Annotated in this window: 49 protein-coding genes, 3 tRNA genes and 4 pseudogenes (2 of these 56 running past the window's edge); 25 read left to right on the top strand and 31 right to left on the bottom strand. The window is 66.1% G+C overall.

Translation table 11 applies throughout. The annotated features are described in order from the left end of the window. On the top strand, positions 1–173 hold the end of the coding sequence (gene cysK, locus RCF34_RS11300) for a cysteine synthase A (protein ID WP_308708236.1). 802 nt of this gene lie to the left of the window's left edge; the window shows 173 of its 975 coding nt (coding positions 803–975); its start codon lies beyond the left edge, outside the window; it ends in the stop codon at positions 171–173. 102 nt (positions 174–275) lie between these two features. Here cysK and RCF34_RS11295 read toward each other — a convergent pair whose 3' ends face one another. The 5 genes from RCF34_RS11295 to tig all read right to left on the bottom strand — a co-directional run bounded on the left by RCF34_RS11295 (position 276) and on the right by tig (position 8,262). Beyond that, positions 276–2,132: a SurA N-terminal domain-containing protein gene (locus RCF34_RS11295; protein WP_308708235.1), complete on the bottom strand. Its 1,857-nt coding sequence runs from the start codon at positions 2,130–2,132 to the stop codon at positions 276–278. 174 nt (positions 2,133–2,306) lie between these two features. Further along, a complete protein-coding gene (lon, locus tag RCF34_RS11290) occupies positions 2,307–4,703 on the bottom strand; it encodes an endopeptidase La (RefSeq protein WP_308708234.1) in 2,397 nt (798 codons plus the stop codon). Positions 4,704–4,829: 126 nt separating this feature from the next. Then, a complete protein-coding gene (gene clpX / locus RCF34_RS11285) occupies positions 4,830–6,110 on the bottom strand; it encodes an ATP-dependent Clp protease ATP-binding subunit ClpX (protein WP_133859302.1) in 1,281 nt (426 codons plus the stop codon). Between the two features lie 109 nt (positions 6,111–6,219). Beyond that, positions 6,220–6,861: an ATP-dependent Clp endopeptidase proteolytic subunit ClpP gene (gene clpP, locus RCF34_RS11280; protein ID WP_007162222.1), complete on the bottom strand. Its 642-nt coding sequence runs from the start codon at positions 6,859–6,861 to the stop codon at positions 6,220–6,222. A 90-nt stretch (positions 6,862–6,951) separates the two neighbouring features. Continuing rightward, positions 6,952–8,262 carry a trigger factor gene (tig, locus tag RCF34_RS11275; RefSeq protein WP_308708233.1) on the bottom strand — a complete coding sequence of 437 codons (1,311 nt, stop codon included), beginning with the start codon at positions 8,260–8,262 and terminating at the stop codon, positions 6,952–6,954. A 281-nt stretch (positions 8,263–8,543) separates the two neighbouring features. Between tig and RCF34_RS11270 the strand changes: the two genes are divergently transcribed. Both RCF34_RS11270 and RCF34_RS11265 read left to right on the top strand, forming a co-directional pair. Further along, complete coding sequence (locus tag RCF34_RS11270; protein ID WP_308708232.1) at positions 8,544–9,851, top strand: Nramp family divalent metal transporter; 1,308 nt, start codon at positions 8,544–8,546, stop codon at positions 9,849–9,851. A gap of 56 nt (positions 9,852–9,907) precedes the next feature. Further along, on the top strand, positions 9,908–10,858 hold the full coding sequence (locus RCF34_RS11265) for a 2-hydroxyacid dehydrogenase (protein ID WP_308708231.1): 951 nt from the start codon (positions 9,908–9,910) through the stop codon (positions 10,856–10,858). A gap of 28 nt (positions 10,859–10,886) precedes the next feature. Here the strand turns inward: RCF34_RS11265 and RCF34_RS11260 are convergent, their stop codons facing one another. Then, positions 10,887–11,333, bottom strand: coding sequence for a hypothetical protein (locus RCF34_RS11260; RefSeq protein WP_308708230.1), 447 nt, complete (start codon positions 11,331–11,333; stop codon positions 10,887–10,889). A 98-nt stretch (positions 11,334–11,431) separates the two neighbouring features. Next, the gene (locus RCF34_RS11255; protein WP_308708229.1) at positions 11,432–12,388 is read right to left on the bottom strand and encodes a LysR family transcriptional regulator; all 957 of its coding nucleotides are present in this window, start codon (positions 12,386–12,388) and stop codon (positions 11,432–11,434) included. A gap of 208 nt (positions 12,389–12,596) precedes the next feature. Between RCF34_RS11255 and RCF34_RS11250 the strand changes: the two genes are divergently transcribed. The 7 genes from RCF34_RS11250 to RCF34_RS11220 all read left to right on the top strand — a co-directional run bounded on the left by RCF34_RS11250 (position 12,597) and on the right by RCF34_RS11220 (position 20,587). Further along, on the top strand, positions 12,597–14,330 hold the full coding sequence (locus tag RCF34_RS11250; RefSeq protein ID WP_308708228.1) for an AMP-binding protein: 1,734 nt from the start codon (positions 12,597–12,599) through the stop codon (positions 14,328–14,330). Next, on the top strand, positions 14,327–15,841 hold the full coding sequence (locus tag RCF34_RS11245) for a CoA-acylating methylmalonate-semialdehyde dehydrogenase (protein WP_308708227.1): 1,515 nt from the start codon (positions 14,327–14,329) through the stop codon (positions 15,839–15,841). The genes RCF34_RS11250 and RCF34_RS11245 overlap by 4 nt, the downstream gene beginning before the upstream one ends. Positions 15,842–15,854: 13 nt before the next feature. After that, entirely contained in the window at positions 15,855–16,751 is an 897-nt protein-coding gene (gene mmsB, locus RCF34_RS11240) for a 3-hydroxyisobutyrate dehydrogenase (RefSeq protein WP_308708226.1), read from the top strand. After that, a complete protein-coding gene (locus RCF34_RS11235; protein ID WP_308708225.1) occupies positions 16,748–17,800 on the top strand; it encodes an enoyl-CoA hydratase/isomerase family protein in 1,053 nt (350 codons plus the stop codon). Before mmsB ends, RCF34_RS11235 begins: the two co-directional genes overlap by 4 nt. Positions 17,801–17,811: 11 nt before the next feature. Then, a complete protein-coding gene (locus RCF34_RS11230) occupies positions 17,812–18,963 on the top strand; it encodes an acyl-CoA dehydrogenase family protein (protein WP_308708224.1) in 1,152 nt (383 codons plus the stop codon). Between the two features lie 138 nt (positions 18,964–19,101). Next, complete coding sequence (locus tag RCF34_RS11225; protein WP_308708223.1) at positions 19,102–19,902, top strand: universal stress protein; 801 nt, start codon at positions 19,102–19,104, stop codon at positions 19,900–19,902. A 133-nt stretch (positions 19,903–20,035) separates the two neighbouring features. Further along, positions 20,036–20,587: an ATP-dependent Clp protease proteolytic subunit gene (locus RCF34_RS11220; RefSeq protein ID WP_308708222.1), complete on the top strand. Its 552-nt coding sequence runs from the start codon at positions 20,036–20,038 to the stop codon at positions 20,585–20,587. Between the two features lie 62 nt (positions 20,588–20,649). Here RCF34_RS11220 and RCF34_RS11215 read toward each other — a convergent pair whose 3' ends face one another. Further along, positions 20,650–22,425 (bottom strand): glycoside hydrolase family 5 protein, encoded by a 1,776-nt coding sequence (locus tag RCF34_RS11215; protein ID WP_308708221.1) that lies wholly within the window; start codon positions 22,423–22,425, stop codon positions 20,650–20,652. Positions 22,426–22,821: 396 nt separating this feature from the next. Here RCF34_RS11215 and RCF34_RS11210 point away from each other — a divergent pair, with 396 nt between their 5' ends. Further along, positions 22,822–23,229 carry a response regulator gene (locus tag RCF34_RS11210; protein ID WP_308708220.1) on the top strand — a complete coding sequence of 136 codons (408 nt, stop codon included), beginning with the start codon at positions 22,822–22,824 and terminating at the stop codon, positions 23,227–23,229. 66 nt (positions 23,230–23,295) lie between these two features. Further along, positions 23,296–23,508 (top strand): hypothetical protein, encoded by a 213-nt coding sequence (locus RCF34_RS11205; protein ID WP_308708219.1) that lies wholly within the window; start codon positions 23,296–23,298, stop codon positions 23,506–23,508. Positions 23,509–23,522: 14 nt separating this feature from the next. On the opposite strand, the gene RCF34_RS11200 is transcribed toward RCF34_RS11205, so the two are convergent. Then, entirely contained in the window at positions 23,523–23,984 is a 462-nt protein-coding gene (locus RCF34_RS11200) for an Lrp/AsnC family transcriptional regulator (RefSeq protein ID WP_308708218.1), read from the bottom strand. 223 nt (positions 23,985–24,207) lie between these two features. Between RCF34_RS11200 and RCF34_RS11195 the strand changes: the two genes are divergently transcribed. From RCF34_RS11195 to RCF34_RS11175, 5 genes are read left to right on the top strand one after another with little or no spacing between them, the layout of a single operon-like run. Next, on the top strand, positions 24,208–25,440 hold the full coding sequence (locus RCF34_RS11195) for a thiamine pyrophosphate-dependent enzyme (protein WP_308708217.1): 1,233 nt from the start codon (positions 24,208–24,210) through the stop codon (positions 25,438–25,440). A 4-nt stretch (positions 25,441–25,444) separates the two neighbouring features. Beyond that, a complete protein-coding gene (locus RCF34_RS11190; RefSeq protein WP_308708216.1) occupies positions 25,445–26,503 on the top strand; it encodes an alpha-ketoacid dehydrogenase subunit beta in 1,059 nt (352 codons plus the stop codon). A 1-nt stretch (position 26,504) separates the two neighbouring features. Beyond that, complete coding sequence (locus RCF34_RS11185) at positions 26,505–27,809, top strand: dihydrolipoamide acetyltransferase family protein (RefSeq protein ID WP_308708215.1); 1,305 nt, start codon at positions 26,505–26,507, stop codon at positions 27,807–27,809. A gap of 5 nt (positions 27,810–27,814) precedes the next feature. Continuing rightward, a complete protein-coding gene (gene lpdA / locus RCF34_RS11180; RefSeq protein ID WP_308708214.1) occupies positions 27,815–29,197 on the top strand; it encodes a dihydrolipoyl dehydrogenase in 1,383 nt (460 codons plus the stop codon). Further along, positions 29,194–30,213: an AraC family transcriptional regulator ligand-binding domain-containing protein gene (locus RCF34_RS11175; RefSeq protein WP_308708213.1), complete on the top strand. Its 1,020-nt coding sequence runs from the start codon at positions 29,194–29,196 to the stop codon at positions 30,211–30,213. The genes lpdA and RCF34_RS11175 overlap by 4 nt, the downstream gene beginning before the upstream one ends. On the opposite strand, the gene RCF34_RS11170 is transcribed toward RCF34_RS11175, so the two are convergent. The 9 genes from RCF34_RS11170 to tyrS form a co-directional block, all read right to left on the bottom strand. After that, positions 30,210–30,611 (bottom strand): ester cyclase, encoded by a 402-nt coding sequence (locus tag RCF34_RS11170; protein ID WP_308708212.1) that lies wholly within the window; start codon positions 30,609–30,611, stop codon positions 30,210–30,212. The two genes, RCF34_RS11175 and RCF34_RS11170, sit on opposite strands and share 4 nt — an antisense overlap. Positions 30,612–30,673: 62 nt before the next feature. After that, positions 30,674–31,927 carry an amidohydrolase family protein gene (locus RCF34_RS11165; protein ID WP_308708211.1) on the bottom strand — a complete coding sequence of 418 codons (1,254 nt, stop codon included), beginning with the start codon at positions 31,925–31,927 and terminating at the stop codon, positions 30,674–30,676. Further along, the gene (locus RCF34_RS11160; protein WP_308708210.1) at positions 31,924–33,231 is read right to left on the bottom strand and encodes an MFS transporter; all 1,308 of its coding nucleotides are present in this window, start codon (positions 33,229–33,231) and stop codon (positions 31,924–31,926) included. Before RCF34_RS11160 ends, RCF34_RS11165 begins: the two co-directional genes overlap by 4 nt. 184 nt (positions 33,232–33,415) lie before the next feature. Further along, a complete protein-coding gene (locus RCF34_RS11155) occupies positions 33,416–34,318 on the bottom strand; it encodes a LysR substrate-binding domain-containing protein (protein WP_308708209.1) in 903 nt (300 codons plus the stop codon). A gap of 65 nt (positions 34,319–34,383) precedes the next feature. Then, a complete protein-coding gene (locus tag RCF34_RS11150) occupies positions 34,384–35,169 on the bottom strand; it encodes an enoyl-CoA hydratase (RefSeq protein WP_308708208.1) in 786 nt (261 codons plus the stop codon). Positions 35,170–35,189: 20 nt separating this feature from the next. Then, a complete protein-coding gene (locus tag RCF34_RS11145) occupies positions 35,190–36,374 on the bottom strand; it encodes an acetyl-CoA C-acyltransferase (protein WP_308708207.1) in 1,185 nt (394 codons plus the stop codon). A 10-nt stretch (positions 36,375–36,384) separates the two neighbouring features. After that, the gene (locus RCF34_RS11140; RefSeq protein ID WP_308708206.1) at positions 36,385–37,152 is read right to left on the bottom strand and encodes an SDR family NAD(P)-dependent oxidoreductase; all 768 of its coding nucleotides are present in this window, start codon (positions 37,150–37,152) and stop codon (positions 36,385–36,387) included. Between the two features lie 98 nt (positions 37,153–37,250). Beyond that, entirely contained in the window at positions 37,251–37,850 is a 600-nt protein-coding gene (locus RCF34_RS11135; RefSeq protein WP_308708205.1) for an SDR family NAD(P)-dependent oxidoreductase, read from the bottom strand. Positions 37,851–37,937: 87 nt separating this feature from the next. Next, complete coding sequence (gene tyrS, locus RCF34_RS11130) at positions 37,938–39,182, bottom strand: tyrosine--tRNA ligase (RefSeq protein ID WP_308708204.1); 1,245 nt, start codon at positions 39,180–39,182, stop codon at positions 37,938–37,940. A gap of 606 nt (positions 39,183–39,788) precedes the next feature. Here tyrS and RCF34_RS11125 point away from each other — a divergent pair. Then, a complete protein-coding gene (locus RCF34_RS11125; protein WP_308708203.1) occupies positions 39,789–40,958 on the top strand; it encodes a GAF domain-containing protein in 1,170 nt (389 codons plus the stop codon). Positions 40,959–40,963: 5 nt separating this feature from the next. Further along, positions 40,964–41,575 carry a histidine phosphatase family protein gene (locus RCF34_RS11120; protein WP_308708202.1) on the top strand — a complete coding sequence of 204 codons (612 nt, stop codon included), beginning with the start codon at positions 40,964–40,966 and terminating at the stop codon, positions 41,573–41,575. On the opposite strand, the pseudogene RCF34_RS23015 reads toward RCF34_RS11120, so the two are convergent. The 7 genes and pseudogenes from RCF34_RS23015 to RCF34_RS11095 all read right to left on the bottom strand — a co-directional run. Continuing rightward, positions 41,572–42,009: pseudogene (locus RCF34_RS23015) on the bottom strand (methyl-accepting chemotaxis protein); the annotation flags it as partial. The gene RCF34_RS11120 and the pseudogene RCF34_RS23015 sit on opposite strands and share 4 nt — an antisense overlap. Positions 42,010–42,114: 105 nt before the next feature. After that, positions 42,115–42,885 (bottom strand): annotated as a pseudogene (locus RCF34_RS23010) (PAS domain-containing protein); the annotation flags it as partial. Positions 42,886–43,135: 250 nt separating this feature from the next. Further along, the gene (locus tag RCF34_RS11110; protein ID WP_308708200.1) at positions 43,136–44,608 is read right to left on the bottom strand and encodes a chemotaxis protein CheW; all 1,473 of its coding nucleotides are present in this window, start codon (positions 44,606–44,608) and stop codon (positions 43,136–43,138) included. Continuing rightward, a pseudogene (locus RCF34_RS23005) lies at positions 44,605–45,051 on the bottom strand (methyl-accepting chemotaxis protein); the annotation flags it as partial. The gene RCF34_RS11110 and the pseudogene RCF34_RS23005, both read right to left, overlap by 4 nt. 165 nt (positions 45,052–45,216) lie before the next feature. Beyond that, a pseudogene (locus RCF34_RS11105) lies at positions 45,217–47,079 on the bottom strand (PAS domain S-box protein); the annotation flags it as partial. 141 nt (positions 47,080–47,220) lie between these two features. Further along, complete coding sequence (locus tag RCF34_RS11100; protein ID WP_308708198.1) at positions 47,221–48,006, bottom strand: sulfite exporter TauE/SafE family protein; 786 nt, start codon at positions 48,004–48,006, stop codon at positions 47,221–47,223. A 117-nt stretch (positions 48,007–48,123) separates the two neighbouring features. Then, entirely contained in the window at positions 48,124–48,486 is a 363-nt protein-coding gene (locus RCF34_RS11095; protein ID WP_308708197.1) for a hypothetical protein, read from the bottom strand. Positions 48,487–48,652: 166 nt separating this feature from the next. Between RCF34_RS11095 and RCF34_RS11090 the strand changes: the two genes are divergently transcribed. From RCF34_RS11090 to RCF34_RS11080, 3 genes are all read left to right on the top strand, one after another. Further along, on the top strand, positions 48,653–48,856 hold the full coding sequence (locus RCF34_RS11090) for a hypothetical protein (RefSeq protein ID WP_308708196.1): 204 nt from the start codon (positions 48,653–48,655) through the stop codon (positions 48,854–48,856). 75 nt (positions 48,857–48,931) lie between these two features. Beyond that, positions 48,932–49,060: a hypothetical protein gene (locus tag RCF34_RS11085; protein ID WP_308708195.1), complete on the top strand. Its 129-nt coding sequence runs from the start codon at positions 48,932–48,934 to the stop codon at positions 49,058–49,060. A gap of 177 nt (positions 49,061–49,237) precedes the next feature. Further along, complete coding sequence (locus RCF34_RS11080) at positions 49,238–49,423, top strand: hypothetical protein (protein WP_308708194.1); 186 nt, start codon at positions 49,238–49,240, stop codon at positions 49,421–49,423. 84 nt (positions 49,424–49,507) lie between these two features. Here the strand turns inward: RCF34_RS11080 and RCF34_RS11075 are convergent. The 3 genes from RCF34_RS11075 to RCF34_RS11065 all read right to left on the bottom strand — a co-directional run bounded on the left by RCF34_RS11075 (position 49,508) and on the right by RCF34_RS11065 (position 49,831). Then, positions 49,508–49,592: transfer RNA gene (locus RCF34_RS11075), tRNA-Leu, on the bottom strand. A 51-nt stretch (positions 49,593–49,643) separates the two neighbouring features. Next, a tRNA-His gene (locus RCF34_RS11070) sits at positions 49,644–49,719 on the bottom strand. Positions 49,720–49,754: 35 nt separating this feature from the next. Further along, positions 49,755–49,831 (bottom strand) — tRNA-Arg (locus RCF34_RS11065). 247 nt (positions 49,832–50,078) lie between these two features. On the opposite strand from RCF34_RS11065, the gene folD reads away from it, so the two are divergent. Further along, on the top strand, positions 50,079–50,933 hold the full coding sequence (folD, locus tag RCF34_RS11060) for a bifunctional methylenetetrahydrofolate dehydrogenase/methenyltetrahydrofolate cyclohydrolase FolD (RefSeq protein ID WP_308708192.1): 855 nt from the start codon (positions 50,079–50,081) through the stop codon (positions 50,931–50,933). A 42-nt stretch (positions 50,934–50,975) separates the two neighbouring features. Here the strand turns inward: folD and RCF34_RS11055 are convergent, their stop codons facing one another. Continuing rightward, positions 50,976–51,821 (bottom strand): glycine betaine ABC transporter substrate-binding protein, encoded by an 846-nt coding sequence (locus RCF34_RS11055; RefSeq protein WP_374941179.1) that lies wholly within the window; start codon positions 51,819–51,821, stop codon positions 50,976–50,978. Between the two features lie 269 nt (positions 51,822–52,090). Between RCF34_RS11055 and RCF34_RS11050 the strand changes: the two genes are divergently transcribed. Next, the gene (locus RCF34_RS11050; protein ID WP_308708190.1) at positions 52,091–53,401 is read left to right on the top strand and encodes a serine/threonine protein kinase; all 1,311 of its coding nucleotides are present in this window, start codon (positions 52,091–52,093) and stop codon (positions 53,399–53,401) included. Between the two features lie 97 nt (positions 53,402–53,498). Beyond that, on the top strand, positions 53,499–54,215 hold the full coding sequence (locus RCF34_RS11045) for a VacJ family lipoprotein (RefSeq protein WP_308708271.1): 717 nt from the start codon (positions 53,499–53,501) through the stop codon (positions 54,213–54,215). Positions 54,216–54,218: 3 nt separating this feature from the next. On the opposite strand, the gene RCF34_RS11040 is transcribed toward RCF34_RS11045, so the two are convergent. Together RCF34_RS11040 and RCF34_RS11035 are read right to left on the bottom strand one after the other, a co-directional pair. Next, entirely contained in the window at positions 54,219–55,355 is a 1,137-nt protein-coding gene (locus RCF34_RS11040; RefSeq protein ID WP_308708189.1) for a patatin-like phospholipase family protein, read from the bottom strand. Next, on the bottom strand, positions 55,356–55,928 hold the 3' portion of the coding sequence (locus tag RCF34_RS11035; protein WP_308708188.1) for a lipid A biosynthesis lauroyl acyltransferase. The gene runs 363 nt beyond the window's last position; 573 of the gene's 936 nt are visible here — the last part of the coding sequence; its start codon lies beyond the right edge, outside the window; its stop codon occupies positions 55,356–55,358. It abuts the gene before it with no gap.

Genomic DNA, 55,928 nt, shown 5'->3' with positions numbered 1-55,928 from the left:
GCATTCTCTGCGGCATTTCCTGCGGCGCCGCCATGGCCGCCGCGGTCCGGCTGGCCGAGACACCGGAGATGCAGGGCAAGACCATGGTGGTCATCCTGCCGGATTCCGGTGAGCGCTATCTGTCCACGATGCTGTTCGACGGCCTGTTCGACGAGCAGGAACTTGTCCAGTAATCATCTGGAAGCGCTGCCCTCTCCCTGCGGACGCTGCCAGCAAGACCTGGCCAGCGTTATCGCCGCCCAAGAAAAAGCCCGGTTTCCCGGGCTTTTTTCGTATCAGAGATGCTTGATCTCGGCCTTGGCATCCAGGGCCCGACGATAGGCCGCGAAATCGACCTGTCCGGCGCGCGAAGCCAGGTAGCGACGGTACAACGCCTTGTCCTCGGCGCTCAGGGCTTCCTTGGGCACCCCTACGCCCTGCAAGCGGATCAGCACGAAGTCACCGTTCTGCAGGCTGATTCCGGCATAGGACGGCTTGTCGGCTTCCGGCTTGGCCATGCGGAAGGCCGCCTGCAGCACCTGGGGATCGACGCCCTCCTGGTTGCGGGTGGCGGCTTCGACCGTACGCCAGTCACCTGCGGCCGCCTTGCCACCGGCACGCAGGGTCTTGAGCTGCTCTTCGCCAGCCTGCTTGGCAACGGCTGCGGCCTTTTCCTGAGTCAGGCGGGTCACGATCTCTTTCCTGACCGCATCCAGGGGTTGCAGCTGAGGCGTGCGGTGCTCCTTGTCACGAATCACCACCAGGGTCTCCGGATCGAGTTGCAGCGCGGTGCTGTTGGCACCGTTGCGCAGGACGTCTTCACTGAAGGCCGCCTCGATCACCTGACGGTTGGCGGTCAACCCTTCGCCTCCTTCGCGACCGAAGGGAGCGCTGGTCTTGACCTGCAGACCCAGCTCCTGGGCCGGCTGGCTCAGGTCGGAGGACTCATAGGCGGAGCTTTCCAGCTTGCGGCCCGCTTCCACGAACAGGCGGTCGGCGTCTTCCGCCTTGAGCTGCTGCTCCAGACGCGGCCGGACACTGGCCAGCGTCGGCACTTCCGGCGCCTGGACGCCCTGCAGCTTGATCAGGTGCCAGCCAAAGCTGGTACGCACCGGTGCCGACACCTGCTGGGGTGCCAGGGCGTACAAGGCCTCTTCGAAGGCCGGATCATAGACGCCGCGACCGGCGAAGCCGAGGTCACCGCCATTGGCCGCCGAACCCGGGTCCTGGGAGAACTCCTTGGCCAGCTTGCCGAAGTCTTCACCCTTCTTCAGGCGTTCCTGGATCTGCTGGATCTTGGCCTTGGCCTGGTCGTCGTTCTGCTTGTCGTTGACCTCGATGAGGATATGGGCGGCGTCACGCTGCTCCGACAGATTGGCGATTTCGGATTTGTAGGCGGCCTGCAGGCGGCTTTCGTCGACCTTGGCCTTGGCCAGGAAGGCATCCTTCTTCAGCTCGACGTACTCCATGACCACCTGCTCGGGGGTCATGAAGGCGTTCTTGTGGCTGTCGTAGTAGGCCCGGATCTCGTCCTGGGTCGGCGTGATGCCGGCCGGCGAGGCCTTGACGGTACGCATGGCGAAATCACGGGTCTGACGTTCGAGGGCGGCGAAGGCCTCGATATCGGCATCGGTGACGAAATTGCTGCCGACGATGCCAGCGCGCAGTTGACCGATCAGCATCTCGTCGCGCAAGAGATCGCGGAATTGCAGGCGGTTGTAGTTCATTTGGCGAACGGCCTGGTCGAAGCGCTGCGGATCGAAACGCCCTTCGGTCTGGAATTCGGGGGTATTGAGGATCAGTTGATCCAGTGCCTGCTCGGAGAAGGCGAAGCGATCGGCCTTGGCGCTCTGCAGCAGCAGTTGCTTGTCGATCAGTGCCTTGAGCGCGGATTCACGCAGCAGACGATCATCCAGGGTGGACGGATCGAAGCCCTGCCCCAATTGCTGCTGCAGCTGGCGACGCTGCATTTCCACGGCCTGGGCCAGTTCCGTCTGCTTGATCTCGTCGCCGTTGACCAGGGCAACGGCGCCCTGGTGACCCGTGGCGCGGATGATCGCTTCGAAGCCGGTCAGTGCCATCAACAGGATGATGAATCCGATGATGACTTTGGCAATCCATCCCTGCGAACGGTCCCTGATGTTTTGTAGCATGTTCCCCCCACGAGCTGTGGCCGGACCGGCCATGGCGAAATCGTCGAATAGCAAATAGCGAAAAGGCGCATCTCGAGATGCGCCTTTTCGTCAATCAAGGACCTTGCATCCAGCAGGACGGCGGAGCACCAGCAACCTCGTCTGGCAGCCCGCCCATCAAGCCCAGGTACGCTGTCAGTGGGTACTGACGCGCTCCTTGCCTTCCTGATCCCGCTTCTCGTCCTTGCTGACGAGCTCCGGACCATCGTCCGGAAGCGGCTCCGGGGTGTATTGCAGCGCAACCTCCAAGACCTCGTCAATCCATTTGACCGGCTTGATCTGCAAGTCGGCCTTGATGTTGTCCGGAATGTCCCGCAGATCCCGGACGTTTTCTTCCGGAATGATCACGGTACGGATGCCGCCACGGTGGGCCGCGAGCAGCTTTTCCTTGAGGCCGCCGATGGCCAGGACCTGACCACGCAGGGTGATCTCGCCGGTCATGGCCACGTCGGCACGGACCGGAATGCGGGTGGCCGCCGAGACCAGCGCCGTGCACATGCCGATACCGGCACTCGGACCGTCCTTGGGCGTCGCGCCTTCGGGGACGTGGATATGGATGTCGTGCTTCTCGTGGAAGTCCTTGGGAATACCCAGGCTGCGACCACGGCTGCGGACCACGGTCAGGGCCGCGGTGATGGACTCGGCCATCACATCGCCCAGCGAACCGGTCTTGATCATCTGGCCCTTGCCGGGAACGACCGCGGACTCGATGGTCAGCAGTTCGCCACCCACCTGGGTCCAGGCCAGCCCGGTCACCTGACCGATCTGATCCTGCTGCTCGGCGAGACCGTAGCGGAACTTGCGTACGCCCAGCCAGTGCTCCAGGGTGTCCACGGTGACGCTGGCGGTACGCTCCTTGCTCAGGGCGTGCTGCTTGACCACCTTGCGGCAGACCTTGGCCACCTGGCGCTCCAGGCTCCGGACGCCCGCTTCGCGGGTGTAGTAGCGGATGATGTCGCACAGCGCGGCCTCATCGAACTCCACCTCGCCCTTCTTCAGGCCGTTGGCCTTGACCTGCTTGGGAATCAGGTAGCGGGTGGCGATGTTGACCTTTTCCGCCTCGGTATAGCCCGGCAGGCGAATGACTTCCATGCGATCCAGCAGCGGCGCCGGAATGTTCATGGAGTTGGCGGTGCAGACGAACATCACGTCGGAGAGGTCGTAGTCCACTTCGAGGTAATGGTCGTTGAAGGTATGGTTCTGCTCCGGGTCCAGGACCTCGAGCAACGCGGAGGCGGGATCGCCGCGCATGTCGTTACCCATCTTGTCGATTTCGTCGAGCAGGAACAGCGGATTGCGCACCCCGACCTTGGTCATCTTCTGGATGAGACGACCCGGCATGGAGCCGATGTAGGTGCGGCGGTGACCGCGGATCTCGGCTTCGTCACGCACGCCACCCAGGGCCATGCGTACGAACTTGCGACCGGTGGAGCGGGCGATCGACTCGGCCAGGGAGGTCTTGCCCACCCCGGGCGGACCGACCAGGCACAGCACCGGGCCGCGCACCTTCTTCACGCGCTTCTGCACGGCGAGGTATTCGAGGATGCGTTCCTTCACTTCCTCGAGACCGTAATGGTCCTTGTCGAGGACTTCCTCGGCACGCCCCAGGTCCAGGCGGACCTTGCTTTCGGCCTGCCACGGCACGTTCACCAGCCAGTCGATGTAGGAGCGCACCACCGTGGCTTCAGCCGACATCGGGGACATCTGCTTGAGCTTGTTCAGCTCGGCATTGGCCTTGGCCAGGGCATCCTTGGGCAGACCGGCGGCTTCGATGCGACGCTTGAGGTCATCGACCTCGTTGTGCCCTTCGTCGATGTCACCCAGTTCTTTCTGGATGGCCTTCATCTGTTCGTTGAGATAGTACTCGCGCTGGCTGCGCTCCATCTGCTTCTTGACACGGCCGCGGATGCGCTTCTCCACCTGCAGGAGGTCGATTTCCGCATCCAGCAGGGCCAGCACGTGCTCGACACGCGCACCCAGCTCGGTGATCTCGAGGATTTCCTGCTTCTGCTCGATCTTCAGCGCCATGTGCGCGGCCATGGTGTCGACCAGGCGGCTGGGGTCCTCGATGCTGTTGAGCGAGGACAGCACCTCGGCGGGAACCTTCTTGCCGAGCTGCACGTATTGCTCGAACTGACTCATCAGGCTGCGCGAGAACACCTCGGATTCGCGATCCGGAGCTTCGCTGTCCTCGATCAGCGTGACCAGTGCACGGGCGTAGGCCTGGCTCTCGACGAAGGACTCGATACGGCCACGCTGCTCGCCCTCGACCAGGACCTTGACGGTACCATCGGGCAGCTTGAGCAGTTGGAGAACGGTTGCGACCGTACCCATGTGATACATGTCATCCGCCGCCGGGTCGTCATCGCCGGGATTCTTCTGCGCGACCAGCAGGATCTGCTTGTCGCCAGCCATGGCGGCCTCGAGGGCCTCGACGGACTTTTCCCTTCCGACGAACAATGGGATGACCATGTGGGGATAGACCACTACGTCACGTAGGGGCAGCAGGGGAAGTTCTATCGTCGTAGTCATGGGATACGGGTCTCGGCAAATAATCGGCCGCAGATGCGGTTAAGGCCTCGGTTTCCTCTAACATGAGGTTGGCCGCCGCAAAATACAACCGTCGCTGAAATGAAAAAGGGGCCGAAGCCCCTTCTGTCACGCGTCCGGCGCCGCCTTGGCGGGCTCGCTGTTCTCGTAGATGAGCAGCGGCTGGGAACTCCCGTCGATGACGCTCTCGTCGATGACCACCTTGCTGACTTCCTTCTGCGAAGGAATCTCGTACATGGTCTCGAGCAGGATGCCTTCGAGGATGGATCTCAGACCCCGGGCACCGGTCTTGCGCTCCAGCGCCTTGCGGGCGACCGCCTTGAGGGCGTCGGGACGGAATTCCAGATCCACGTCTTCCATCTCGAACAGCTTGGCGTACTGCTTGGTCAGGGCGTTCTTCGGCTCGGTCAGGATCTGCATCAGCGCCGGCTCGTCCAGCTCGTCCAGGGTCGCGATGACCGGCAGACGGCCGACGAACTCGGGAATCAGACCGAACTTGACCAGATCCTCGGGCTCGGCGTCACGCAGGGATTCGCCGATCTTCTTGCCCAGCTCCACGCTGCGTACCTCGGCGTTGAAGCCGATGCCGCCACCCTTGGTGGAACGGTTCTGAATGACCTTTTCCAGACCGGCGAAGGCGCCACCGCAGATGAACAGGATGTTGCGGGTATCGACCTGCAGGAATTCCTGCTGGGGATGCTTGCGGCCACCCTGAGGCGGAACCGACGCCACGGTACCTTCGATCAGCTTCAGCAGGGCCTGCTGCACGCCCTCGCCCGACACATCGCGGGTGATGGAAGGGTTGTCGGACTTGCGCGAGATCTTATCGATCTCGTCGATGTAGACGATACCCATCTGGGCCTTTTCCACATCGTAGTCGCACTTCTGCAGCAACTTCTGAATGATGTTCTCGACGTCCTCACCCACATAACCGGCTTCGGTCAGAGTGGTGGCATCGGCGATGGTGAAAGGCACGTTGAGCAGGCGCGCCAGCGTTTCCGCCAGCAAGGTCTTGCCCGAACCGGTCGGGCCGATGAGCAGGATGTTGCTCTTGCCCAGTTCGACGTCGTCCTTCTTCTCGCGCTGATTCAGACGCTTGTAGTGGTTGTAGACGGCAACGGCGAGGACCCGCTTGGCACGCTGCTGACCAATGACATACTGGTCGAGGATGGCGCTGATTTCCTTCGGCGCTGGCAGCTTGTGCGCATTGCTTTCGGCCTGAGCTTCCTGGACTTCCTCGCGGATGATGTCATTGCACAGGTCGACGCATTCGTCGCAGATGAAGACGGAGGGTCCAGCGATCAATTTACGTACTTCGTGCTGACTCTTGCCGCAGAAGGAGCAGTAAAGCAGCTTGCCGTTATCGTCGCTATTGCGCGTATCTGTCATTCGATCGATCCAATGGAATGTGCTTACATCAACAAGATGGAGCCTATTGCACGGTTTTTCAAGCCTACCTGCCCAAACGACGGCGCCTGGGCAGGTGGTCGAGGGGGGGTCAGGCGGGGATGTTGCGCTTCTCGAGGACCTTGTCGATCAGGCCGTAGGCAACGGCTTCGGGGCCACTCATGAAGTTGTCACGGTCGGTGTCGCGGGCGATCACGTCCATGGGCTGACCGGTGTGATGCGCCAGTACCTTGTTCAGACGCTCACGGATGGTCAGAATTTCACGGGCGTGAATTTCGATGTCCGACGCCTGACCCTGGAAGCCGCCCAGCGGCTGGTGAATCATCATCCGCGAGTGCGGCAGGCAGAAGCGCTTCTCGGCGGCACCGCCTGCCAGCAGCAGGGCGCCCATGCTGCAGGCCTGGCCGATGCAGATGGTCGAAACGTCGGGCTTGATGAACTGCATGGTGTCGTAGATCGACATGCCGGCGGTCACCGAACCACCCGGGCTGTTGATATAGAGGTGGATGTCCTTGTCAGGATTCTCCGCTTCCAGGAACAGCAGCTGGGCGACGACCAGATTGGCCATGTAGTCCTCGACCTGACCCACCAGGAAGATGACCCGCTCCTTGAGCAGCCGGGAGTAGATGTCGTAGGCGCGCTCGCCCCGGGCGGATTGCTCCACCACCATGGGTACCAGACCGCCAGCGGCTTGAATATCGGGCATGGATTGCATGTATGAATTGCGGGACATGTCCTGCACTAGCTCCCTATCTGGATGACCTGTCAAAAACACATAAGCCAGCACGAGGCTGGCTTAGGTGAACTAGCAACTGGAGGCAGATCAGGCTGCTTGCGGAGCCTCGGCCGGTTTGACCGCGTCCTCGTAGGAGACCTGCTTGTCGGTGACTTTTGCCTGCTTGAGGACAGTATCCACGACTTGTTCTTCCAGTACAACCGAACGCACTTCGTTCAGCTGCTGCTCGTTCTGGTAGTACCACTTCACTACCTGCTCGGGCTCCTGGTAGGCCGCCGCCATTTCCTCGATCAGCTCGCGGACGCGGGCATCATCGGGCTTGAGCTCGAACTGCTTGACCATCTCGGCGATGATCAGACCCAGCAGCACGCGGCGCTTGGCCTGTTCGCTGAACAGCTCGGCCGGCAGTTGCTCGGGCTGGATGTTGCCACCGAACTGCTGGACGGCCTGAACGCGCAGACGATCCACTTCGTTGCTGATCAGAGCAGCCGGAACGTCGATCTGGTTGGCGGCCAGCAGACCGTCCATGACCTGGTTCTTGACCTTGGTCTTGAGGGCCTGGCGCAGCTCGCGCTCCATGTTCTTGCGCACTTCGGCGCGGAAACCTTCGACAGTGGTCTCTTCCACGCCGAACTGCTTGAAGAAGGCTTCGTTCAGTTCGGGCAGCTCGGGCGCGGCCACTTCCTTGACGGTGACCTTGAACTGGGCGGCCTTGCCGGCCAGATCCAGGTTCTGGTAGTCCTCGGGGAAGGTCAGGTCGAGCACGCGCTCGTCACCGGCCTTGGCACCGACCAGGCCGTCTTCGAAACCGGGGATCATGCGACCCGAACCCAGCACCAGCTTGGTGTTCTCGGCGGAGCCACCGGCGAAGGCTTCGCCATCCTGGGTGCCGACGAAATCGATGGTGACCTGGTCATCGTTGGCGGCAGCACGGTCAACGGCCTCGTAACGGGTGCCCTGCTTGCGCAGCACGTCGAGCATCTTGTCGATGTCGGCGTCTTCGACGCTTGCGTCCTGACGCTCGATCTCGATGCCGTCCAGGCCCTTGACTTCGAACTCGGGGAAGACTTCGAAGGTGGCGACGTATTCCAGGTCCTTGCCCTTTTCGAACACCTTGGGTTCGACGGCGGGTGCGCCGGCCGGATTGAGCTTCTGCTCGACAACGGCTTCGTAGAAGGTTTCCTGAATGAGATCACCCAAGGCTTCCTGACGAGCCGAGGCTTCGTAGCGCTGGCGGATGACGCTCATGGGTACCTTGCCCGGGCGGAAACCGGGAACCTTGGCACGCCGTGCAGTCTGCTGCAGACGCTTGTTCACTTCGGTTTCAATACGCTCGGCCGGCACGCCAATGGTCATGCGACGCTCGAGAGCAGAGGTGTTTTCAACGGAAACTTGCATGGATATTCCTCGTGGCACAGAAACAGGCCGGCACTCCGACCCCCCAGAATCAAGGGCGACCATTCTAGAGACAGTCTCAGGCGAAGTCACCTGGCTTGATCCCGCGGTGCGTACGGGCGTTACCGAAGCGAGCCCGACGGGGCAGGTCGAGAGCAACATTTTGTTGCCCGCCTTTAGTTGTACGACGTCATATGTAGTGCTAAACCCTGAAGGGCAAGCTAACGGAACGGCCGCCTCCGGCCTTATTCACAACAACAACAATCGTTAGGAGAACCGCCCCAATGGACCAATCCGGTTCCGTCGAGAAATCCGTCCCCGAGATCAAGGAGCAAACCTCCGGACTACGCCGCCTGGCGAAGCTACTGGGCCCCGGCATCATCGCGGTGCTGTCCTGGCTGGGCGCCGGGGACCTCATCACCTCCTCGGTGGCAGGTGCCAACTACGGCTACGCCATGATGTGGGTGCTGGCGGTGTCCCTGCTGCTGCGCTTTCTCATCGTCAACATCATCGCTCGCTTCCAGCTGTGCAATAACCGCGGCATGTCGATCCTCGAAGGCTATGCCCAGCTGCACCCGGTGTTCGCCTGGTTCATGCTCGGCTATGCGCTGATCATGGGGCACCTGACCAACGCCTACATGCTCAAGGGCGCTGGCGAGGCCCTGGCTACCCTCCTCCATGTCGACTATCCGCTGCTCTGCTCGGTGGCGGTGGTGATTGCGGTCTGGCTGCTGGTGGGGCGCAACTTCTATGCCCTGATCGAAGGCGTGATGAAGGTGCTGCTGGCGGTCATGACCCTGGCCTTCATCACCCTGGCGGTGATGTCGGGCCCGGACCTGGGCGGCATCCTGCGCGGCACCATCGGCTTCAGCATTCCGCCGGACGAAGGCGTGCATGGGGCTCTGCTGGTGGCCGTGTCGGTCATTGGCGCCGTGGCCGGTTCCATCGCCAACTTCGTGCATCCCTATGTGATGAAGGAAAAGGGCTGGACCGGCCCGGAGCACAAGCGCATCCAGCGCAACGACCTGCTGTTCGCGGTGGTGGTTGGCATCATCATCAATCTAGCCATCTGGGTCGTCGGCGTGGAAATCCTCAGACCCAACGGCCTGCAGGTGAACACCCTGAATGACCTGGGCTCGGCGCTGGAACTGTTCTTCGGCTCGGGCGGCTGGTTGATTTTCTTCACCGGCGTCTTCGCCACCCTGTTCGCCAGCGTGGTGGGCAAGACCACCGCCTTCCCCATGCTGATCACCGACGCCCTGCAGCACATCCGTCCGGAACGCCGCGAACGCTATGGCAAGACCTTTCACAAGGACCCGGCGCACAAGTGGTTCCTGCTCTTCATCCTGGTGACGCCGCTGGTATGGTCGCTGCCGGGCATGCCCGACTTCGTGACCCTGACCATCGGCGTGAATGCCCTCAACATCGTCGGCCTGCCGGTGATCTCCCTGGGGCTGCTGATCATGTCCAACCAGAAGTCACTGCTGGGCGACGAGTACCGCAACAACTGGTTCGAGAACCTGGCGCTGGGCTTCGCCACCCTGCTGGCGATCTGGGTCGCGATCCAGCTGGGCCTGCAGTTGCTGGGCTAAAGCCCTGCCGTTTCGGGGCGGGTTCGCCGCCCCTGCTTTTTCCAAGGAGTCTAGAGATGCCTGAACAGAACGAACGTCCACTGCTGCTGCAGGTGGGTCCGCTGCTGCCTGCCCTGCAGGACGCCCTCGATTCACGCCATGAGGTGCTGCGGCTCTGGGAAGCGCCCGACCCGTCCGCACTGCTCGCCGCGCGTGGCCAGGACGTGGTGGCCCTGGTCACCTCCGGGGTCCATGGCGCGACGCGCGAGTTGATGAGCGCCCTGCCCGGCCTGCAGGCGGTGTTCAGTTTCGGGGTGGGCTACGACAGCATCGACATCGCCGCGGCACGAGACCTGGGCGTGGTCGTGAGCAACACCCCGGGCGTGCTGGACGACTGCGTCGCCGACACCGCCTTCGCCCTGCTGATCGATGTGGCGCGGGGCATCAGCGCCGCGGATCGTTTCGTGCGCCGCGGCGACTGGCGTTCGGGCAGGTTTCCGCTGACCTCGCGCCTGGCCGGCAAGACCTGCGGCATCGTCGGGCTGGGTAATATCGGCAAGAGCATCGCCCGCCGGGTGGAGGCCTTCGGCATGGAGGTGGCCTACCACGGTCGCCAGCGGCAATCGGACGTCCCCTATCGTTATCACGCCGATCTGGAAGACTTGGCGAAGGCGGCGGATTTCCTGGTCCTGTCGCTACCAGGAGGCCCCGCCACCGACGGGCTGATCGATGCCCGCATCCTCGCCGCCCTGGGTCCGCGGGGCTATCTGATCAATATCGCCCGCGGCAGCGTGGTCGACGAGCAGGCCCTGGTAGACGCGCTGCAGGCGGGAGCCCTGGGCGGTGCCGGCCTGGACGTCTTCGCCGACGAACCCCAGGTCCCCGAGGCCTTGCTGGCGCTGGACAACGTGGTCCTCACCCCGCACCTCGGCAGCGGCACCCGGGAAACGCGCCAGGCCATGGCCGATCTGGTGCTGGCCAACATGGAGCGCTATTTCACCGATGGGACCCTGGTGACTCCCGTCTGAGAAGCGGCGGCCCGAGCGGCCGCCTCCCCTACTCGATGGCGGGCAGGGTCTTGCCGCGGATACGGCGGGCCAGGGAGTCGTAGATCTCGCGGCAGCCCTCATCCCAGAAGCGGTCGGGATCGTCCTGGGGTTCCAGGGCGACGGAGAATTCGCCCTCGCGCTCCTTCAGTACGAAGTGATCGTTGGTATAGAAGAAGGACAGGCCGATGGCGAAGGTCTGGGGGGTGCCGGCCAGGTCATCGACGATCACCGTGAGGTCGTAACGCGCATAGACTTCCAGCTCGCGCACGATGTTGCCATCGACGCGCTTTTCCAGGCCCAGCCCGGCGTCTACCTGATCCGCCGGAGTGAGCCCCAGGTAGCGGGTGAAGCAGTCCGGCAATTCATGCAGGCGACGCTCCAGCTCTTGCCAGTAGGCTTCTTCCCGCTCGGCCGCCTTGCTCAGCGCCTGACTCAATGCCTGATATCGTTCCATTGCCGTTCCCATCTGTTCACTGGAGGCCGTCGAGGGACGGCCGACAGCTCTGAGACCCCAGCCGGGTCCTGGGGTGCCGCACCGATCGGCGACGGGCTTCAGGACGCCGGCCAGCCCAGCACCGGCGCGCGGGTTTCACCGAGCAGGAAGTCGCGATTGGCGTCGGTGCAGGCGCGCAGGTAGTCGGTCACCAGGGTGATGCGGCGCAGGCGGCGCAGGTCTTCGCGGTAGTAGAGCCAGAACTGCCGGGTGATCTGGATCTGCTCCGGCAACAGCGCCACCAGTCGCGCATCGGGCTCGGCGACGAAGCACGGCAGGATGGCCAGGGCGTGTCCGCACAGGGCGGCCTGGTACTGGGCGATCACGCTGGTGCTGCGCAGGCCGCTGCTGGCCTCGGGCAGGATGCGCTCCAGATAGAGCAGCTCGGGGCTGAAGGCGAGATCGTCGACGTAGGTGATGAATCGGTGGCGCTGCAGATCGGCCAGCTGCGTGATGGGCGGATGGCTGGCCAGGTAGTCGGCGGTGGCATAGAGCCGCAGGCGGTAGTCGCAGAGCTTGCGACAGACATAGGGCCCGCGCTCGGGCCGTTCCAGGGTGATGGCGATGTCGGCTTCGCGGCGCGACAGATTGACGAAGTGCGGCACCGGCAGCACCTCCAGGGTGATACCGGGATAGCGATCCTGGAAGAAACTCAGCTGCGGCGCGACGAAGTAGCTGCCGAAGCCTTCGGTGGCGCCGATGCGGACCTGGCCGGACGGCGCCAGCCGGGTATCGGAGATCTGCTCGCAGGCGGTCTGCAGGGTGCTCTCCAGGGTCTCGGCATGCACCAGCAGGCGCTGGCCCTCCATGGTGAGGCTGAAGCCGGTACTGCGCGATTTCTCGAACAGCAGGGCACCGAGCGCCTTCTCCAGCGCCGCGATTCGCCGCGAGACGGTGGTGTAGTCGACCCCCAGCCGCCGAGCGGCGGCGCTGGCCTTCTGGGTGCGTGCCACCTCCAGGAAGAACCTGAGGTCGTCCCAGTCGAGCCGCGCAGCCGGGTTATTGGATTTTTGCATATCGGTCGGGCGTTTTTGTCGGAAGCCAGGGGACTTTTGCCGGAACTATACTGCTTACCGAGTCGCGTCACGAGCGGTGACGGCGCGAACTTCTGCCAGCCAACAACAATAAAGAGCAGGCCACCATGACCCATCCGCACGCCCCCTCCCGGCGCCAGGCCGGACGCTGCCCTTCCTTTCCGACCCTGCAGGCCGCGGGGTATCGCCCATGACCGCGGGCGACGCTTTCCGTGACGCGCGCGACTTCCTGCTGCGCCATCGTACCGACTACGCCACGGCCGCCCGCGACTTTCGCTGGCCGGAGCTGGAACATTTCAACTGGGCGCTGGACCATTTCGATCGCCTGGCCGAGGAGCATGCCGGTCCGGCGCTGTGGCGACTCGATGCCGAAGGCCGGGAAGAACGCTACAGCTTCGCCGAGCTGCGCCAGGCGTCGAATCGCACCGCCAATTTCCTGCGCGCCCAGGGCGTGCAGCGCGGCGAACGCATCCTGGTGATGCTGGGCAACGAGGTGGCGCTGTGGGAGACCCTGCTCGGCGCCTTCAAGCTGGGCGCCGTGGTGGTGCCCGCCACCACCCTGCTCAGCGATGCCGATCTGCAGGATCGGGTGCAGCGCGGGCGTATCGCCCATCTGGTGGTGGGCAGCGCCCACACGGAGCGTTGCACCAGCCTGGATCCGGGCCTTACCCGGATCTGCGTCGGGTCGCCGGTCGCGGGTTGGCAGCCTTACGCACCCGCCGCCTGCGCCAGCGATTTCCTGCCCGATGGGCCGACCCGGGCCGCGGATCCACTGCTGCTCTACTTCACCTCGGGAACCACTTCGCGGCCCAAGCTGGTCCTGCACAGCCATAGCAGCTATCCGGTCGGGCACCTGTCCACCCTCTACTGGATCGGCCTGCAGCCAGGCGACGTACACCTCAATATCTCCTCGCCCGGCTGGGCCAAGCATGCCTGGAGTTGCGTCTTCGCGCCCTGGAACGCCGGCGCCTGCGTGTTCATCCAGGACGTGCCGCGCTTCAAGCCCCAGGCGCTGCTGGAGGTGCTGGCGCGCTATCCGATCACCAGCCTCTGCGCGCCGCCAACGGTATGGCGGATGCTGATCCAGGAGGATCTCGCCGCCTATCGTGATCGACTCGATCTGCGCGAACTGGTCGGCGCGGGCGAGCCGCTCAATCCCGAGATCATCGACAGCCTGCAGGCGGCCTGGGGGCTGCCCCTGAGAGATGGCTTCGGCCAGTCGGAAACCACCGCCCTGGTGGGCAACACCCCCGGACAGCCGCTCAAGCCAGGCTCCATGGGGCGCCCGCTGCCCGGGTGCCACGTCGAGCTGCTGGATGCCGATGGCCAGCCGGGCGATGACGGCGAGGTGGCCCTGTCGCTCCAGCCGCGACCGGCCGGGCTGATGCTGGGCTACGAGGACAGTCGGGAAAAGACCGCCGAGGTGATGCGCGACGGCCACTACCGGACCGGCGATACCGCGGTGCGTGATGCCGAGGGCTATATCACCTTCGTCGGTCGCGCCGATGACGTCTTCAAATCGGCGGACTACCGCATCAGCCCCTTCGAACTGGAGAGTGCGCTGATCGAGCACCCGGCGGTGATGGAGGTGGCGGTGGTACCGAGCCCCGACCCCTTGCGTCTCAATGTGCCCAAGGCTTTCATCATCCTCGCCGCCGGCCACGCGCCTTCGCCTGCGCTCGCGCAGGAGCTGCTCGGCTTCGCCCGTGGCTGCCTGTCGCCCTACAAGCGGGTGCGCCGCCTGCAATTCGTCAGCGAACTACCCAAGACGCTGTCCGGCAAGATCCGCCGCATCGAGCTGCGCCTCGGCGAGGCCCAGCGCCGCGCCCGCGGCACCTCCGATCTCCACGACTACGCCGAAGAAGACTTCGCCGCCCAACCTGCCCCTGCCGCCACGGCCACCGCTCAGGAATCCCTGTCATGACCCAGACCGCCATCCAAGACGTGCCGCTGCTGATCGACGGCCACTTCGTCACCTCCACCAGCCGCGAAAGCCGCGAGGTGATCAATCCGGCGACCCAGGAGGTGCTGGCGCGGGTGCCCTTCGCCACCGCCGAGGAGGTGCAGCGCGCCGTGGCCAGTGCCAAGACGGCCTTCGCCACCTGGCGCAAGACACCCATCGGCGCCCGGGCGCGCATCTTTCTGCGCTACCAGCAACTGATCCGCGAGCACATGAGCGAACTGGCCGCCCTGCTCACCGCCGAGCAGGGCAAGACCCTGGCCGACGCCGAGGGCGATGTCTTCCGCGGCCTGGAGGTGGTGGAGCACGCCGCGGCCATCGGCAACCTGCAACTGGGCGAACTGGCCAACAACGTCGCCAGCGGGGTGGACACGTACACGCTGCTGCAACCCCTGGGCGTCTGTGCCGGCATCACCCCCTTCAACTTCCCGGCGATGATCCCGCTGTGGATGTTTCCCATGGCCATCGCCAGCGGCAACACCTTCGTCCTCAAGCCCTCGGAGCAGGATCCGCTGGTGACCATGCGCCTGGCCGAGCTGGCGCTGGAAGCCGGGGTGCCGCCCGGGGTGCTCAACGTGGTCCATGGCGGAGCGGCGGTGGTGGACGCCCTCTGCGATCACCCGGACATCAAGGCACTGTCCTTCGTCGGCTCAACCCGTGTCGGCACCCACGTCTATCGCCGCGCCAGCGAGGCCGGCAAGCGGGTCCAGTGCATGATGGGCGCCAAGAACCACGCGGTGGTGATGCCCGACGCGCCCCGCGAGCAGACCCTGGCCAACCTGGTGGGCGCCGCCTTCGGTGCGGCGGGTCAGCGCTGCATGGCGGTCTCGGTGGTGGTGCTGGTCGGTGAGGCCAACAGCTGGGTGCCGGACCTGGTGGCCAAGGCGCGCAGCCTCAAGGTGGGTGCGGGTCACGAGAATGGCACCGACGTCGGCCCGCTGATCTCCTGCCATGCGCTGGACCGGGTCAGCGGCCTGATCGAGCGCGGCGTGAGCGAAGGCGCGACCCTGGAGCTGGACGGCCGCAACATCCAGGTCGAGCGCTACGAGAAGGGCAACTTCGTCGGCCCGACGCTGTTTTCCGGGGTGACCACCGACATGACCCTGTATCGCGAAGAGCTGTTCGGGCCGGTGCTCTGCGTGATGCACGCCGCTACCCTCGACGAGGCCATCGCCCTGATCAACGCCAACCCCAATGGCAATGGCGTCGCCCTCTTCACCCGCTCCGGCGCCGCGGCCCGTCGCTTCCAGGAAGACATCGATGTCGGCCAGGTCGGCATCAACGTGCCCATCCCGGTGCCGGTGCCGCTGTTTTCCTTCAGCGGTTCGCGCGCCTCCAAGCTGGGTGACCTAGGGCCCTATGGCAAGCAGGCGGTGCTCTTCTACACCCAGACCAAGACCATCACCACGCGCTGGCCCGACGAGCAGGACGTCGGCAGTGCCGGGGTCGTCAACACCACCATCACCCTCAAGTAAGGGAGGCGCCAGCATGCATCTGGGATTTCTGGGACTGGGCAACATGGGCGCGCCCATGGCCCGCAACCTGCTCAAGGCCGGCCATCAGCTGACCGTCTATGACCTCTCCCCCGCCGCGCTGGAGGTGCTGCGCGCCGAAGGGGCCGAGGTCGCCGCCTCGCCCACCGCCGTGGCGGAGAGTGGCGCGGACGTGATCATCACCATGCTGCCCGCGGCCGCCCAGGTCAAGACGGTCTATCTCGGCGAAGACGGGCTGATCGCCCGGACCCGGCCGGGCACGCTGCTGATCGATTCCTCCACCATCGATCCGCTCAGCGCCCGGGCGGTGGCCAGCACCGCCGCCGAGCGCGGCCTGGAACTGCTGGACGCCCCGGTCTCCGGCGGCACCGGTGGCGCCGCGGCGGGCACCCTCACTTTCATGGTCGGCGGCAGCGAAGCCGGCTTCCAGCGTGCCCAGCCATTGCTGGCCGCCATGGGCCGCAACCTGGTCCACTGCGGCGCCAGCGGCAATGGCCAGGTGGCCAAGGTCGCCAACAACCTGCTGCTGGGCATCTCCATGATCGGGGTGGCCGAGGCCATGGCCCTGGGCACCCGCCTGGGCATGGACGCCAAGACCCTGGCCGGGGTGATCAATACCAGCAGCGGGCGCTGCTGGAGTTCGGAGGTCAACAACCCGTATCCGGACGTGCTGCCCCAGGCGCCGGCTTCGCGCGGCTACCAGGGCGGCTTCGCCGCCGAGCTCATGCTCAAGGACCTGGGCCTGGCCACCGAGGCGGCGCGGGCCGTGCGCCAGCCGGTGATCCTCGGGGCGGTCGCGCAGCAGCTCTACCAGAGATTCAGCCGCGCAGGTGGCGGCGCCCTGGATTTCTCGGCCATCATCCAGGACTACCTGGACGAGGACGGTGCATGAGCGACGCCAAGGTGCTGCTGGAAAGACGCGGCGGGGTCGGCTACCTGACCCTGGATCGAGCGGCCGGGCTCAATGCCCTGGATCTGGAGATGGTGCGCGCCCTGCACGGGGCGCTGCGCGACTGGGAGCAGGACCCGGGGATACGGGTGGTCGTGCTCCGCGGCAACGGGCCCAAGGCCTTCTGCGCCGGCGGCGATGTCCGGGCGCTGTACGACAGCTACCAGCGCGGCGACGACCTGCACCTGACCTTCTTCACCGAGGAATACGCCCTCGACCTGGCACTGCACCGCTATCCCAAGCCGGTGCTGGCCCTGGCCCACGGGCTGGTGCTGGGCGGCGGCATGGGCCTGGTCCAGGCGGCGCGGCTGCGGATCGTCAGCGAGCGCACCCGGATGGCCATGCCGGAAACCGCCATCGGCTATTTCCCCGACGTCGGCGCCAGCCATTTCCTGCCACGCCTGCCCGACCAGCTGGGTCTCTATCTGGGCCTGACCGGCGTGCAGATCGGCCCGGCCGACGCCCTGGCCGCCGGCCTGGCCGACGTCTTCATTCCCGCAGCGGCCAACGACGACCTGCTGCAGCGCCTGGAGGCGGCCACGGCACAGGGACCGACCGATCTGGCCGCGCTGCTGCAGGAGTTCGCCGCGGCGCCGGCCGAAAACGCGCGCCTGACCGATTTGCGCCCGGCCATCGCCGAGCACTTCGCGGCAGCCACCGTCGAAGAGCTGCGCGCCGGCCTGCAGGCCGAGCAGCGCCCCGCCTATCGCGACTGGGCGCAGGACACCCTCGCCACCCTGGATGCCCGTTCGCCGCTGGCGGTTGCCACCGCCCTGGAGCTGCTGCGCCAGGGCAGCGGGCTGGCGCTGGAGCAGTGCTTCGCCCTGGAGCTGCACCTGGATCGCCGCTGGTTCGAAAAGGGCGAGATCGTCGAGGGGGTGCGCGCCATGCTGGTGGACAAGGACCGCACGCCGCACTGGAATCCGGCCCGCTGGCAGGAGCTCGATCCCCGCCGCGTCGCAGCCTTTTTTTCCGATTTTCGCCATTCCTGAGGGAGGCTCTCATGCACGACATCGAACTCTCCGAAGAACAACGCATGATCCGCGACCTGGCGCGTGACTTCGCCCGTCGCGAGGTGGCGCCCCACGCCCGGGCCTGGGAAAAGGCCGAATGGATCGACGACGCCGTGGTCGCCCAGTTGGGTGAACTGGGGCTCTTGGGCATGGTGGTGCCCGAGCAATGGGGCGGCACCTATATGGATTACGTCGCCTATGCCCTGGCGGTGGAAGAGATCTCCGCCGGCGACGGCAGTCTCGGCGCCCTGATGAGCATCCACAGCTCGGTGGGCTGCGGCCCGTTGCTGCGCTACGGCAGCGCCGCACAGCAGGACCGCTGGCTGCCCGACCTGGCCGCCGGCAAGGTCATCGGCTGCTTCTGCCTGACCGAACCCCAGGCCGGCTCCGAGGCGCACAATCTGCGCACGCGGGCGGTACTGGAAGGCGACAGCTGGGTGCTCAATGGCAGCAAGCAATTCGTCAGCAACGGTCGCCGCGCGGGCCTGGCCATCGTCTTCGCGGTGACCGATCCGGAGTTGGGCAAGAAGGGCCTGTCGGCCTTTCTGGTGCCTACCGACACCCCCGGCTTTCGCGTCGAGCGCACCGAGCACAAGATGGGCCTACGCGCCTCCGACACCTGCGCGGTCACCTTGGACAACTGCCGCATCCCGGCGGCCAACCTGCTGGGCGAGCGCGGCAAGGGCCTGGCCATCGCCCTCTCCAACCTGGAGGGCGGTCGCATCGGCATCGCCGCCCAGGCCCTGGGCATCGCCCGCGCGGCCTTCGAGGCGGCGCTGGGCTATGCCCGCGAGCGCATCCAGTTCGACAAGGCGATCATCCAGCACCAGAGCATCGCCAACATGCTGGCCGACATGCATACGCGCCTCAACGCCGCGCGGCTGCTGATCCTGCATGCCGCGCGGCTGCGCACGGCCGGCCAGCCCTGCCTGAGCGAAGCCTCCCAGGCCAAGCTGTTCGCCACCGAGACGGGCGAGTGGGTGTGCTCCAAGGCCATCCAGATCCATGGCGGCTACGGCTACCTGGAGGACTATCCGGTGGAGCAGTACTACCGCGATATCCGTATCACCCAGATCTACGAAGGCTCCAGTGAAATCCAGCGGCTGTTGATCACCCGGGAACTCGATCGCTACGAAATGTGAGGGCGTCCGGGATGACGGCCGTGACCTGCCCAGCAAAAGCCGAAGATGACATCCAGGCGTCATCTGGACGGCGCTGGGCCGGTGCTACGCTCCTGACAGGGATCGTGTCTGGTCCCGGTCTCGCCAAGGAATACCGTTATGGCCTCCCTGCTCGCCTGCATCGATGGATCCCCCCACGCCGAGAGCGTCTGCGACCACACCGCCTGGTTGTCGCGACGGCTGGATGCACCCGTCACCCTGCTGCATGTGCAGGAGTCGGCCAGCAGCGGCAAGAAGGTCGCCAACGGCGCCCCGGTCTATCTGGACGATGACGTCGGCGCCGGCCTGGCCAAGGCGCTGCTGCTCAATGCCCGCCAGCGCCTGCTGCAGCAGGGCCTGACCTCGGCGCCGCAGATCCTGCGCCGCCCCGAGGGGCTGGTGGACACCCTCAAGACCCTGGAGGCGGACACCCGCCTGCTGGTGATCGGCAAGCGGGGCGAGCGCTCCGGAGACAGCGGCATCGGCAGCCAGCTCGAAGCCGTGGTGCGCGCCGTGCACCGGCCGATCCTGATCTGCTCGGGCCCCTTCAAGCCACCGCGCCAGTTCACCATCGCCTATGACGGCCGGGAAGCCACCCACCAAGGCATCCTGGCGCTGGCGCGCAGTCCGCTGCTGGCCGGCATGAGCGGCACGCTGCTGCGCGTTGGCGAAGACGATCCGATCCTGCGCAAGCGCCTGGATGACCTGGCCCTGCTGCTGCGCAGCGCCGGTTGCCGGGTGGACACCACCGTCGCCCATGGCGATGTGGAGCGCATCGTCCCCCGCCACCTCGACGAACGCCGGGCCGATCTACTGATCATGGGTGCCTACAGCCACTCCTCGGTCTGGCGCTTCCTGCGCGGCAGTCGCACCACCCAGCTGCTGCACAAGACCGAGGTGCCGATGCTGCTGCTGCGCTGAAGCGCGGTCAGTCCCTGCCGGATGCGTTTCGTCGGCGAGCCGGCGCCGGCACTCAAGCCGACCCGAAAGTCGCCGAAGCAGAAGACATAGAGCCCTGCCCTCCGCCGGGCTCCCCGGCGCGTCGGTAGGCCCCATGAGCACCCATGTCATCCATTTCACCGGTCCCATCAATTCCACCAGCTGCGGCCAGCTGATCGCCCAGTGCTCCCAGGCGGTCCAGCAGGACGCCTCGCGCATCCTGCTGAAGATCGCCACCATGGGCGGCGATTGCAGCTACGGCTTCACGATGTACAACTTCTTGCTGTCCCTGCCGGTGCCGGTGCACACCCACAACCTGGGTACCGTCGAGTCCATGGGCAACATCCTCTTCCTGGCTGGCGAACACCGCACCGCCAGTCGCCACAGCAAGTTCCTCTACCATTCCTTCTACTGGAATCTGAACAACTCGGTGGACCATGCGCGCATGGCCGAATACGCCATGTGCCTGGACTACGACCTGGATCTCTACGCCCGCATCGTCGCCGAGCGTACGGCCGGTGCCGCCGAAGCCCTGGACATCCACAGCTGCCTCAAGGCCAATGCCCGGCTGCTGAGCCCGGAAGCGGCCCTGACCACCGGCGTGATCCATGCCGTGGACGAATGCCGGGTGCAGCCGGGTGAGGTCACCACCTTCATCCATCTTTGAGCGGGCAACAAAAAACCCGGTGACCAATGGCCACCGGGTTTTTTGTTGCCCGCTCCTGGCTATCAGCGGCTGAAGGACACCAGGGTGTTGGGGTAGCCGACGCTGGCATCCAAGCGGCTGGCGTCGAAGAATACCCCCAGGTTGCTCGCGCCCTCCTGCACATAGCTGATCTTGAGGATCTGGCCATTGACGAGGCGTACCGAGCCACCCAGCTTGAAGGCCGAGCGATTGGCCGCGGTGGCCGGGATGGAGATGGCCGCGGCGCGACGGTAGACGCCGCGATTCCAGTCGGAATTGGTGAAGTCGTTGATGGTGCTGCTGACGCTGGCGGCGCTGGTCACGCCGGTAGGCGACACGGTCACGGTCTTGGGATAGCCCACGGCGTTGCCGTTGAACGGCGTGCCCTCGGTGAAGACGCCCAGGCTGTTGCCGACCTGCACCCCGGAAATCCGCCGCACCTGGCCATCCGCGGTGGTCAGGTAGGCACCGGCCTTGAAGGCGGCGCGATTCACCGCGGTCCCGGGTACCGAGATAGCGGCCTTCTTGAGGAATACCCCCTTGTGCCAGTCCGGGTTGGTGAAGTCGTTGACCACCGAGGTCACGGTACCGGCGGTCGCACCGGTGCTCGGCGGAATCTGCACCTCGGCGTTGCCACCGGTGTTGCCTGCGTTGCCTGCGTTGCCGGTGTTGCTGCCGCTACCGGAATTGCCCACGGCGCCGGCGCTGCCGCCTGCCGAGCCGCTGTTGCCGGTGGCGGTACCGCCGGTAGCCGGCGCGGTGCTGCCACTGGCGACCGGGCCGATGGCGGTGCAGCTGCTGTCGTCCAGGTACTTGCGCAGGGTCGGCCACTGCGGTCGCTCCTGGCCATTGATCGGCTCCACCGACATGAAGTAGCTGCCCCAGCCGGGACCGGCAGCCCAGTAGGAGGCCGGGATGCAGTTCTGCTTGAGGTACGCCAGCATGTTGTCCATCAGCAGGTTCCAGCGCGGATTGTTGTCCGGGACGCCGAATTCACCGATGTAGCCGCGCTTGCCGTTCTTCTTCAGCCAGTCGACGAAGGGCTTCACCCGGGTCACGCCATAGTTGGCATCGAGCTTGTTGACGTCGGTCTTGTCGTAGCTGCCGCCGGCGTTCTCGTCGAAGTAGGAATGCGCCGAGAAGATGATGTTGTTGGCCGGGTCCTTCAGCCCCAGCAGGACATCGTTGAATTCGGCCCAGCGGGTGGCGCTCGACCAGCCGTTGCCTTCGACGATCACCGGCCGGGTGCTGTCCACCGCGCGCACGCCATTGATGCCGTACTGGGCCGCGGTCGGCCAGTAAGCCATGGCATCGTGGGGCTCGTTCATGATGTCGTAGGCGTACAGCGAGGACTGACCGCTCCACTGCCGCGCGATATGGGTCATGATCTCCTGGTAGCGGGCGTAGGGTACGCCACTGGTGCCGATCACCTGACCGCGATAGCGGGCGTAGTTGTGCAGGTCGAGGATGATCTTGATGCCGTGCTTCTGCGCATAGCCGAAGGTCTGGTTCACCAGGGCCACGTAGGCGCTGTCCAGCGGTCCGCCCAGGCTGGGCTGCAGGCGCTCCCAGATGATGGGGAAGCGAATCAGCTTCACGCCTCGCGCGCTCCACTGCTGGAAGTAGGCTTCCACCGGGAAGATGTAATTGGTGCCGTTTATGCCGGGCAGCACCTGGGGCGCGAAGCCCGCACCAGACAGATTCAGACCGACCAGACTGACAGGCTCGGCCTGGGCGAAGCCAGCGGACAGCGCGACGACAGCAGCGGCCGCGGCGAGCGGACGACGAAGGGCGGTAACAACAGAGCGAATAGGCGTCATGGACAGGTACTGCTTTGGGAGGCGTGGCGTCGATGTCCTTTGTGTACGAGCGAAGCCTGGGTTTAGGTAAGGCCACTGGGACGTGACAAGAAAGTACTCTGCGTCCTGCAGTTCTCTACCTAATACAAGTCATATGCCAGGTCGCTGAAACCTTTCACTCGACTGGCGGTCCTTCCGCTTCGCTGTCACGCTGAAAGTCCCGCCCCAGAGCCATTAAAGGAAACGTAACCAAATGTGCGCGACATGGGGTCGCAGCATCGAAAAGCTGCGTCTGAAAACATAATCACACCCTTGAGACAGAAATCTGACGCCAGATTCATTGGCACGCAGGCTGGGGAATTTTCCCGGGTCGCGGCTATCCAAGGTTCAGCAACGTCTTGTATATAAGGTCCAGTCATGCGCGCAGAACAGCCGGGAACCCCTGTCTTCCGACCCACTCTCCTGGTGGTGGACGACGAGCCACTGGTCGCGGATTTCGTCCGCGAGATCCTCGAACCCGAAGGCTTCAACATCATCGCCGCTGACTCCGCCGACACCGCTCTGACGCTGTTGGAAAAGGAAGACGCCACCATCGACCTGCTGCTCACGGATATCCGTATGCCGGGTTCGATGGACGGGGCGCAGCTGGCCAACATGGTCTGCAAGCGCTGGCCAGACATGCCGATTATTGTCATGTCCGGCTATGAAACGCCGTCCACCGCGAGCATCAAATGCCAGGTGCGCTTCCTGCCCAAGCCCTGGTCGATCGGTCAGCTGATCGATGCAGTGAACGGCGTCGCCTATTCGGTTACGCCCAGCGCCTGAAGGTTGAGGAACCCAGGCGATGTGAACAGTGTCACATCGCCACCTCGACCCTCCGGATGCCTCCCCATGCTCGCCCTCACCCACGCCTTCGCTGCGCAACTGCCCAACGTCGACTGCCTGTTCGGCCCGCTGACCCCGGATGGCGGTCTGCCGGTACAGTGCGGCCGCGCGTCCAGCGACCGCCGCCTGATCCTGATACTGGATATCGCCCGACTGCGGGACAGCGCCTATTGTGCCGCCCAGGCGCAGCAGGTCCGCCACTCGCTGGGTGTCCGCTAGCCCCCCTCCTTCCGTCAGAGCAGCGGCGCCGGCCTGAGCAGGACCGCCTTGAGCGAAAAGGCCGAGGTCACGCTGGACACTCCGGGGATGCAGGTCAGCGTCTCGGCGAGAAAGTGCTGATAGCTCGCGAGATCCTGCACCACCACCCGCAGCACATAGTCGGCATCCCCGGTCATCTGGAAACAGCTCATCACCTGGGGTGCCTTGACGATCTCCCGTTCGAAGGCCCGCAGGTAGTCGGTGGATTGCTTTTCCAGGCGCACCGAGACGAAAACGCTGACACTGCCGGCCAGCCGGGTTTCGTCGAGTTGGGCGTGATAACCCTGGATGTAGCGCTCCTCCTCCAATCGCTTGACCCGCCTTAGCGTCGGGGTCAGCGACAGCCCGATCCTTTGCGCCAGATCGCGCCAGCTGAGACGGCCATCGGCGGACAGGGCGTTGAGGATGCGCAGGTCGATACGGTCCAGACCAGCCATGGTGCAAAGCCTCCACTGTTGTTCTTGTACTGAGTTCAATAGCACCAAAAGCCCAGGCTGCCCACCGCGAAATTGCGGCAAAACGGCTAGCAATGCCGGCCTATACTCAGGTGACCAATAACAAGAATGCCGAGGCCTCCACCATGTGGCACCCTGCATCGCATCCGGACGGTCAACCCGTCCTGCGACCCGCCCGCACCCTCATCCAGCTGGAGGGGCGGTCATGAGCGACTACCCACCCCTGCGCCTGCACGTCCCCGAGCCCAGCGGCCGACCGGGACGCCCCACCGATTTCAGCTACCTGCAACTCTGCCCCGCCGGCCGTGCGGAAAAGCCGCCGGTGGACGTGGCGCCAGTAGATACCCGTGAACTGGCCACCCAGCTGATCCGCATCCTCGACGAAGACGGTCGCGCCGTCGGCCCCTGGGCGACAGAAGAAGCGCCCGAACTGCTGCTGCAGGGCCTCAGGGCCATGCTCAAGACGCGGCTGTTCGATGCGCGGATGCTCAAGGCCCAGCGGCAGAAGAAGCTGTCCTTCTATATGCAGTGCCTGGGCGAGGAGGCCATCGCCGTCGGCCAGACCCTGGCGCTGCGCCCGGACGACATGCATTTCCCCACCTATCGCCAGCAGGGCATCCTCATCGCCCGCGAGGCGCCGCTGGACGAGATGATCTGCCAGCTGCTGTCCAATGCCCGCGATCCGCTCAAGGGTCGCCAGCTGCCGGTGATGTACTCCTACCGCGACCTCGGCTTCTTTTCCATCTCCGGCAACCTGGGCACCCAGTACATCCAGGCGGTGGGCTGGGCCATGGCCTCGGCGATCAAGGGTGATACCCGCATCGCCGCCGGCTGGATCGGCGACGGTGCCACCGCCGAAGGCGACTTCCATGCCGCCCTCACCTTCGCCCACGTCTACCGGGCGCCGGTGATCCTCAACATCGTCAACAACCAGTGGGCCATCTCCACCTTCCAGGCCATCGCCGGCGGTGAGGGCATCACCCTGGCCACCCGTGGCCTCGGCTATGGCATCGCCGCCCTGCGGGTGGATGGCAACGACTTCCTCGCCGTGCTGGCCGCCTCGCGCTGGGCCGCCGAACGCGCCCGTCGCAACCTGGGGCCGACCCTGATCGAATGGGTGACCTACCGCGCCGGCCCCCACTCCACCTCGGACGATCCGTCCAAGTACCGTCCCGCCGATGACTGGACGCATTTCCCCCTGGGCGATCCCATCGACCGGCTCAAGGCGCACCTGATCGGTCGTGGCCTCTGGTCGGACGCGCAGCACCAGGCGCTGACTGCCGAGCTGGAAGCCGAGGTGGCCGCCGCGCAGAAGGCCGCCGAAGCCCACGGCACCTTTGCCAGCGATCTCGCCCCCAGCGCCGCCGACATGTTCGAGGAGGTCTACCAGGACCTGCCGCCGCACCTGCGCCGCCAACGCCAACAGCTCGGGAAGTGACGCCATGACCGTACAACAGGAAACCGACCTGCCGACCCAGGCCGGCAGCCGCAGTACCCTGACCATGATCCAGGCCATCCGCTCGGCGCTGGACGTGATGCTCGAACGCGATGACAACGTGGTGGTGTTCGGCGAGGACGTCGGCTATTTCGGCGGCGTCTTTCGCTGCACCGAGGGCCTGCAGGCCAAGTATGGCGCCTCGCGGGTGTTCGATGCGCCCATCTCGGAAAACGGCATCGCCGGCGCCGCGGTGGGCATGGGCGCCTATGGCCTGCGGCCGGTGGCGGAAATCCAGTTCGCCGACTACGTCTACCCGGCCATCGACCAGATCGTCTCCGAGGCGGCGCGGCTGCGCTATCGCTCGGTGGGCCAGTTCACCTCGCCGCTGGTGTTTCGCATGCCCTGTGGTGGCGGCATCTATGGTGGCCAGACCCACAGCCAGAGCCCGGAGGCCATGTTCACCCAGGTCTGCGGCCTGCGCACGGTGATGCCCTCCAACCCCTACGACGCCAAGGGCCTGCTGATCGCCTCCATCGAGAGCGACGATCCGGTCATCTTTCTCGAACCCAAGCGCCTCTACAACGGCCCCTTCGACGGCCACCACGACCGCCCGGTGACGCCCTGGTCGGGCCATCCAGCCAGTGCCGTGCCGGACGGCTACTACCGGGTCGAGCTGGAACGGGCCGCGGTGGTCCGTCCCGGCAAGCAGGTCACGGTGCTGACCTATGGCACCACCGTCTGGGTCGCCCTGGCGGCCGCCGCCGAGACCGGCATCGACGCCGAGGTGATCGACATCCGCAGCCTCTGGCCGCTGGACCTGCAGACCCTCACCGATTCGGTGAACAAGACCGGCCGCTGCGTGGTGGTCCACGAGGCCACCCGCACCTGCGGCTATGGCGCCGAGCTGGTGTCCCTGATGCATGAGCACTGCTTCCATCGCCTGGAGGCGCCCATCGAGCGCGTCACCGGCTGGGACACCCCCTATCCGCATGCCCAGGAATGGGACTACTTCCCGGGTCCGTCCCGGGTCGGCGCCGCGCTCAAGCGCGTCATGGAGGTCTGAGATGGGTACCCATGTCATCAAGATGCCCGACATCGGCGAAGGCATCGCCGAGGTGGAACTGGTCAAGTGGTACGTGGCGGTGGGGGATGAAGTCGGCGAAGACCAGACCCTGGCCGACGTCATGACCGACAAGGCCATGGTGGAGATCCCCTCCCCAGTGGTGGGCCGGGTGGTCGCCCTGGGCGGCGAGCCCGGCCAGGTGCTGGCCGTGGGCGCCGAGCTGATTCGCCTGGAGGTGGCCGGCGCCGGCAATCTGCGCGACGCCAATCGCCCCGCGCCGGAGGAAGCCGCTCCGGCGCCAGCAGCAGCACCAGCACCAGCACCCACGGCGGAAGCACCCACGCCCGAGACGGCCGCAGTCCCGCGACGTACGGACCCGGAGCTTCCGCATGACGCCGAGCGACCGGCTTCCCGTCCGGTCTCCGGCAGCCCGCCGCTGGCTTCGCCGGCGGTGCGCCAGCACGCCTGGGACCTGGGCATCGAGTTGCGATTCGTCACCGGCAGCGGTCAGGGCGGGCGCATCCTGCATGGCGATCTGGAAGCCTATGTGCAGCAACGCGACGCCGGACTGCCGCCCGCCACCGGCGGCGGTGGCCTGGCGAAACGCAGTGGCGAGGAGCGCATCCCGCTGATCGGCCTGAGACGCAAGATCGCCGAGAAGATGCAGGCCGCCAAGCGGCATATCCCCCACTTCACCTATGTGGAAGAGGTGGACGTCACCGAGCTGGAAGCCCTGCGCGCCACCCTCAATCAGCGCTGGCAGGGTCGTCGTGCCCATCTCACCCTGCTGCCCTTCCTGGCTCGCGCCCTGGTGGTGGCCGTGCGGGACTATCCGCAGATGAATGCGCGCTTCGACGAGGAGAGCAGCACCGTGACCCGCTACGGCGCCGTGCACCTGGGCATCGCCACCCAGGGCGAACAGGGGCTCGCGGTGCCGGTGGTGCGCCACGCCGAGACACTGGATCTCTGGGGCTGCGCCCAGGAAGTGGCCCGGCTGGCCACCGCGGTACGCAGCGGCAAGGCCGGTCGCGACGAACTTTCCGGCTCGACCCTGACCATCAGCAGCCTCGGTCCGCTGGGAGGCATCGCCTCCACACCCATCATCAACCATCCCGAGGTGGCCATCATCGGCGTCAATCGCATCGTCGAGCGCCCGGCCTTCCGCAATAGCCTGGTGGTGCCGCGCAAGCTGATGAATCTCTCCGCCTCCTTCGACCACCGGCTGATCGATGGCCAGGACGCCGCCAGCTTCATCCAGGCCGTGCGCCAGCTGCTCGAACAACCCGCCACCCTCTTCCTGGAGTAGCAGCCATGGACACCCGACTCCTCATCATTGGCGGCGGCCCCGGCGGTTATGTCGCCGCCCTGCGCGCCGCCCAGCTGGGCATCGCCACCACCCTAGTAGAAGGCGCCGCCCTCGGCGGAACCTGCCTCAACGTCGGCTGCATCCCCTCCAAGGCCATGATCCACGTGGCCGAGGAATACCATCGGGCCTGCGGTCGTGCGGAACAGGGCAGCCTGGGCATTCGCCACGGGCGCCCGGAACTGGACCTCGGCCAGGCCGTGGCCTGGAAGAATGGCATCGTCGACCGTCTCACCACCGGCGTCGCTGCCCTGCTCAAGAAGCAGGGGGTGACCGTCGTCGAAGGCTGGGCCGAGATCCTCGACGGCAAGACCGTCGAGGTGCAGCGCGAGGGCGGCGAGCGGCTGCGCATCCGCACCGAGCACCTGGTGCTGGCCATGGGCTCCACCTCGGTGGAATTGCCCAGCCTGCCCTTCGGTGGTCCGGTGATTTCGGCTACCGAAGCCTTGTCGCCCACGGCGATTCCCGAACACCTGGTGGTGGTGGGCGCCGGCTATATCGGCCTGGAGCTGGGCATCGCCTATCGCAAGCTGGGCGCCCGGGTGGCGGTGGTGGAGGCCCAGTCGCGCCTGCTGCCCGGCTACGACGCCGAACTCACGGCGCCGCTGCGCCAGCGGCTGGAACGCCTGGGTATCGAGCTGCACCTGGGCTGCACCGTCGCCGGTCTGGCCGCGGACGGCGCGGGCCTGCGTATGACTCATGGCGAGGGCCAGGAACAGATCCTACCGGCCCAGCGCATCCTGGTCGCCGCCGGCCGCCGTCCCCGCACCGAAGGCCTGGAACGCCTGCCGCTGGATTACGACGGTCGCTACATCCGCGTCGACAACGGCTGCCGTACCAGCATGACCGACGTCTGGGCCATCGGTGATCTCACTGGCGAACCTCTGCTGGCTCATCGCGCCATGGCCCAGGGCGAGGTGGTGGCCGAGCTGATCGCCGGCAAGCGCCGCCGCTTCGCCCCGGCGGCCATCCCGGCGGTCTGCTACACCGATCCGGAGATCGTGGTGGTCGGCCTCACCCCCGAGCAGGCCAAGGCCCAGGGGCTGGAGACCAGGGTCGCCAGCTTTCCCTTCGCGGCCAATGGCCGCGCCCTCACCCTGGAGGCGCCGGAAGGCTTCGTGCGGGTGGTGGCCCGCGCGGACGACCACCGTATCCTCGGCTGGCAGGCCACCGGGCAGCAGGTGGCGGAACTGGCCACGGCCTTTTCCCACAGTCTGGAAATGGGCATGCAGCTGGAAGACGTCGCCGCCACCCTGCATCCCCACCCCACCCTGGGCGAAGCGGTGCAGGAAGCGGCGCTGCGGGCCCTGGGCCGGGCCCTGCATCTGTGACCGGCCTGCCGCGCGACAGCCTGGCGCGAGGCATCCTCGACGAGGCCCTGGCCGGGCTGTGCCGGCGCAGTAATCTGGCGCCGGACGCCCTGCTCGCCGCCGAAGGCGTCCAGCTCGCCGACCTCCTGCTTGGCCACGAGCGCCTCTCGGCGCCGCTGTTCGGCCAGCTGTGGTATCGCCTGGCGCGGCGTTTAGATGACGAGTTCTTCGCGCTTGGCCCACGTCCGCTCCCGGCCGGCAGCTTTGCCTTTCTCTGCCAGAGCACCCGCCTGCAACCGACCCTGGGCGACGCCCTGCGCCAGAGCGCCGACTTCCTGCGCCTGACCCTGGGCGTCGACCTGCGCCTGCAGCGCAATGGCGAGCAGGCGACCTTGCGACTGGCAGCGGGCAGTCTGCCGGGCAGCTTCGCCGTCTTCACCCTCTGGCTGATCCTGCACGGCCTGGCCTGCTGGCTGGTGGGCCGCCGCTTGCCACTGGAGGAGATCCGCCTGACCGCCGAGGAGCCGCCAGTGGAACTGCTGGCCGACTATCACCAGCGCTTCGGCTCCAACCTGAGCTTTGCCAGCGGCGAAGACTACCTGGTGCTGGACGCCGCGGTGCTGGGCCTGCCGATCCGCCGCAGTGCCGCGGATGCGCGCCGCTTCATCGCCGCCGCCCCGGGCAATCTGCTGGTGCACTATCGCGACGACGCCAGCCTGATCGCCCGCATCCGCGCCCTGTTACGCACTTGCCCCCCAGAGGACTGGCCGGATGCCGTCAGCCTGGCCGCGACCCTGGGTCTCGCGCCCGCCACCCTGAGGCGCCAGTTGGCCGCGAGCGGCCAGACCTACCAGCGCCTCAAGGACGAACGCCGGTGCCGCCTGGCCTGTCGCCAGTTGGACCAGGGCGCCCTGCCCCTGGACGAACTGGCCCTGCGCCTGGGTTTCGCCGACCCCCGCTCCTTCCAGCGCGCCTTTCGCAAGTGGACGGGGCTCAGCCCCCTCGGCTATCGCCAGCGCCAGACCCGGGCGGGTTAGCCCTCGGCAAGCTGGGCAGCGATTGCAGCAATATCGATCACCGAGCGCACTTCGCGGATTCGTCCTTTCTCGAAGCGATAGAAGACGTGCTCGCTGAAGCGCACCTGTCGTCCGTTCACCGCCAGCCCGAATAGCTCGCCGCGCGGTGTGCAGTCGAAATCCAGCTGCGCGGCCAGCCAGGGCGCTTCAACCACTTGCAGCCGCGCGGTGAAGTGCAGAACGAGAATGGCGGCATGATCGCCTTCGAGCATGGCTTGGTAACCCGCCAATCCCAGCGGCCGGCCGTTGTGCGCGACGGCCTCGTGGACATAACGGCCAAGCTCCGTCCAAGCCTGGCGGTTGAGGCAGTCGAGGTAGGCCTGGTAGCGGCTGCCGAGTTCGGTTGCGGCAAGGTGCATCGCGAGTTCTCCATGGGCGTTGACTGCTACATTGCGACCGCGCCAAGCCGGCAAGACGCCCTTCACGCGAGGCGATTCCTCACCAGGCGGCCACCTTGCAGGATGACGTCGAGTCTTTCGCCCTGCCCCACGAGGCAGGAGATATCGGTCAACGGATCGCCATCCACGACCAGCAGATCCGCCAGGGCGCCGGTCGCGATGCAACCCAGCTCGCCCTCGCGCTCGAGGATGCGCGCCGCGACACTGGTGGCGCTGCGCAGGGCTTCCAGATTGCCCAGCACCTCGGCGCGAATGCGCAGTTCCTGGGTCTGGTATTCGTGCATCTCGCCCAGCAGGTCGGAGCCGTAGCCCATGGGTACGCCCGCCTCGGCGAAGAATTCCAGGGCGTGACGGCCCGCCAGGCGGACGTCTTCGATCTTGGCCACGGAATCGGCGGGCAGCCCATAGCGGGCGCCGTGCTCGGCGAGCATCTCGTAGGTCACCTGGGTGGGCACGGCGAAGGCGCCCCGCTCGCGCATGAACTGCGCCGTCTCCCGGTCGACCAGATTGCCGTGTTCGATGGTGCGTACCCCGCACGCCACGGCGCGGCGAATGGCGCGGGCAGTATAGGCATGGGCCATCACATAGGTGTTGGCCGCCTCGGCTTCCTCGACGATGGCGCGGATCTCGGCTTCGCTGTACTGGGTGTTGGCGATGGGATCGGTGGGCGACGAAACACCGCCGGAGGCCATGATCTTGATCTGGCTGGCGCCCTGTTGCAGTTCTTCGCGCACCGCCTTGCGCACGTTGTCCACCCCGTCCACCACCCGGGCGATGGCGCCAGCACGGAAGCAGCAACTGCACGGCTCGTTCAGCAAGAGCTCCCCACGCGCCCGCATGTCACCATGGCCGCCGGTCTGCGACAGCGCCTTGCCGGAGGCGAAGATCCGCGGGCCCGGCACCAGACCCAGGGCAATGGAGCGCGCCAGCGCCCAGTCCGCACCGCCGGCATCGCGAACGGTGGTAAAACCGCGGTCGAGCATCGCGCTCAGGATCGGCAAGGCGCGGTACATGATGATGGCGTTGGGCTGCAGGGCGTTGAAACCCAGGTTGGCACTGGACGCCAGCACATGCACGTGGCAATCGATGAGGCCCGGCATCAGGGTACGGCCGCCCAGTTCGATCACCGTGGCATCGCCTGGCGGGTTAGCGCTCTGGTCACGGACCGCGGTGATGCGTTCACCTGTCACCAGCACTTCCTTGCCGGTGATCAGGGTACCGCTCGCCAGATCCAGCAGCTTGCCGTTGCGCAGCAGCAGGGGGGTGCTTCGAGTCATGCGGATTCTCCCGATGGTTGGCCGCTGGCGGCGTCGCGGAACAGCGCGGCGCCCACGGCACTGATGGCCGCGGCGAACATGATGTAGAAGGCCGGCGCCAACGGGCTGCCGGTGGCGGCGATCAGCCAGGTCACGGTAAAGGTGGCGAAGCCGCCGAACAGCGTCACCGCGAAGTTGTAGGCCACCGACAGCCCGGTGGAGAGCACCCGGGTCGGCAACAATTCGCCGAAGGCCGCCAGCAGGCCGCCCAGATAACCGGAGATCAGCAGCCCCAGCACGGCCTGGAACACCAGCAGGGAAGCCAGGCCCGGCCAGCGATTGAGCATCCAGAACAGCGGCCAGGCGGCACAGAAGATGGCCACGGCCGACCCCAGCAGCCAGGGTCGCTTGCTATGGCGATCCGCCAGGCGCCCTACCAGCGGTGTCGCCACCAGCAGCACCAGGCCACCGAGCATGCCGGCGGTGAAGCCCAGGCCACTGGGCAGGCCCAGCACCCGGGTCGCATAGGACGGCAGGTAGAACAGCACGGCATAGGTGCATACCGTCCACAGCACGACCATGGAAAAGCTGGTCGCCGTCTGCCGCGGGTAGACGCGCAGGACCTCGCGCAAGGGCGACTGGGCCCGCTGGACGGTGGCATAGGCCGGCGTCTCGTCGATGCGGCTGCGGATATAGAACCCGATGGGGCCGATCAGCGAGCCGAACAGGAACGGCAGCCGCCAGCCCCAGCTCTCCAGTTGCTCCGGCGTCAACAAGGCCGACAGCAGGGCGCCGAAGCCCGCCCCCAGCGCCACGGCCACGCCGATGCTGGCCTGGATCCAGCTGGAGTAATAGGCCTTCTGGCCAGCGGGTGCGTGCTCGGTGAGAAAGGCGGTGGCGCTGCCCATTTCGCCCCCGGCGGAAAAGCCCTGCAGCAGCCGGGCGAAGACGATGAGCGCGGGCGCGAACAGGCCGAGCTGGGCATAGCCCGGGGTCACGGCGATGATCAGGGTCCCGGCGGCCATCAGCAGGATGGTCAGGGACAGCGCCGCCTTGCGGCCGCTACGATCGGAATAGATACCGAGCAGAATGCCCCCGACCGGCCGCATGAAGAAGCCGACCCCGAAGGTGGCGAGGGCCAGCAGGTAGGAGGTCAGCTCGTTAGCGCTCGGAAAGAACACCTTGGCGATGATCACGGAGAAGAAGCTGTAGACGGTGAAGTCGAACCATTCCAGACCGTTGCCGATCACAGTGGCGACCACCGCCTTGTTGGCCTGGCGGCGCTGAAGGATGGACGGCTGCGAGAAAGTCGTAGCGCTCTGCATTGTTGGCTCCCTGAATGCGAGTCACGCAGGAAACTCGGGAGTCCCTGCACCGGCGACGGCAGTTTCGATGAAGGAAACAGGACGAGGATCTCTGCCCTCTGGCGCCGAGCTTAAGGGGCTACCCGGAACGCGGCAAAACGCTGATTGCAGGTGTTTGCATGCGCCTGGCGCATGCAAGAGGAGGTCAGTGCGGCGCGCTCAGGCTGTCGTTCAGCCAGGCTTCGAAACGGCGTGCCGCCAGGCCCGGCTGACGATCGCCCGGCCACAGCAGGTAGTAACCTCCCTGCCCCTGCACGCATTCGCCACAGGCTGCCACCAGGGCACCCGCGTGCAGATGGGCATCGATCATGGGGCGCCAACCCAGGACGATACCGTGGCCGGCCACCGCCAGATCGACCAGGATGGGGTACTGACTCACGGTAAGGCGCTGGTGGATCCGCGGGGCGGGATAGCCTAGCCGCGCGAACCATTCCACCCAGGACAGCCAGCGCCGCTGCCCGTCCTCGATCATCAGCAAGCGCCGGTCGAGCAATTCCAGGGGGGACAGCTGACGCCCGCCCAGGTAGGCCGGCGCGCAATAGGCGCCCACCCATTCGGGAAACAACTGGCGACCGGCCAACCCCGGGGGCGGTGGCTCACGCAGGAAATAGAGCGCCAGATCGAATTCGGGCTTGAGCAGGGTATCGAGGTTGTCCAGCACTCGCAGGCGCACGTCGATGCCGGGAAAGGCACTGGCGAAGCGGCCGATCAGCGGGCCCAGCCACAGCGCGGCCACACCCGAGGAGCAGGCGAGCACCAGCTGCTGCTCGCCGCTGAGATCCATGACGTCCGCGGTGGTTTCCGCGAGACCCGCGAGCAACTGCTGAACCCGCTCGGCATAGCGCTGCCCGGAGACGGTCAGGTGCAGCCGCTTGTGCTCTCGACGAAACAGTGCGCGACCGAGAAAGGCCTCCAGCTGCGCCACCTGACGGCTGATGGCGCTCTGCGTGAGGTTGAGCTCCAGCGCCGCCCGGGTAAAGCTGCCCAGCCTGACCGTTGCCTCGAAGGCAACCAGATTGGTCAGGGGTGGCAAGGGCTCGATACGCATCCGAAGACTCTGCGACGCTGGGCTGAAACGGTCAGTCTAGCGCCTCTGACGAGCGCGGGGTGTGCTCAACGATGCTCGAACTTCGCCGGGCGCTTCTCGACGAAGGCGGCCATGCCCTCCTTCTGGTCGGCGCTGGCGAACAGCGAATGGAAGACCCGGCGCTCGAAGCGGATGCCCTCGGCCAGGCTGGTCTCGAAGGCGCGATTGACGCTCTCCTTGAGCAGCAGGGTCGCCGGTAGGGAACGACTGGCGATGCCACGGGCGGCTTCCAGGGTGCGCTCCAGCAACTCGTCGGCGGGGAACACCCGGGCGACCAGGCCGGCGCGCTCGGCTTCGGCGGCGTGCAGCTGCCGCCCGGTCAGGCACAGTTCCATGGCCTTGGCCTTGCCCAGGGCGCGGGTCAGGCGCTGGGTGCCGCCGATGCCGGGAATGACGCCCAGGGTGATCTCCGGCAGGCCGAAGCGCGCGGTGTCGGCGGCATAGATGAAGTCGCACAGGAGCGCCAGTTCGCAGCCACCGCCCAGGGCGTAGCCAGCGACGGCGGCGATCAGCGGCTTGCGCCGCTCGGCGATGCGGTCGGCGACGCGGAAGTAGTCATCCAGGTAGATCTGTGGATAGCCCTGCCCGGCCATTTCCTTGATGTCGGCGCCCGCGGCAAAGGCCTTGGCCGAGCCGGTGAGCACCACGCAACCGACCTCGGGATCGGCGTCCAGGCGCGCCAGCATGGCGTCCAGCTCGTGGAGCAACTGGGCATTGAGGGCGTTGAGCGCCTTGGGGCGGTTGAGGGTGATGAGGGCGACACGCGCCTCGATCTCCAGCAGCAGGGTCGATTCGGCAGAGGGTTCGCTCATGGTCTTCTCCTTGTCCTTGTCTAGTCGTTGAGTTCCAGCGCCATGGCCGTAGCCTCGCCGCCGCCGATGCAGATGGCGGCCACGCCCCGGCGCAGACCGCGCTGGCGCAGCGCCTGGATCAGGGTGACCAGGATCCGCGCGCCGGACGCGCCGATGGGATGGCCCAGGGCACAGGCGCCACCGTGCACGTTCAGGCGTTCCGGGTCCAGCCCCAGGGCGTCCTGGGCGGCCAGGGCCACCACGGCGAAGGCTTCGTTGATCTCGAACAGGTCGACGTCGCTCAGCTGCCAGTCGATGCGCTCGAGCAAGGTGCGGATGGCGCCGATGGGCGCGGTGGGAAAGTCACCCGGGGCGCCGGCATGGGCGGCATGGCCACGGATCGTCGCCAGCGGTCTCAGGCCTTCGCTCGCCGCCATGCTGGCCCGCATCAGCAGCAGCGCCGCGGCGCCATCCGAGATGGAGCTGGCGTTGGCCGCGGTGACAGTACCGCCTTCGCGAAAGGCCGGCCTGAGGGTGGGAATGCGCGCCGGATCGGCGCGACGGGGTTGTTCATCGGTGTCGATGCTCAGGGTTTCCTTGCGCCCCGCCACCTCCACCGCGACGATCTCGGTGGCGAAGGCGCCACTGGCCTGGGCCTGGCGCGCCCGGGCGAGGGACTGCTGGGCATAGGCATCCTGGCGCTCGCGGCCGATACCCAGCCGCGCCGCGCAATCCTCGGCGAAGGTGCCCATCAGGCGCCCAGGTTCGTAGGCGTCCTCCAGGCCGTCGAGAAACAGGCTGTCGATCAGGGCGCCGTGGCCGAGGCGGTAGCCGCTGCGGGCCTTTTCCAGCAGATAGGGCGCGCGACTCATGCTTTCCATGCCGCCCGCCACCACCACCTCGGCACTGCCGGCGCGCAGCAGGTCATGGCCGAGGATGGCCGCCTGCATGCCCGAACCGCACATCTTGTTCAGGGTGGTGCAGCGCGTGCTCTGGGCCAGGCCCGCGCCAAGGGCCGCCTGGCGGGCGGGTGCCTGGCCGAGGCCGGCGGGGAGCACGCAGCCCAGCAGCACCTCGTCGACCCGTTCCGGCGCCCAGCCGGCCCGCTCCAGCACGGCGCGAACCACGGCACTGCCCAGGTGCGGCGCCGAAAGCGCCGCCAGTTCACCGCCCAGGGCCCCCATGGAGGTACGGGCGGCGGCGACGATGACAATGGGATCGTTCATGGCAAATCTCCTAGCGCGGGGCCATGCGCAGCGCGCCGTCGAGGCGGATCACCTCGCCGTTGAGCATGGGATTCTCGATGATGTGGCGGACCAGGGCGGCGAATTCCTCGCCGCGGCCGAGGCGCGGGGGAAAGGGCACATTGGCGGCCAGGGCGTCGCGCACCTCGAGGGTCATGCCGGCCATCATGGGCGTCTCGAAGACGCCGGGCGCTATGGTCATGACCCGGATGCCCTGCCCGGCCAGTTCGCGCGCCGCCGGCAGGGTGAGCGCGGCGACGCCGCCCTTGGAGGCGGCATAGGCGGCCTGGCCGATCTGGCCGTCGAAGGCGGCGATGGAGGCGGTGTTGACGATCACGCCGCGCTCACCACCCGCATCGGCCTCACCCTGGGCCATGGCCGCGGCGGCCAGGCGCAGGACGTTGAAGCTGCCCACCAGATTGACGTTGATGATGCGCGCGAAGGCGGCGAGATCGTGGGGGCCGTTGCGTCCGAGGATGCGTGCGCCGCCCACGATACCGGCGCAGTTGATCGCCCCCTGCAGACTGCCCCAGCGGGCCAGGAGGGTATCGATGGCGATGCTCAGGGCTTCCGCATCGGTCACGTCCACGGCGAGCGCCAGGGCCTGGTCGCCGAGCCGTTCGGCCTGGGCCTGCGCGGCGTCGGCCTGGAGATCCAGCAGCGCCACCCGGGCGCCTGCCGCGATCAGCGCCTCGGCGGTGGCGGCGCCGAGGCCGGAACCGGCGCCGGTTACCAGAAAGGTTCGCTCGTCGATGCGCATGGTGGCACTCCCCAGGATGATGGACTCATCTTCGATCCTCGGCCTGGGTCGGACAAGGGCCGGATCGCTCAGCCGCACCGAGCGATCCGGTTCCTCGCTCACCAGGGCAGGGCTTGCCCCTGATAGTCGAGAAAGGCGCAGCCGCGTTGGCTGGCCTTGGCCTCCATGGTCGCCACCAGGCCGGCGACGCTATCGGCCACCGCGACCGGCGCGCTGGTCCCGCCCAACTCGGTACGCACCCAGCCCGGGTGCAGCGCCAGCACGGCGAACGCCGGTTGCTGCCCGGCGACCCAGCTCTGCAACAGGCTGTTGAGCGCCGCCTTGCTGGCGCCATAGAGCGGCATGTCGGCGGCGCGTGCCAGGCTGACGCTGCCCATCTGCGAACTCAGGCAGGCTGCCACCCCCGCGGTGGCCATCCGCGGTGCCAGGGCCTCCAGCAGCCGCAGCGGCGCCAGGGCATTGGTCAGGAACAGCTCGCCCAGCTCCGCGGCGGTCGCCCGCTGCCCCGGCGCCTCCTTCGGCCCCGTGATGCCGGCATTGACGATCAGCCGATCCAGCGGCTCATCGCCGCTTTCGCTCAGCAATCGTGCGCCCAGCTCGGGATCGCACAGATCGCCGGTCACCACCCGCAGCCGCCCCGCGGCGGTCGCCGCCAGGCCGTCCAGCGCCGCATTCGGCGTGCGTACCAGCGCCAGCACCTGGTCGCCACGACCCAGGTAGCGCTCGACCAGCCCCAGCCCTATGCCTCGCGAGGCCCTATCACCCAGACCTTCATCGCCTTCTCCTCAGTCCGCCCGTGTGATGCGCAGATGCCGCTTCTTGCCCAGACTCACCCGTCGACCGACGTCGCCCGCCGTGAGCAGCACATCGGGATCGGGCACGAGCCGCTCGTCCAGCCGCAGGCCACCGCCTTCCGCCAGGCGACGGACCGCACTGCGCGACGGCTGCAATCCCGCTTCGACCAGCAACTGGACCAGGCTGACACCCGCCTCCAGCTGCCGGCGACTCAGGGCGATGTCCGGTAACTGACCCGTACCTTCCTGGTCGGCGAACACCCCGGCGGCAGCTGCCTCTGCCGCGCGCTGCGCCTGCTCGCCATGGGCCAGTCGGGTCGCCTCGTTGGCCAGCACGACCTTCGCCAGATTGATTTCCGCGCCAGCCAGGGCGGCCAGCCGCCGCACCTCGTCCAGCGGCAATTCGGTGAACAGCGCCAGGAAGCGCGCGACGTCGGCATCGTCGCAGTTGCGCCAGAACTGCCAGAAGTCGAAGGCCGATAGCCGCTCCTCGTTGAGCCAGACCGCGCCTTGGGCCGACTTGCCCATCTTGCGCCCATCACGGGTGGCCAGCAGTGGCATGGTCAGGCCATGGAGCTGGGGGCCGCCCTGCCGGCGCGACAGCTCCACGCCGTTGATGATGTTGGCCCACTGGTCGGCGCCACCCAGTTGCAGGGTGCAGCCATAGCGCCGCGACAACTCGACGAAGTCGTAGGCTTGCAGCAGGGTGTAGCCGAACTCCTCGAAGGACAGCGAATGCTGGCGGTCGAGACGACTTCTGATGGCATCGAAGGTCAGCAGGCGATTGATGGAAAAGTGCCGGCCCACGGCGCCGAGGAACTCCAGGTAGCCGAGGCCGTCGAGCCATTCGGCGTTGTCCACCACCTGGGCGCGGCCATGGCCATCGCCGACCTCCAGGTAGCGGTGGAAGGCCTTGGCGATGCCGGCCATGTTCAGGGCGATCTGGCCGTCGGTGAGCACCGGGCGGCTGCTGTCGCGAAAGCTGGGATCGCCGATGCGGGTGGTGGCGCCGCCGATCAGCAGGAGGATAGGGTGACCGGCGCGCTGCAGCCAGCGCATCAGCATCAGGCCCTGCAGGTGGCCGACGTGGAGGCTGTCGGCGGTGGCGTCGAAGCCGAGATAGCCGGTCACCGGTCCGGCGGCAAGGGCGCGCGCAAGGCCGTCACGATCGGTGGCCTGGTGCACGAAGCCGCGGGCTTCGAGGGTGGCGAGCAGGTCTCGCTGGGTGCTGTCCATGGGGTCTCCTGTGGCTGGACGGTGCCTGGGAGACCGGGAGAAGTTGCCTTGACCGAGCCGCCCTAGGCGGTTCGGTCATGCAGCGCAGTACCTACCACCCGATGTTGGTCAGGTAGTAGTAGTAGGCGCTGATGGGGCAAAGGAAGGTTCGCATGGGACGTCACGCTACCGGCTTGCCCAGCGGTTGGCAACTGCGAACCGCTCGCACTGCCGCTTCGACCAGATGTCGCACCTCCCCTGGCAGGCGCTGAACGAACGGCGACAGTGGCGTTCCGACACCTGTCCTTTGCCAGCAGTATCGAGACGCAGAGATGAGCGCACCTGCTCCACCCCCCGAGATCCCCAGCACCGGCATGGCCGTCCCAGGTGTATCTGGACAAGGAACAGCCCTTGCGTGAAAGGATCTCCCCGATGAAAAGCATTACCCCGGCCAACCTGCTGTTGCTGCTGCTCTGCCTGACCGTGCTGGCCTATGCCACCGACCTGATCGGCTAGACGGAGGCGGCCCGAACGTCCGCCACGCGGATCGCTCAGCCGGCAGACGGTTGCCCTCGGGCGTCTCTTGGCCTAGCGTTCAGGGCCTGTCCGCCAGAGAACTACCGCGCCATGCCCAGCCAACCCTCCAGTACCGTCGAAAGCATCGAGCTGCTGGCGTCCCTGGACTCCGTCGCGGCGCTCCTGCGCGTCGTCTGCGATGTCAGCGGCCTTGGGGTCGCCACTGTTGCCGAGGTCACCGAGCAGCGCTGGATCGCCTGTGCGGTGGAGGATCGCATCGCCTACGGCCTGCAACCCGGCGCCGAACTGGATCTCGAATCCACCCTCTGCAACCACGTGCGCTCCTCCCACGACGCCGTGATCATCAGCGACGTGACCCAGAATCCCACCTACTGCGACCATCCGGCGCCCGGCCTCTATGGCTGGAAGAGCTATCTGTCGGTCCCGGTGTTTCGTCCCAACGGCACCTTCTTCGGCACGCTGTGCGCCTTCGATCCCCAGCCCGCGCCGCTGCTCGAGCAGCGCCCGGTGATCGCTACCCTGGACGGCTTCGCCCGCCTGCTGGGCGAACTGCTCGCCCGGGAAGAACAGCGTCGCGAGGAAAGCCCCGGTGCGCGTGGCGACGTCGATCTCACGCCGTTGCGCGAACAGCTGCTGGTGCTGCTGGAAGAGGATCTGCAGCGGCCGCTGCAGGCGCTGGCCAAGAACGCGCCCGCGGATGCCTCCCAGGCGCAGCGCTGGCAAGCCGAGGCCCAGCGCCTGGCCGAACGCAGCGCCGCGGCTGCCGACTTCGTGCGCGCGCGCCTGGGCCATGGCCTGCCCCTGAAGCCGGCCCTGGTGGAAGGCGTCAATGATCGGCTCCAGGACCTGATCGCCAGGCTGCAGACGCGTTTCCCCGACCAGACCCTGCGCAGCGAGTTGCCCGCGCTACCCGCCGCCCTGCGCCTCGACCTGCCGCGCCTGCTGCAGGCCGTGGGCGCGCTGCTGGAGTGGGTCGCTTCCCGCAATCCTGCCGGCGGCACCCAGCTGCTGCGCGGCGTGCTCGACGAACGCTGCTATCGCCTCGCCGTGGAAAGCAGCACCGCCGTAGTGGACCCCGCCACCCTGAACCAGGTGTTCCAGCCGCTGCTGACCCAGGCCGATGCCGGGCAACCCGCCCGCCTGGACCTGGGCTGCTGTCTCGCCCAGGAAATCGCCCGCGGCCATGGCGGCAGCCTGGTCGCGCGCCTGGAAGACGACCGCCTGCGTTTCATCCTTACCCTGCCCACTGCCCTGGATTGATACCCTTGCCCTTCCCCTCTCCCCTGCTGGTGATCCGTCACGGCGAAACCGACTGGAACGCCAGCGGTCGCCTCCAGGGTCGCCAGGACATACCGCTCAATGGCCGCGGCCGTGCCCAGGCCGAAGCCGTGGGCCTGGCCCTGCGCGAACGCCTCGACATCTCTCGCTTCGCCTGCCTGAGCAGTCCGCTGCAACGCGCCAGTGCAACGCTCGACCTGATCCTGGCGCAGCTGCCGGGCACGCCGAGAAGCCTGGCCCGCGATGCGCGCCTGGCGGAAAAGGCCTTCGGTGACTGGGAGGGACTGGACATGCCGACCATCGCCCAGCGCTATCCCGAGCAGCACGCCCGGCGCGCCGCCGAGCCCTATACCTTTCGGGTACCCGGTGGCGAAAGCTATGCCGATGCCGCCGAGCGGGTGCGTCCGCTGCTGGACGAACTCCAGGGCCCCACGCTGCTGGTGGCCCATGGCGCCCTGATCCGCAGCCTGCTGGTGGCGACCGGTCTGGCCAGTCCGGAGGTGGCGACCCGGATGGTCATCCACCAGGGCCGCTGGCTGGAACTCGATGCGGCCGGTTATGCGTGGTACAGCGCCCCCGGCTGGGACGAACAGCCTTAACTCAGCCGCCGGGCGAACTGGCTGACCGCGCCCACCACCTGGCGGGCACCCTCCTGGATCTCGGTGATGCGCACCCCGGCGTTGCTCGCCAGGTGCAGCCCCTGCTCCGCCTGCTGCCGGCTGGCGGCCATGTTGCTGACCGCGGTTTGCGCCAGTTGCTGGTTCTGCTGCACCACCCCGACGATTTCTTCGGTCGCCTTGCTGGTGCGCCCGGCCAGTTGCCTGACCTCATCCGCCACCACGGCGAAGCCACGCCCTTGCTCGCCCGTCCGGGCGGCTTCGATGGCCGCGTTGAGCGCCAGCAGATTGGTCTGCTCGGCGATGCCGCTGATGGTCTTGACGATGGCGCTGATCACCAGCGACTGCTTGCCAAGGTCTTCGATGCCATTGGCGGCGACCTGGATCTCGCCGGCGATGCGAGTCATCACCGCTACCGTGTCCTGCACCACCGCCGCACCCTGACGGGCGCTTTCGTCGGTGGTCTGGGAAATGTCGAAGGCGACCCGGGCCGCTTCGGCCACCGCCAGTTCCTGCTCCACCTGCTCGGTGATGACGGTGGCGAACTTGATGACCTTGTACAGCTCGCCGCGGGTGTTGAGCACCGGATTGTAGGAGGCCTCCAGCCAGACCGTGCGGCCATGGCTGTCGATGCGCTTGAAGCGACTGGCGACATAGTCGCCCCGGTTGAGCCGCTCCCAGAAGACGCGATAGTCGGCGGATTCCGACTCTTCGCGGCTGCAGAACATCCGGTGGTGCTTGCCGACGATCTGCGCCAGCGAATAGCCCATGCCCTGCAGGAAGCGCTCGTTGGCGGTGAGCACCTCGCCGGAGAGATCGAATTCGATCACCGCGGTGGAGCGCAGCAGCGCATTGATGATGCCCGAGTGCTCGGTGGAGGTTTCCACCTGCTCGGTACGGTCATAGGCGTAGCAGCGGATCTGCTTGACCCGCCCCTGGGTATCCCGCACCGGCGTCCAGATCGCATAGAGCCAGGCGACGCCGCCCGTCCCGCGTAGTAGCCGATAGATACCACTGGCCTGGCGACCTTCATTGAAGCTGCGCTTCAGATCGCCATAGCAGACCAGCTTCTTCACGTAGTCCGGAATGAGGTCGTCCAGGCTCCGTCCGGTGAGGCTACCCGGCACGTACCCCAGGCACTGGGCGAAGTTGTCGTTGAAATCCTCGATCCGGCCCTGGGCGTCCAGCAGTAGGCAAAGGGCATCATTGCAGAACGCCGCGCGCAGCTGACGGTGCTCGGCCAGCTCGGCTTCGAGGTCAGCGATACGGCGTTTGAGTGCGGAGTTGAACATGGGATCACCCAGGAAAGTTGTGTCTTTCTCTGGTTCGACGCGCCGCGAGATTTCTTGACGAGATGCTGATGAACGCCTCGATCCGGGTCAGGCGAAAGGAGCGCCGATGGCGCACCTCGCCTGGTACCAACGGGAAAACACCGCGGGCTCTAGCCTACCGTTGCCGCTTCGATGAGGGACGCCTGCGGCGCCAGCCAGAGCCACGGGTGACCCGTTACCCGACCGCTGGGCGAAGTGACGAGCGGTATCGTCAAATCGCCGCAGCAATCTGCTCCGGGAGGGTCTGCCGAGCCTGACCTTCCAGACGTTTCACCAGCGCACCGAGGTCGATCAGGGTCGCCTGGCGACTGTTGCCCGGGGACCCTACGCCCACCCAGCTCTGCGCCCGCTGCGCAGGTACCGCCCCGCCCTCGCCTGGCAACTGCCAGCTGCGCGCCAGGGCATCGGCTCGCAACTCGGTAAAGGCCTCGATGGCCTCCACCCGCTGCACTACGAAACCCAGGCGCTGGCGCTGCCCTTCCACCACGATCACCTGATCGCCGGGACCGGACTCGACCGCTGCCGCGCCGGCCAGGGTACGCAGGCAGACCAGGGTGATCTGCTGGCCGCGGACCTCCATCAACCCCAGCAACCGCGGATCCCGCTGGCCGAGCCGCAGGTAGTGCGCTGGCAGGGGCAGGACCTCGGCCACCTGCTCCAGCGGGACGGCGAACAGCAATTCGGCGAGAAAGGTGAGGCACGGCTGGCGCCGGACCTGACGCCGCGCTTCGCGCAGCAAGTCGCGATCGGTGCGATAGATCCGTGCATAGGCCACCGCCGCCTCCTGGCAACCCAGGGCCAGGTGATCGATCACGATCGCCGCCTCGCCATCCGCTTCGCTGAATATTCCCCGCAACAGCCCGGGCCGCTCCAGGCCGAAGCCGAGCAGCGGCGCGCACTGCGCCGGATCCCGGCGCCACATGCCGAGCAGCCGCGCGAAACCGAAAGCGACGCGGTACTGACCCTGGTCGCCCGCTGCCAGCACCAGCAAATGCTCATGGCGACTGTTCGCGGGCGGGACAAGGCCCAGCAGCTCGGACAGCTCCAGCACCGGCAAGGCCTGGCCCCGCAGCTGCACTTGGTAGCGACAGCTGTCGCTGGCGAATTCGCTGGGCGTCAGCTGCGGTCGATCCACCAGCTCCTGCACCACCGCCGCATCCAGGCACAGGCGCCGCCCATCGCACTCGAACAGCAGATAGAGCCGCTCTTCTTCCGTGACAATGGCGGCCTGCCGCTGGAGCGCTGGCGGCCTGTCGGCACTGACCTCGAAGCCCGGCAAGGCCGCCAGGGCCGGCAGATCCAGCAGATGCACCAGCCGGCCGGTCTCCGCCTGGAGATGCAGCTGTCCCAGCAGGCGCCCGGGCGCCCCCTGCAATTGCACGATGGCGTCATCCGCCAGCTCGAGGATGTCCACCACCCCATCGATGGCCAGGCCGAAGCGTCCACCCCCATGACGGATCACGGCGATCCGGCGCTCGTGCTCGACCGCCGGCAGCCCCAGCAGGCGATGACCGTCCACCAGCGGCAGCGGCTGGCCGCCCAGCTCGAAGAGGCCCAGCAGCCAGGGCACCGGACTCGGGTGAGGGGCCAGGCGCGCCGGCCAGGACACCACGCGTTCCAGGGCCTGGGCGGACAGGGCGACTTCCAGTTCGCCGATCCGCACGACGCCCTGGGTCGAGGTCACGATCGCGCTCCCCCGGTCACCAGCGTGAGCGTGGTGGCCGCGTCCAGCTCCTGGATCAGCTGATTGACCCGCGCCGCATCGGCGAGCTGGGCCGCGGTGGAACCGTTGATGGCCTCGATGGACTGCTGGGTCTTGCCCACCCCTTCGGCGATCAGGCCGAAGGCCTCGCCCACGCTGCGCGAGATTTCGCTGCCCTGGGCGATGCTCTTCACCGATTCCAGGATCAGCTTGTTGATCTCCTTGGTCGCCTGGGACGATTTCTCGGCCAACTTGCGGACCTCATCGGCCACCACTGAGAAACCCAGCCCGTGCTCACCGGCGCGGGCCGCTTCGATGGCGGCGTTGAAGGCCAGCATGTTGGTCTGGTTGGCGATGTCGCTGATCACCTGGACGATGTCCTGGATGCCCCCCGCCGTGGTGCCTATGGCCTCCATGGCGTCCAGCGAGCGGGTCAGCGTCAGGGAACCGCGCTCGGCTTCTTCCAGGGTGCGTCGGGCCATGCGGTTGGCGTCGTCGGTGGTCTCGGCGATCTGGTTGATGGAGCGGGTCAGGGCGTGCAGCGAAAGATTCATCTGCTCGATCTTCTGGCGCACGTGCTGCTCCATCTCCACCTGCCGGGTGATGTCGGTGGCGAATTTCACCACCTTGTGCACCTGGACTTCGGCGTCGAAGATGGGGTTGTAGGTGGCCTGGATCCAGATGCGCTGGCCGAACTTGCTCAACCGCATGAAACGCCCGCCAAACACCTCGCCCTGGGCCAGGCGCGCCCAGAATTCACGGTATTCGCCGGAGGCGACGTGCTCTGCCTCGCAGAAGATACGGTGATGCTGGCCACGGATTTCTTCCAGGCGATAACCCAGCGTCGCCAGGAAATTGCGATTGGCCTCGAGGATCTTCCCGGTCAGGTCGAATTCGATCACCGCCTGGCCGCGATCGACGGCCGCCACCTTGCCGGCGTAGTCGCTGTTGCGAATCTGGCTCTCGGTGATGTCCACGGCGAACTTCACCACCTTGCACGGCTTGCCATCGGCGTCGAATATCGGGTTGTAGGTCGCCTGGATCCAGATCTCCTCGCCCCGGCTGTTGCGCCTCTTGTACACCCCCGCGTCGAATTCGCCCCGCGCCAACTTATCCCAGAACAACCGGTAATCCGCCGAGCGGGCATAGTCGTCGGGACAGAGGATGCGGTGATGCTTGCCCACCACTTCATCGGTCTGGTAACCGAGGGCCAGCAGGAAGTTGCGGTTGGCGGCGAGCACCGTGCCGTCGAGGGAGAACTCGGCGATGGCCTGAGATCGGTCGATGGCCGCCACCTTGCCTTCGTAGTCGCTGTTGCGCAGCTGACTCTCGGTGACGTCGCTGGCGAACTTGACCACCTTGTAGGGCTTGCCCTCCGCATCGAGGATGGGGTTGTAGGTGGCCTGGATCCACACCTGGCGGCCGTCGCTGGCGCGTCTCTTGTACAGCCCGGCATCGAAATCGCCGCGGCCGAGCTTTTCCCAGAACAGACGATAGCCTGGCGAGCGAGCATGCTCGGGTTCGCAGAAGATCCGGTGATGCTTGCCGCGCACCTCGTCCAGGCTGTAACCCAGGGCCGACAAGAAGTTCTCGTTGGCCGTCAGGATGTTGCCATGCAGATCGAATTCGATCACCGCCTGGGCACGGTCGATGGCGGCCATCTTGCCTGCGAATTCGGCGGCCTGCAGTTGCGCATCGGTGACATCGGTGGCGAACTTCACCACCTTGTAGGGCCGCCCGTCGCCATCGAGGATGGGATTGTAGGTGGCCTGGATCCAGATCGGCCGGCCATCGCGGCGGATACGCTTGTAGACCCCGGTATCGAAGACCCCCTGCCCCAGCCGATTCCACAGCAGGGCGTACTCCGCCGAACGCGCGTAGTCGGCAGGGCACATCAGGCTGTGATGACGCCCGCGCAACTCTTCCAGCGCATAGCCGGTCATGCCGAGGAAGTTGTCATTGGCCCAGAGCACAGTGCCCTGCAGATCGAATTCGATCACCGCCTGGGAGCGATGGATGGCTTCGATCTTGCCTTCGTATTCGACCGCCTGCAGGCGCGCCTCGGTGATGTCGGTGGCGAACTTGATGATGCGTTGCGGACGCCCTTGCGCATCCAACAGCGGATTGTAGGTGGCGTGGATCCACCTCAGGCTGCCGTCCTTGTGTTTGCGGCGATAGACGCCGCTGTGGAACTCGCCACGCCCCAGCGCCGCCCAGAAGTCCTGATAGTCTTCGCTCTCCGCCACCCCGGGCGGGCAGAACAGGCGGTGCTGTCGTCCGCTGATCTCGTCGAGGCGATAGCCGAAGGTCTGCAGGAAGTTGTCGTTGGCGTGAAGGATCGTGCCCTGCAGATCGAATTCGATCGCCGCCAGGGAGCGGTCCAGCGCCTGGCGCAGGGCATGGTACGCGGAAGCATCGTCGACAACGACGGATTCGGCAGAGGCGGAAAACATGGGCAGCTCCAAGAGAGAACTCGACGAACAGGTTATCGGCAATCGCGATAACGAGCTGAGTACCGCCTATCCTAGAAATGTTTTCTCCTGGCGGATCGCCAGTAGTCGTCCGATGAATGTCCTCAAGTTTGTCGCGGGTGTTCAGACCACCAGCTTGGTGCCTATGACCAGCAGCATGATCGCCAGGCAGGGCCGCAGCACGCCATCCGGTATGCGCCCGGAGAGATGGCTGCCCAGGAAGATGCCCGGCAAGGAACCTAGCAGCAGAAAGCCCAGCACATGCCAGTCCAGATTGCCCAGGCCGGCGTGACCGAGTCCCGCCACCAGGGTCAAGGGTACCGCGTGGGCGATCTCGGTGCCGACCAGACGCCGGGTCGCCATCAGCGGATAGAGCAGGAACAGCGCCACCGTGCCCAGGGCCCCCGCGCCGATGGAAGTCAGGGTCACCATGAAGCCCAGCACTGCGCCGGTAAGCACCGTCAGGGCATTGAGCCGCCCGGGACTCAGGTGAAAGCGGTCGCTGGCATGACGACTGGCAAAGGCGAAGATCTGTTTTTTGAAGAGGATGGCCAGGGCCGTCAGCAGCAGCACGATGCCCAGGGCATGCTTGATGAGGGTATTGGTAGCGTGCTGATCACCGGGCAGCAGCGCCAGGGCGAGCAGCGTCAGGGCTGCCGCGGGCACGCTGCCGGCAGCCAGCCAGCCGGTCACCGTCCAGTCGATGTTGCGATTGCGCTGGTGGACGAAGACGCCGCCCGCCTTGGTGATGGCGGCATAGAGCAGATCGGTGCCTACCGCTGCAGCAGGGTTGATCCCGAACCAGAGCAGGATGGGGGTCATCAGCGAACCGCCGCCCACGCCCGTCATGCCAACGATGAAGCCAACCACTAGCCCCGCGACCACGAAGCCCAACGACCCTACTTCCATTACAGTCCCAATTGCCGCTGTCGGCTCATCTGGCGGCCGCACAGGATAACCACTCAGCCTATACCGAACTATATTGAAAGAATCTTTGCTTATAACCAATAACGCTAACCTCGAGGATCATCGGGCCTGGTGTGCATCCAGATAGGCCGCGACCTCCCCGTCGCCATAGCCCGCGCGCCGCCCATGGGCCTCGATGGCGGCGCGGCAGGCCGGATCGCTGATGGTCGTTGGCATGACAGTGCCGCAAGGCGCCAGGGTCGCCTGCGCCAGGAAGCTCTCGAGATCCTGCTTGTGTTCGTCCGCGACCGGATGGGTACCCGTGGTGGGTGCATGGGCCGCTACCGGCGGCGTCGTGGTCGCCACCACGGCTGGCTCGCTACTGGTCGAATCGCTGCGGTGGGTGGTTGCCACTGCAGCCACTACCAGCAGGCCGAAACCTGCGGTCAACACCAGCAACTTGCGAGTTGAAGTCCCGCTCATGATTTCTTCTTCCCTATGAAAAAGCTGACACCTCGGACCTGAAAACGACGTGGGCTGCCGGAAGTCCGACTTTTAACCAATGAAGTCAGACAATATTTTTCCAGCCTGTGTTCAGTCAAAGGCGGCGCATGCCACACTCGGCGGTATCAGGAGACAGGAGCGGCTCATGCAGCACAAGGATTTCATCGGTCCCCGGTTGCGCCAGCTCAGCGCGGATCTCTCGCTCGCCGATCGCCTGGCGGAGAGCGCCCAGGTCGATCTCAATGCCGACCTGAAGCGCCGGGTCCGGGAAGACCTCGAACGGGCGCTGCGCGAGATCGGCCAGCTCAGCGAAGAGCAGACCCTCTGGCTGAACTGGGCGACCAGCTAACCTGGCACGCCCGCCGTCGTCGCCCTGTAACGCGCGGCTGCTATCTGTAGCGGCATCCACCCTCTGGAGCCCGGCATGAAAGCGGAATACGAAATCAGTGACGACATCGCCCACTTCGTGGGGGGTGCCTTGATCAGCCTGGTACTGCTCGGTGGCGGAGCCATCGGCGGCGCCCTGTTCCTGCTGGCCGAGACGCTCAACTGACCGTCCGTCGCCAGTCACGCCGCTCCCGCGCCAGTTGCAAGACCGTCCTTGACCGGGTGAATGTTCGACAGCGCAGCCGTCACTCGCCCGAATCCGCCAGCACCTTGCATTACCCGCCCGCCGCATTAGTCTTGAAAGTGCCCATAACAATTAGTGCAGACGGCAAGAGGTCGGATCATGCGAACCCAACTGACCCGCTCGATCACCCTGTTCGACAGCCCGGATCATCAGCCTGCGACCGCAGAGGTCTCCTCCGCGCCGGGCAATCGCAAGCGCAACCTGCAGAGGTGGACCAAGGCCCTGGTGTTCGGTACCCCGCTCGCCTTCGCGCTCTGCGCGCCGCTGCTGCGGCATCTGCATTGAGGCCCGGTACCAGCGCTGGCCGATACCTGAATCGCAGGCACAAAAAAACCGGCACTGGGCCGGTCTTCTGCTGTGCATCTTGATTGGTGCGGACGGAGAGACTCGAACTCTCACACCTTGCGGCGCCAGAACCTAAATCTGGTGTGTCTACCAATTCCACCACGTCCGCGAGACGCTTGAAAGACGAACGCCAGACACGAGGTCTGGCGTTCGCTGAATATGGGGTGGACGATGGGAATCGAACCCACGACACCAGGAGCCACAATCCTGTGCTCTACCAACTGAGCTACGCCCACCATATCTTACGTGCTTGCCGTCGCCGAACCGCCAATGGCGCGCCCGGCAGGACTCGAACCTGCGACCATCCGCTTAGAAGGCGGATGCTCTATCCAGCTGAGCTACGGGCGCCTGTTACGGCAGCTGCCCTAGCAGAGACCTCCTTGGTGAGAAGCCTCTTGCCTGGCCCTTGTCAGTGACTTGGGCTGTGCTCGGCAAGCGGGGCGAATGTTATAAAGCTCCCGCCGGGCCGTCAACTAATTTTTAAAAAATTTTTAAGCAGAAGAATGAGTTAGCCGCCGTGGAGGCTTCTCTGTTGTCAGCGGGCCCGTCCATGCGAAAATAGCCGACCCTTTTCCGTCACCACCAGAAATCGCCCATGACCGCCCAACTGATCGACGGCAAGTCCATTGCCGCCCGCCTGCGCCAGGATATTGCCCAGCGAGTCTCTCAACGTCGTAGCGCCGGACTGCGCGCCCCTGGCCTCGCCGTCATCCTGGTCGGCAACGATCCCGCCTCGAGTGTCTATGTGGCGCACAAGCGCAAGGATTGCGAAGAGGTCGGCTTCGACTCCTATGCCCATGACCTGCCAGCCAGCACTACCCAGGCAGAACTGGAAGCCCTGATCGACCGGCTCAACGACGACACCAGCGTCGACGGCATCCTGCTGCAGTTGCCGCTGCCCGCGCACCTGGATGCCACCCAGCTCCTGGAACGCATCCGCACCGACAAGGACGTGGACGGCTTCCATCCCTATAACCTGGGTCGCCTGGCACAGCGCAATCCCCAGCTGCGCCCCTGCACGCCCAAGGGCATCATGACCCTGCTGCACAGCACCGGCGTAGATCTCTATGGACTGGATGCGGTAGTGGTCGGCGCCTCCAACATCGTCGGTCGTCCCATGGCGCTGGAGCTGCTGCTGGCCGGTTGCACCGCCACGGTGACCCACAGGTTCACCCGCTCCCTCGAGCACCATGTCAGCCAGGCCGACCTGGTGGTGGTCGCCGTGGGCAAGCCCGGACTGGTAAAGGGTGAATGGATCAAGCCCGGCGCCATCGTCATCGACGTGGGCATCAATCGCCAGGCCGATGGCCGCCTGGTGGGCGACGTGGAATTCGACCGTGCCTGTGAGCGCGCCAGTTGGATCACTCCGGTCCCCGGCGGCGTCGGCCCCATGACGCGGGCCTGCCTGCTGGAAAACACGCTGTACGCGGCCGAGCAGTTGCACAGCTAGCAAAACGGGCCCCGCGGGGCCCGTCCTCCATTCAGCCAACCCTCAGGGCAGCCAGGACTTCACGCGATCCGGATGCGCAGTGATCCAGGCCTTGGCGGCCTCTTCCGGCTTCTTGCCCTCTTCCACGGCCAGCATCACCTCGTTCACCTCACCCGGCTGCCAGGCGAACTTCTTCAGGAAGTCCCAGACCGGCTTGGCCTTGGCTTCCAGCGCGGGGTTGGCCACGGTGTCCACGTGCTCGGAGCCGCCGAACACACCCTTGGGATCCTCGAGGAACTTCAGCTTCCACTTGGCGAACATCCAGTGCGGCACCCAGCCCGTCACCACCACCGGCTTCTGGTCCTTCTCGGCCCGGGTCAGCTCGGCGATCATGCCGCTACCCGAACTGGCCACCAGCTTGTAGTCCAGGCCATAGTCCTTGATCGCCTGGTCGGCCTTGAGCATGACCCCGGCACCGGCATCGATGCCGACGATACGGCCACCGAACTCGGCCTTCTGCGCCTGCAGATCGGCGATGCTGTTGGCCTTGACGTACTCCGGCACGATCAGACCGATCTTGGCATCGGGAGTGTTGACGTTCAGATCGACCACCTGATCCTTCATCTTCTCGTAGTAGGCGCCATGGGTGACCGGCAACCAGGCGGACAGCATGGCGTCGAGCTTGCCGCGCGCGACCCCCTGCCACATGATGCCGGCGGCAACCGGCATGAGCTTGACCTCGTAGCCCAGATTCTGGCGGATCACTTCAGCTGCGGTATGAGTCGTGGCCACGCTATCGGCCCAGCCATCGACGTAGCCGATGGTGATTTCGGGCTTGGCCGCCAGGGCCAGGCTCATGGCCGAGGTCAGCGCGACACCGAGTCCTATTCCCAACAGTTTCTTCACCATGCTCATGCAGCAGTCCTCTCGCTATGGAAGTCGGGCGGTTGCCCCATCCCCATCATTCGGGCAATGCAAGATGGCCACTACCGCCTGGGCGACGCATATCGACCGGTTAGCGACAAAGGCTGCACTTTTCACGACATGCGATGTCGCTTGACGCAGCCCGTCGACCGCTCTGTAATCGACGCCTCACGGAAACCTGCACCTGCCGATGCAACCTATTGGCGGGCCGTTGTCTTACCTACGCTCTCAAGCCCTCTGAAAGGACTCTGTCCATGCGTCTTTCGTTGCGCGTCGCCGCCCTGCTGGGCGCGCTGTTTTCCGGCCTCTGGGGTACCGCGCACGCGGCCACCGAAGTGGATGCCGCCACCTATGGCTATCCACTGGTCAATCCTTTCGAAGCCACCATCGTCACCACGCCGGAAAAATTCCGTCCCGAGCTGCCGCCCGAAAGCACCATCGACCAGGATGACTACAGCCTCAACCTGCGTCCGGAGCGGGAATACCAGCTGCCCGGCAACTTCTGGCCGGTCAAGAAATTCCACTACCGCCTCGCGCGCCAGGACCATCCGGCACCGCTGATCTTCCTGATCGCCGGCACCGGAGCCAACTATTCCTCCAGTACCCAGGAATACCTCAAGCGGCTGTATTACGCGGCCGGCTACCACGTGGTGCAGCTGTCCTCGCCGACCAGCTGGGACTTCATGGTGTCGGTGTCGCGCACCGCCACCCCGGGCTACACCCCGCACGATGCCGAGGATCTCTATCGGGCCATGCAGGCGGTACGCGCCCAGCATCCCAAGCTGCCGGTCACCGACTACTACCTGACCGGCTACAGCCTGGGTGGGCTGGACGCCGCCTTCGTCTCCTACCTGGACGAGAGCCAGCGCAGCTTCAACTTCAAGAAAGTGCTGATGGTCAATCCGCCGGTCAATCTGCTGACCTCGGTACGCAACCTGGATCGCCTGGTGCAGACCGAGGTGAAGGGCGTCACCAACAACCGCACCTTCTACGAGCTGATCCTGTCGAAGCTGACCCGCTACTTCCAAGAAAAGGGCTACGTCGACTTCAACGACGCCGTGGTGCGCGACTTCCAACGCTCCCCGGAGCGACTGAGCAACGAAGAACTGGCCATGCTGATCGGCTCGTCCTTCCGCTTCTCGGCAGCCGACATCGCCTTCACGTCCGACCTGATCAACCGCCGCGGCCTGATCACCCCGCCGACCTACCCCATCAGCGAGGGCACCAGCCTGACGCGCTTCTTCGCCCGTTCGCTGCAGTGCGACTTCGACTGCTACATGACCGAGCAGGTGATGCCGTTCTGGCAGAAGAACTTCAAGGGGCAGAACCTCGACGACCTGGCGCGCAAGTCCAGCCTCATAGCACTGGAAGACTATCTGAAGAGCAGCCCGAAGATCGGTGTCATGCACAATGCCGACGACATCATCCTCGGCCCGGGCGACCTGGGTTTCCTGCGCAAGACCTTTGGCGATCGCTTGACCGTCTATCCCCACGGCGGCCATTGCGGCAATCTCAACTACCGCGTCAACGCGAACGCCATGCTGGAGTTCTTCGCCCGTGGTTAAGTCTCTGCTCGCTCTCCTCCTGATGGCCAGTGCCTCGGTCTTCGCCGCCGAATCGAGTCCGCCGCCCTCCTCCACCCTGACCATCGGCTCGGACACCATGCCGGCCGCGCCCGTGGGCGCCGATGGCTTCAGCAATCCGCTGTCGACCCTCAAGTACAATCCGGGACTGGACCAGCGTGAATTCGAACGGGCGTCCCTGGTGGCCCTGGACGTCTACGATCCCTTCGAATCCTGGAACCGTCACGTCTACCACTTCAACTATCGGCTGGACGAGTGGGTCCTGCTGCCAGTGGTCAACGGCTATCGCTGGATCACCCCGCGCTTCGTGCGTTCGGGCGTCAGCAACTTCTTCAGCAATCTGGGCGACGTCAACAACCTGCTCAACAGCCTGCTGCAGTTCAAGGGCCGTCGGGCCCTGGACGCCACCGGCCGGCTGTTGCTCAACACCACCGTCGGGGTGTTCGGCCTGTGGGATCCGGCGACCCGTGTCGGGCTGATCAAGCAGCCGGAAGACTTCGGCCAGACCCTGGGCTTCTATGGCGTGGGTGACGGTCCCTTCCTGATGCTGCCGATCCTTGGCCCGTCCAACCTGCGCGACACCGGCGGCCTGGCGGTGGACTTCGCCGCCGAGGCGCAGATCAACTTCCTCAACGTCAGCGACGAAAGCGGTCGTCATCCAGAGATCATGGTGCTGCGCGGCATCAACCTCAGGTACGTGACCGACATGAGATACGGCCAGCTCAACTCGCCCTTCGAGTACGAGAAGATCCGCTATTTCTACACCAAGGCGCGGGAACTGCAGATCGCCGAATAAGGCCTAGGCGCCGCCGAGGAAAGCCCGCAGCTCGGGCAAACGGGCCTGGGCGTCGGCCCGCCCCAGTGCCATGAGTTCCTGGCAGTAGGCAGCCTCGAACAGCAGATAGCTGAGCAGCGCACTGCCCGAAGGCCGGTTCACCCCGACACCCCGCAGCAACTGCCGCAACGCCGGCGGCAGGCGCTTGCGGTGACAGGTGGCGATATCCGCCAGCGGCTGGCTGGGCGAGATCACCAGCATCTCCACAAGACGGCAGAACCGTCCGCTGACCGGATCTCCTGCCGGCAGGGCGCTACTCAGCAGGTTGAGGCGCCGAAGGGTCTCGGTATCGCTGTCCAGGGCATCGACGAAGGTGCTGTTGAGCAGGTGACCGCCGACCTGCGCCATCGTTGGCGGCCGGCCCTGCAGGCCGTGCTCGTGACCCCCTGGCGCGCCGAGCCCGATCACCAGGATGCGATCCGCCCCCAGATGCAGCGCCGGACTGATGGGCGCTGTCTGCCGCACCGAACCATCGCCCAGGAACTCACGCCCGACCTTCACCGGCGGAAAGAACAGCGGAATGGCCGTGCTGGCCAGGAGGTGGTCGACCGCCAGCCGTGCCGGCACCCCGACACGCCGATGACGAAACCAGGGATCGAGCGCGCCATGACTCTGGTAGAAGGTCATCGCCTGCCCGGAGGCATAGCCGAAGGCCGTGACCGCCACCGCCCGCAGGGCGCGCTGGCGCAAGGCCGCGGTGATCCCGGAGAAATCCAGTTCGCGGCTGAGCAGCGCGCGCAGGGGTGCATTGTCGAGCAGCGCCAGTGGTTCCTGGCGCCAAGCACCGAACAGCGTCTGCAGGCCGAAACGCGCGGCCTGGCGGGTCGCCCCGGCCCAGTCGCTGCGATAGATCATCGCCGTTTCCAGGTTAGACCAGACCGCCGCCAGGCGATCCACCGCACGGCCGAAATCCAGGGCGCCGCAGCCCAGCACGGCGGCGTTGAGCGCACCCGCCGAGGTACCGACGAGGATCGGGAAGGGATTGTCGGAACGGACCGCCAGGGTATCGGCCACCACCTGCAGCACCCCGACCTGATAGGCGGCCCGCGCACCACCGCCTGCCAGAATCAGCCCAGTGCGCCGCTCGCCGTCCAGGCTCATCTAGCGCTTCTTCCTCGGATAGAGTTTGGGCTCGCCGGGCGGGCGGGTCTTGAACCGCCGATGGGCCCAGAGGTACTGCTCGGGCAACTCGCTGACGCAGCGCTCGACCCAGTGATTGATGCGCAGGCAGTCGGCTTCCTCGCTCTCGCCGGGGAAGTCGGCCAGCGGTGGATGAACGACCAGGCGATAGCCCGAACCGTCCGCCAGGCGCTCCTGGGTGAAGGGCAGCACTCGCGCCCGCCCCAGCCGGGCGAACTTGGTAGTGGCCGTCACCGTGGCCGCCTGGATGCCGAACAGCGGCACGAAGAGGCTCTGCTTGGCGCCGTAGTCCTGGTCGGGCGCGTACCAGATGGCCCGCCCGGCCCGCAGCACCTTGAGCATGGCGCGCACGTCCTCCCGCTCGATGGCGGTGGCGTCCTGGTTGTGGCGCTCGCGACCGCGACGCTGGATGAAATCGAATACCGGATTCTTGTGCTGGCGGTACATGCCATCGATGGTGTGCCGCTGCCCGAGCAGGGCAGCACCGATTTCCAGGGTGGTGAAATGCAGCGCCATGAGGATCACGCCCTGACC

Source organism: Pseudomonas sp. 102515, from assembly GCF_031085165.1.
Classification (GTDB): domain Bacteria; phylum Pseudomonadota; class Gammaproteobacteria; order Pseudomonadales; family Pseudomonadaceae; genus Chryseomonas.
This window is presented reverse-complemented; position numbering and strand designations above follow the sequence as displayed.

Excerpts from the sequence above, each read along its gene's own strand:
- RCF34_RS11040 (WP_308708189.1), bottom strand. The coding sequence starts at position 55,355 with ATGAGCCTGGACGGCGAGCGGCGCACTGGGCTGATTCTGGCAGGCGGT.
- RCF34_RS11145 (WP_308708207.1), bottom strand. The coding sequence starts at position 36,374 with ATGAACGATCCCATTGTCATCGTCGCCGCCGCCCGTACCTCCATGGGG.
- RCF34_RS11295 (WP_308708235.1), bottom strand. The coding sequence starts at position 2,132 with ATGCTACAAAACATCAGGGACCGTTCGCAGGGATGGATTGCCAAAGTC.
- RCF34_RS11210 (WP_308708220.1), top strand. The coding sequence starts at position 22,822 with ATGCGCGCAGAACAGCCGGGAACCCCTGTCTTCCGACCCACTCTCCTG.
- RCF34_RS11250 (WP_308708228.1), top strand. The coding sequence starts at position 12,597 with ATGACCGCGGGCGACGCTTTCCGTGACGCGCGCGACTTCCTGCTGCGC.
- tyrS (WP_308708204.1), bottom strand. The coding sequence starts at position 39,182 with ATGGACAGCACCCAGCGAGACCTGCTCGCCACCCTCGAAGCCCGCGGC.
- RCF34_RS11255 (WP_308708229.1), bottom strand. The coding sequence starts at position 12,388 with ATGCAAAAATCCAATAACCCGGCTGCGCGGCTCGACTGGGACGACCTC.
- RCF34_RS11185 (WP_308708215.1), top strand. The coding sequence starts at position 26,505 with ATGGGTACCCATGTCATCAAGATGCCCGACATCGGCGAAGGCATCGCC.
- tig (WP_308708233.1), bottom strand. The coding sequence starts at position 8,262 with ATGCAAGTTTCCGTTGAAAACACCTCTGCTCTCGAGCGTCGCATGACC.
- RCF34_RS11170 (WP_308708212.1), bottom strand. The coding sequence starts at position 30,611 with ATGCACCTTGCCGCAACCGAACTCGGCAGCCGCTACCAGGCCTACCTC.
- RCF34_RS11045 (WP_308708271.1), top strand. The coding sequence starts at position 53,499 with ATGCCGGCCGCGCCCGTGGGCGCCGATGGCTTCAGCAATCCGCTGTCG.
- RCF34_RS11235 (WP_308708225.1), top strand. The coding sequence starts at position 16,748 with ATGAGCGACGCCAAGGTGCTGCTGGAAAGACGCGGCGGGGTCGGCTAC.
- RCF34_RS11190 (WP_308708216.1), top strand. The coding sequence starts at position 25,445 with ATGACCGTACAACAGGAAACCGACCTGCCGACCCAGGCCGGCAGCCGC.
- RCF34_RS11165 (WP_308708211.1), bottom strand. The coding sequence starts at position 31,927 with ATGACTCGAAGCACCCCCCTGCTGCTGCGCAACGGCAAGCTGCTGGAT.
- RCF34_RS11055 (WP_374941179.1), bottom strand. The coding sequence starts at position 51,821 with ATGGTGAAGAAACTGTTGGGAATAGGACTCGGTGTCGCGCTGACCTCG.
- clpP (WP_007162222.1), bottom strand. The coding sequence starts at position 6,861 with ATGTCCCGCAATTCATACATGCAATCCATGCCCGATATTCAAGCCGCT.
- RCF34_RS11160 (WP_308708210.1), bottom strand. The coding sequence starts at position 33,231 with ATGCAGAGCGCTACGACTTTCTCGCAGCCGTCCATCCTTCAGCGCCGC.
- lpdA (WP_308708214.1), top strand. The coding sequence starts at position 27,815 with ATGGACACCCGACTCCTCATCATTGGCGGCGGCCCCGGCGGTTATGTC.
- RCF34_RS11200 (WP_308708218.1), bottom strand. The coding sequence starts at position 23,984 with ATGGCTGGTCTGGACCGTATCGACCTGCGCATCCTCAACGCCCTGTCC.
- RCF34_RS11205 (WP_308708219.1), top strand. The coding sequence starts at position 23,296 with ATGCTCGCCCTCACCCACGCCTTCGCTGCGCAACTGCCCAACGTCGAC.
- RCF34_RS11125 (WP_308708203.1), top strand. The coding sequence starts at position 39,789 with ATGCCCAGCCAACCCTCCAGTACCGTCGAAAGCATCGAGCTGCTGGCG.
- RCF34_RS11215 (WP_308708221.1), bottom strand. The coding sequence starts at position 22,425 with ATGACGCCTATTCGCTCTGTTGTTACCGCCCTTCGTCGTCCGCTCGCC.
- RCF34_RS11230 (WP_308708224.1), top strand. The coding sequence starts at position 17,812 with ATGCACGACATCGAACTCTCCGAAGAACAACGCATGATCCGCGACCTG.
- RCF34_RS11090 (WP_308708196.1), top strand. The coding sequence starts at position 48,653 with ATGCAGCACAAGGATTTCATCGGTCCCCGGTTGCGCCAGCTCAGCGCG.
- RCF34_RS11225 (WP_308708223.1), top strand. The coding sequence starts at position 19,102 with ATGGCCTCCCTGCTCGCCTGCATCGATGGATCCCCCCACGCCGAGAGC.
- mmsB (WP_308708226.1), top strand. The coding sequence starts at position 15,855 with ATGCATCTGGGATTTCTGGGACTGGGCAACATGGGCGCGCCCATGGCC.
- lon (WP_308708234.1), bottom strand. The coding sequence starts at position 4,703 with ATGACTACGACGATAGAACTTCCCCTGCTGCCCCTACGTGACGTAGTG.
- RCF34_RS11100 (WP_308708198.1), bottom strand. The coding sequence starts at position 48,006 with ATGGAAGTAGGGTCGTTGGGCTTCGTGGTCGCGGGGCTAGTGGTTGGC.
- RCF34_RS11155 (WP_308708209.1), bottom strand. The coding sequence starts at position 34,318 with ATGCGTATCGAGCCCTTGCCACCCCTGACCAATCTGGTTGCCTTCGAG.
- RCF34_RS11150 (WP_308708208.1), bottom strand. The coding sequence starts at position 35,169 with ATGAGCGAACCCTCTGCCGAATCGACCCTGCTGCTGGAGATCGAGGCG.
- RCF34_RS11270 (WP_308708232.1), top strand. The coding sequence starts at position 8,544 with ATGGACCAATCCGGTTCCGTCGAGAAATCCGTCCCCGAGATCAAGGAG.
- folD (WP_308708192.1), top strand. The coding sequence starts at position 50,079 with ATGACCGCCCAACTGATCGACGGCAAGTCCATTGCCGCCCGCCTGCGC.
- RCF34_RS11245 (WP_308708227.1), top strand. The coding sequence starts at position 14,327 with ATGACCCAGACCGCCATCCAAGACGTGCCGCTGCTGATCGACGGCCAC.
- clpX (WP_133859302.1), bottom strand. The coding sequence starts at position 6,110 with ATGACAGATACGCGCAATAGCGACGATAACGGCAAGCTGCTTTACTGC.
- RCF34_RS11260 (WP_308708230.1), bottom strand. The coding sequence starts at position 11,333 with ATGGAACGATATCAGGCATTGAGTCAGGCGCTGAGCAAGGCGGCCGAG.
- RCF34_RS11265 (WP_308708231.1), top strand. The coding sequence starts at position 9,908 with ATGCCTGAACAGAACGAACGTCCACTGCTGCTGCAGGTGGGTCCGCTG.
- RCF34_RS11140 (WP_308708206.1), bottom strand. The coding sequence starts at position 37,152 with ATGCGCATCGACGAGCGAACCTTTCTGGTAACCGGCGCCGGTTCCGGC.
- RCF34_RS11220 (WP_308708222.1), top strand. The coding sequence starts at position 20,036 with ATGAGCACCCATGTCATCCATTTCACCGGTCCCATCAATTCCACCAGC.
- RCF34_RS11085 (WP_308708195.1), top strand. The coding sequence starts at position 48,932 with ATGAAAGCGGAATACGAAATCAGTGACGACATCGCCCACTTCGTGGGG.
- RCF34_RS11195 (WP_308708217.1), top strand. The coding sequence starts at position 24,208 with ATGAGCGACTACCCACCCCTGCGCCTGCACGTCCCCGAGCCCAGCGGC.
- RCF34_RS11050 (WP_308708190.1), top strand. The coding sequence starts at position 52,091 with ATGCGTCTTTCGTTGCGCGTCGCCGCCCTGCTGGGCGCGCTGTTTTCC.
- RCF34_RS11095 (WP_308708197.1), bottom strand. The coding sequence starts at position 48,486 with ATGAGCGGGACTTCAACTCGCAAGTTGCTGGTGTTGACCGCAGGTTTC.
- RCF34_RS11080 (WP_308708194.1), top strand. The coding sequence starts at position 49,238 with ATGCGAACCCAACTGACCCGCTCGATCACCCTGTTCGACAGCCCGGAT.